Source organism: Cribrihabitans marinus, assembly GCF_900109035.1.
Lineage (GTDB): Bacteria > Pseudomonadota > Alphaproteobacteria > Rhodobacterales > Rhodobacteraceae > Cribrihabitans > Cribrihabitans marinus.
Window position 1 is genome coordinate 57672 of sequence record NZ_FNYD01000012.1, and the last position, 57229, is coordinate 114900.

Annotated in this window: 48 protein-coding genes and 1 pseudogene (1 of these 49 running past the window's edge); 16 read left to right on the top strand and 33 right to left on the bottom strand. The window is 67.4% G+C overall.

The annotated features are described in order from the left end of the window. The 5 genes in view from BMX57_RS17700 to BMX57_RS17720 are tightly spaced (each overlapping or abutting the next) and all read left to right on the top strand, a layout consistent with a single transcriptional unit that may run on beyond the window. On the top strand, nucleotides 1–441 hold the end of the coding sequence (locus tag BMX57_RS17700; protein WP_092370394.1) for a nitrous oxide reductase family maturation protein NosD. The gene continues 816 nt to the left of window position 1, outside the view; the window shows 441 of its 1257 coding nt (coding positions 817–1257); its start codon lies off the left edge, out of view; it ends in the stop codon at nucleotides 439–441. After that, a complete protein-coding gene (locus BMX57_RS17705) occupies nucleotides 431–1324 on the top strand; it encodes an ABC transporter ATP-binding protein (RefSeq protein WP_092370396.1) in 894 nt (297 codons plus the stop codon). The genes BMX57_RS17700 and BMX57_RS17705 overlap by 11 nt, the downstream gene beginning before the upstream one ends. Further along, a complete protein-coding gene (locus BMX57_RS17710; RefSeq protein WP_092370399.1) occupies nucleotides 1321–2142 on the top strand; it encodes an ABC transporter permease in 822 nt (273 codons plus the stop codon). Before BMX57_RS17705 ends, BMX57_RS17710 begins: the two co-directional genes overlap by 4 nt. After that, nucleotides 2139–2654 carry a nitrous oxide reductase accessory protein NosL gene (locus BMX57_RS17715; protein ID WP_092370402.1) on the top strand — a complete coding sequence of 172 codons (516 nt, stop codon included), beginning with the start codon at nucleotides 2139–2141 and terminating at the stop codon, nucleotides 2652–2654. The genes BMX57_RS17710 and BMX57_RS17715 overlap by 4 nt, the downstream gene beginning before the upstream one ends. After that, entirely contained in the window at nucleotides 2651–3550 is a 900-nt protein-coding gene (locus tag BMX57_RS17720; protein ID WP_092370405.1) for an FAD:protein FMN transferase, read from the top strand. The genes BMX57_RS17715 and BMX57_RS17720 overlap by 4 nt, the downstream gene beginning before the upstream one ends. A 48-nt stretch (nucleotides 3551–3598) precedes the next feature. On the opposite strand, the gene BMX57_RS17725 is transcribed toward BMX57_RS17720, so the two are convergent. Beyond that, nucleotides 3599–4015, bottom strand: a complete 417-nt coding sequence (locus BMX57_RS17725; protein WP_092370408.1) for a VOC family protein — start codon at nucleotides 4013–4015, stop codon at nucleotides 3599–3601. A gap of 87 nt (nucleotides 4016–4102) precedes the next feature. Beyond that, the gene (locus tag BMX57_RS17730; RefSeq protein ID WP_092370411.1) at nucleotides 4103–4942 is read right to left on the bottom strand and encodes a M15 family metallopeptidase; all 840 of its coding nucleotides are present in this window, start codon (nucleotides 4940–4942) and stop codon (nucleotides 4103–4105) included. Nucleotides 4943–5117: 175 nt separating this feature from the next. Here BMX57_RS17730 and BMX57_RS17735 point away from each other — a divergent pair, with 175 nt between their 5' ends. Together BMX57_RS17735 and BMX57_RS17740 are read left to right on the top strand one after the other, a co-directional pair. Then, complete coding sequence (locus BMX57_RS17735; protein WP_092370414.1) at nucleotides 5118–5702, top strand: OmpA family protein; 585 nt, start codon at nucleotides 5118–5120, stop codon at nucleotides 5700–5702. Between the two features lie 38 nt (nucleotides 5703–5740). Beyond that, nucleotides 5741–7942: a serine/threonine protein kinase gene (locus BMX57_RS17740; protein WP_092370417.1), complete on the top strand. Its 2202-nt coding sequence runs from the start codon at nucleotides 5741–5743 to the stop codon at nucleotides 7940–7942. Between the two features lie 13 nt (nucleotides 7943–7955). Here BMX57_RS17740 and BMX57_RS17745 read toward each other — a convergent pair whose 3' ends face one another. Genes BMX57_RS17745 through tssL form a run of 4 tightly spaced genes read right to left on the bottom strand, consistent with a single transcriptional unit; the run spans nucleotide 7956 to nucleotide 14381 of the window. Then, complete coding sequence (locus tag BMX57_RS17745) at nucleotides 7956–8678, bottom strand: PP2C family protein-serine/threonine phosphatase (protein ID WP_092370420.1); 723 nt, start codon at nucleotides 8676–8678, stop codon at nucleotides 7956–7958. After that, nucleotides 8675–9358 carry a type VI secretion system-associated protein TagF gene (gene tagF / locus BMX57_RS21025; protein ID WP_092370423.1) on the bottom strand — a complete coding sequence of 228 codons (684 nt, stop codon included), beginning with the start codon at nucleotides 9356–9358 and terminating at the stop codon, nucleotides 8675–8677. The genes BMX57_RS17745 and tagF overlap by 4 nt, the downstream gene beginning before the upstream one ends. Then, nucleotides 9358–12930 (bottom strand): type VI secretion system membrane subunit TssM, encoded by a 3573-nt coding sequence (gene tssM / locus BMX57_RS17755; RefSeq protein WP_092370426.1) that lies wholly within the window; start codon nucleotides 12928–12930, stop codon nucleotides 9358–9360. Before tssM ends, tagF begins: the two co-directional genes overlap by 1 nt. Beyond that, a complete protein-coding gene (tssL, locus tag BMX57_RS17760) occupies nucleotides 12930–14381 on the bottom strand; it encodes a type VI secretion system protein TssL, long form (RefSeq protein WP_092370429.1) in 1452 nt (483 codons plus the stop codon). Before tssL ends, tssM begins: the two co-directional genes overlap by 1 nt. 319 nt (nucleotides 14382–14700) lie before the next feature. Here tssL and BMX57_RS17765 point away from each other — a divergent pair, with 319 nt between their 5' ends. Next, nucleotides 14701–15225 (top strand): PRC-barrel domain-containing protein, encoded by a 525-nt coding sequence (locus BMX57_RS17765; RefSeq protein WP_092370431.1) that lies wholly within the window; start codon nucleotides 14701–14703, stop codon nucleotides 15223–15225. 250 nt (nucleotides 15226–15475) lie between these two features. On the opposite strand, the gene tssK is transcribed toward BMX57_RS17765, so the two are convergent. The 18 genes and pseudogenes from tssK to tssA all read right to left on the bottom strand — a co-directional run bounded on the left by tssK (nucleotide 15476) and on the right by tssA (nucleotide 39031). Next, nucleotides 15476–16816, bottom strand: a complete 1341-nt coding sequence (gene tssK, locus BMX57_RS17770; protein ID WP_092370434.1) for a type VI secretion system baseplate subunit TssK — start codon at nucleotides 16814–16816, stop codon at nucleotides 15476–15478. Between the two features lie 37 nt (nucleotides 16817–16853). Further along, nucleotides 16854–18284 (bottom strand): type VI secretion system-associated FHA domain protein TagH, encoded by a 1431-nt coding sequence (tagH, locus tag BMX57_RS17775; protein ID WP_092370437.1) that lies wholly within the window; start codon nucleotides 18282–18284, stop codon nucleotides 16854–16856. A 9-nt stretch (nucleotides 18285–18293) separates the two neighbouring features. Then, entirely contained in the window at nucleotides 18294–18602 is a 309-nt protein-coding gene (locus tag BMX57_RS17780; RefSeq protein WP_092370440.1) for a PAAR domain-containing protein, read from the bottom strand. A 2-nt stretch (nucleotides 18603–18604) separates the two neighbouring features. After that, a complete protein-coding gene (locus tag BMX57_RS17785; protein WP_092370442.1) occupies nucleotides 18605–19210 on the bottom strand; it encodes a DUF6931 family protein in 606 nt (201 codons plus the stop codon). Nucleotides 19211–19221: 11 nt separating this feature from the next. Further along, nucleotides 19222–21366 (bottom strand): type VI secretion system Vgr family protein, encoded by a 2145-nt coding sequence (locus tag BMX57_RS17790; protein WP_092370444.1) that lies wholly within the window; start codon nucleotides 21364–21366, stop codon nucleotides 19222–19224. Nucleotides 21367–21408: 42 nt separating this feature from the next. Beyond that, complete coding sequence (locus BMX57_RS21070) at nucleotides 21409–24846, bottom strand: type VI secretion system contractile sheath domain-containing protein (protein ID WP_342341981.1); 3438 nt, start codon at nucleotides 24844–24846, stop codon at nucleotides 21409–21411. Between the two features lie 198 nt (nucleotides 24847–25044). Next, a pseudogene (gene tssB / locus BMX57_RS20930) lies at nucleotides 25045–25530 on the bottom strand (type VI secretion system contractile sheath small subunit); the annotation flags it as partial. Beyond that, on the bottom strand, nucleotides 25523–26359 hold the full coding sequence (locus BMX57_RS17800) for an ion transporter (protein ID WP_092370447.1): 837 nt from the start codon (nucleotides 26357–26359) through the stop codon (nucleotides 25523–25525). The gene BMX57_RS17800 and the pseudogene tssB (BMX57_RS20930), both read right to left, overlap by 8 nt. Nucleotides 26360–26515: 156 nt before the next feature. Then, nucleotides 26516–28105, bottom strand: a complete 1590-nt coding sequence (locus BMX57_RS17805; protein WP_092370450.1) for a hypothetical protein — start codon at nucleotides 28103–28105, stop codon at nucleotides 26516–26518. A 48-nt stretch (nucleotides 28106–28153) separates the two neighbouring features. Then, entirely contained in the window at nucleotides 28154–30856 is a 2703-nt protein-coding gene (gene tssH / locus BMX57_RS17810) for a type VI secretion system ATPase TssH (RefSeq protein ID WP_092370453.1), read from the bottom strand. 45 nt (nucleotides 30857–30901) lie between these two features. Continuing rightward, entirely contained in the window at nucleotides 30902–31933 is a 1032-nt protein-coding gene (tssG, locus tag BMX57_RS17815; RefSeq protein ID WP_092370456.1) for a type VI secretion system baseplate subunit TssG, read from the bottom strand. After that, a complete protein-coding gene (gene tssF, locus BMX57_RS17820; protein ID WP_092370459.1) occupies nucleotides 31897–33774 on the bottom strand; it encodes a type VI secretion system baseplate subunit TssF in 1878 nt (625 codons plus the stop codon). The genes tssG and tssF overlap by 37 nt, the downstream gene beginning before the upstream one ends. 92 nt (nucleotides 33775–33866) lie before the next feature. Further along, nucleotides 33867–34361, bottom strand: coding sequence for a type VI secretion system baseplate subunit TssE (gene tssE, locus BMX57_RS17825; protein WP_092370462.1), 495 nt, complete (start codon nucleotides 34359–34361; stop codon nucleotides 33867–33869). Beyond that, nucleotides 34354–35199, bottom strand: coding sequence for a type VI secretion system accessory protein TagJ (locus BMX57_RS17830; protein WP_092370466.1), 846 nt, complete (start codon nucleotides 35197–35199; stop codon nucleotides 34354–34356). Before BMX57_RS17830 ends, tssE begins: the two co-directional genes overlap by 8 nt. A 91-nt stretch (nucleotides 35200–35290) precedes the next feature. Next, a complete protein-coding gene (locus tag BMX57_RS17835) occupies nucleotides 35291–35791 on the bottom strand; it encodes an Hcp family type VI secretion system effector (protein WP_092370469.1) in 501 nt (166 codons plus the stop codon). A 101-nt stretch (nucleotides 35792–35892) separates the two neighbouring features. Continuing rightward, a complete protein-coding gene (gene tssC, locus BMX57_RS17840; protein ID WP_092370471.1) occupies nucleotides 35893–37389 on the bottom strand; it encodes a type VI secretion system contractile sheath large subunit in 1497 nt (498 codons plus the stop codon). Between the two features lie 3 nt (nucleotides 37390–37392). Next, nucleotides 37393–37911, bottom strand: a complete 519-nt coding sequence (gene tssB, locus BMX57_RS17845) for a type VI secretion system contractile sheath small subunit (protein WP_092370474.1) — start codon at nucleotides 37909–37911, stop codon at nucleotides 37393–37395. Nucleotides 37912–37954: 43 nt separating this feature from the next. Beyond that, entirely contained in the window at nucleotides 37955–39031 is a 1077-nt protein-coding gene (tssA, locus tag BMX57_RS17850) for a type VI secretion system protein TssA (RefSeq protein ID WP_092370477.1), read from the bottom strand. Between the two features lie 189 nt (nucleotides 39032–39220). On the opposite strand from tssA, the gene BMX57_RS17855 reads away from it, so the two are divergent. The 6 genes from BMX57_RS17855 to BMX57_RS17880 are packed head-to-tail and all read left to right on the top strand — an operon-like array spanning nucleotide 39221 to nucleotide 43458. Continuing rightward, nucleotides 39221–39994 carry a hypothetical protein gene (locus BMX57_RS17855; protein ID WP_092370480.1) on the top strand — a complete coding sequence of 258 codons (774 nt, stop codon included), beginning with the start codon at nucleotides 39221–39223 and terminating at the stop codon, nucleotides 39992–39994. A 29-nt stretch (nucleotides 39995–40023) separates the two neighbouring features. Further along, nucleotides 40024–40449, top strand: a complete 426-nt coding sequence (locus BMX57_RS17860; protein WP_092370483.1) for a hypothetical protein — start codon at nucleotides 40024–40026, stop codon at nucleotides 40447–40449. Nucleotides 40450–40452: 3 nt separating this feature from the next. Next, the gene (locus BMX57_RS17865) at nucleotides 40453–41067 is read left to right on the top strand and encodes a MotA/TolQ/ExbB proton channel family protein (RefSeq protein WP_092370486.1); all 615 of its coding nucleotides are present in this window, start codon (nucleotides 40453–40455) and stop codon (nucleotides 41065–41067) included. A gap of 12 nt (nucleotides 41068–41079) precedes the next feature. Further along, complete coding sequence (locus tag BMX57_RS17870) at nucleotides 41080–41493, top strand: ExbD/TolR family protein (RefSeq protein ID WP_092370489.1); 414 nt, start codon at nucleotides 41080–41082, stop codon at nucleotides 41491–41493. A gap of 10 nt (nucleotides 41494–41503) precedes the next feature. After that, entirely contained in the window at nucleotides 41504–41914 is a 411-nt protein-coding gene (locus BMX57_RS17875; RefSeq protein ID WP_092370492.1) for an ExbD/TolR family protein, read from the top strand. Continuing rightward, nucleotides 41911–43458: a DUF4384 domain-containing protein gene (locus BMX57_RS17880; RefSeq protein WP_092370495.1), complete on the top strand. Its 1548-nt coding sequence runs from the start codon at nucleotides 41911–41913 to the stop codon at nucleotides 43456–43458. The genes BMX57_RS17875 and BMX57_RS17880 overlap by 4 nt, the downstream gene beginning before the upstream one ends. 26 nt (nucleotides 43459–43484) lie before the next feature. Here the strand turns inward: BMX57_RS17880 and BMX57_RS17885 are convergent, their stop codons facing one another. From BMX57_RS17885 to BMX57_RS17900, 4 genes are all read right to left on the bottom strand, one after another. Continuing rightward, nucleotides 43485–45230: a thiamine pyrophosphate-binding protein gene (locus BMX57_RS17885; RefSeq protein WP_092370498.1), complete on the bottom strand. Its 1746-nt coding sequence runs from the start codon at nucleotides 45228–45230 to the stop codon at nucleotides 43485–43487. Nucleotides 45231–45242: 12 nt separating this feature from the next. Beyond that, entirely contained in the window at nucleotides 45243–46367 is a 1125-nt protein-coding gene (locus tag BMX57_RS17890; protein WP_092370501.1) for an enolase C-terminal domain-like protein, read from the bottom strand. A gap of 19 nt (nucleotides 46368–46386) precedes the next feature. Further along, complete coding sequence (locus BMX57_RS17895) at nucleotides 46387–46755, bottom strand: universal stress protein (protein ID WP_092370504.1); 369 nt, start codon at nucleotides 46753–46755, stop codon at nucleotides 46387–46389. Nucleotides 46756–46856: 101 nt separating this feature from the next. Further along, nucleotides 46857–47225 carry an FAD-dependent oxidoreductase gene (locus BMX57_RS17900; RefSeq protein WP_092370507.1) on the bottom strand — a complete coding sequence of 123 codons (369 nt, stop codon included), beginning with the start codon at nucleotides 47223–47225 and terminating at the stop codon, nucleotides 46857–46859. Nucleotides 47226–47394: 169 nt separating this feature from the next. Here BMX57_RS17900 and BMX57_RS17905 point away from each other — a divergent pair, with 169 nt between their 5' ends. Next, the gene (locus BMX57_RS17905; protein WP_177175493.1) at nucleotides 47395–47844 is read left to right on the top strand and encodes an FCD domain-containing protein; all 450 of its coding nucleotides are present in this window, start codon (nucleotides 47395–47397) and stop codon (nucleotides 47842–47844) included. A gap of 111 nt (nucleotides 47845–47955) precedes the next feature. On the opposite strand, the gene BMX57_RS17910 is transcribed toward BMX57_RS17905, so the two are convergent. Next, complete coding sequence (locus BMX57_RS17910; protein WP_092370513.1) at nucleotides 47956–49233, bottom strand: 4-aminobutyrate--2-oxoglutarate transaminase; 1278 nt, start codon at nucleotides 49231–49233, stop codon at nucleotides 47956–47958. Nucleotides 49234–49443: 210 nt separating this feature from the next. Here BMX57_RS17910 and BMX57_RS17915 point away from each other — a divergent pair, with 210 nt between their 5' ends. Continuing rightward, complete coding sequence (locus tag BMX57_RS17915; RefSeq protein WP_092370516.1) at nucleotides 49444–50454, top strand: phosphotransferase enzyme family protein; 1011 nt, start codon at nucleotides 49444–49446, stop codon at nucleotides 50452–50454. Nucleotides 50455–50593: 139 nt separating this feature from the next. On the opposite strand, the gene BMX57_RS17920 is transcribed toward BMX57_RS17915, so the two are convergent. From BMX57_RS17920 to BMX57_RS17935, 4 genes are read right to left on the bottom strand one after another with little or no spacing between them, the layout of a single operon-like run. Further along, entirely contained in the window at nucleotides 50594–51583 is a 990-nt protein-coding gene (locus BMX57_RS17920) for a C45 family autoproteolytic acyltransferase/hydrolase (protein ID WP_425304919.1), read from the bottom strand. A gap of 55 nt (nucleotides 51584–51638) precedes the next feature. Continuing rightward, nucleotides 51639–53090 (bottom strand): biotin carboxylase, encoded by a 1452-nt coding sequence (locus tag BMX57_RS17925; protein WP_092370519.1) that lies wholly within the window; start codon nucleotides 53088–53090, stop codon nucleotides 51639–51641. A 24-nt stretch (nucleotides 53091–53114) separates the two neighbouring features. Next, a complete protein-coding gene (locus BMX57_RS17930; protein ID WP_092370521.1) occupies nucleotides 53115–55859 on the bottom strand; it encodes an aminotransferase class I/II-fold pyridoxal phosphate-dependent enzyme in 2745 nt (914 codons plus the stop codon). 48 nt (nucleotides 55860–55907) lie between these two features. After that, nucleotides 55908–56876, bottom strand: a complete 969-nt coding sequence (locus BMX57_RS17935; RefSeq protein WP_092370525.1) for a carbon-nitrogen hydrolase family protein — start codon at nucleotides 56874–56876, stop codon at nucleotides 55908–55910. Nucleotides 56877–57229 lie beyond the last annotated feature (353 nt).

Genomic DNA, 57229 nt, shown 5'->3' on the forward strand with positions numbered 1-57229 from the left:
CTCTACAATTCGAACAAGAACGTCTTTACCGGCAATCGGTTCGAGCGTTGCGGCATCGGCATCCATTTCACCGCCGGCTCCGCCGACAACCGCATCACCGGCAACGCTTTCGTCGGCAACCGCACCCAGGTGAAATACGTCTCGACCAAATGGGACGAATGGTCCGAGGACGGCCGCGGCAACTACTGGTCGGATTTCGCCGGCTACGACGTGGACGGCGACGGGCTGGCCGACGCGCCCTATCGCCCCAATGACAGCATGGATCACGTGCTCTGGACGCAGCCGGCGGCCAAGCTGCTGCTGGGCTCTCCGGCGGTGCAGCTGGTGCGCTGGTCGCAATCGGCCTTTCCGGCGCTGCTGCCCGGCGGCGTGATCGACAGCCATCCCCTGATGCGGCCTCCCGAGCCGCCAGCCATGACAAAGGTGCCCCATGACGGATAAGGCCCTGACCATCTCCAATGTCAGCAAGGACCGTGGGCGCACCCGCGTGTTGCAGGACATCGACCTGAGCCTGAGGCCCGGCGAGCGCGTGGCGCTGCTGGGCCATAACGGCGCCGGGAAATCGACCCTGTTCAAGTGCATTCTGGGCCTGACGCCGCTTTCGAGCGGGGCCATCGACGTGACCGGCGCCGCCCCCGGCAGCGGGGCTGCCCGCAGCGCCACCGCCTTCCTGCCCGAATCCGTCAGCTTCCACCCCGCGCTCACGGGGCGCGAGCAGCTGGCGCTCTTCGCCCGGCTGGCCGGCCAGCGCGCCGATATTCCCGCGCTGCTGGACCGGGTGGGGCTGGGCGACGCGATGGACCGCCGAATCGGCGCCTATTCCAAGGGGATGCGGCAGCGGCTGGGCCTGGCGCAGGTGCTGTTGGGCCGCCCGAAACTGGCGCTGCTGGACGAACCCACCAGCGGGCTCGACCCGATCTCGCGCCACGACCTTTACGCCATCATCGACGAGCTGGCGGGGCAGGGCACCGCGGTTCTGATCGCGTCCCACGCCCTGACCGAGGTCGAGGCCCGCACCGACCGCATCGCCATCCTGCGCCGGGGCGTGAAGGTGGCCGACGACACGCTGGCCAATCTCTCCGACCACGCGGGCCTGCCGATCCGCCTGCGCGTGCGCGCCACGACTGACGCCGAGGCGCTGGCCCGCGACATGGGCGGCACCCGCGTCAACGGCGTCTCGGTCGAATTGACCTGCACCCCCGCCGGCAAGATGGCCGCGCTGCGCCGGGTCGCGGCGATGGGCGATGCGGTGGCCGATCTGGACATGATCCCGCCCCGTCTGGAAGACCTGTACCGACACTATGCAAAGGAGGGCGCGCAATGACCCGCTTCCTTGCCATCGCCAGCGCCGAGATGCTGATCCTGCGCCGCAACCGCTGGCTCTTGGTGGCCACGCTCATCATGGTGCTCTTCGCCCTGGCGCTGACCTTCGCCGGCAGTGCGCCCACCGGCGCGCTGGGGGTCGACATGCTGACCGTTTCGGTCGCCTCGATGACCACGCTTTCGGTCTATCTCGCGCCGCTGCTGGCGCTGATGATCGCCTTCGATGCCGTCTCGGGCGAGGCCGATCGTGGCAGCCTGGGCCTGCTGCTGACCTATCCCGCCGGTCGCGGCGAGATCCTGCTGGGCAAGTTCGCCGCCCATCTGGCCGCGCTTGCCTTTGCGATGGGCGTGGGCTTCGGCACCGCAGGCGCCGTCGCCGCCTGGTTCGGCGGCGCGGGGGCCGACAGCCTGGTCGCGCTGGCCCGGTTGATCGGCACCTCGATCCTGCTGGGCGCGGTGTTCCTCGGCCTTGGCTACCTGGTTTCGGCTCTGAGCAAGGATAATACCGCCGCCGCAGGGCTCTCGGCCGGGCTCTGGCTGGTCTTCGTCGTGCTCTACGACCTGGGCCTTCTGGGCGCGGTGGTGATGGACAGCGACGGCTCTTTCACCCGCACCCTGTTCCCCTGGCTGATGGTCGCCAACCCCGCCGATGCCTTCCGCCTTTGGAACATCGCCGGCTCGGACGCGGTGGCGCTGACCTCGGGCATGACCGGCGCGGCGCAGGCGCTGCCGCAATGGGCCGCGCCCGCCTCGCTCATGGCCTGGCCGGCGCTGGCGCTCTTGCTGGCCCGCGCGGCGTTCCGGAGAGTCGAGCCATGAGGCGCCTTGCATTGATCGCGCTGATCGCACTTGCCGCCTGCAAGGAGGAGGTCGCCGAGGCCCCGCCACCCGCCGCCCTGACCGAAGCGGCGCTGAGCTATTTCTGCCAGATGAACGTGGCCGAACATGGCGGCCCCAAGGGGCAGATCCACCTCAAGGGCCATCCCCAGCCGCTGTTCTTCGCGCAGGTGCGCGACATGCTGGCCTATCTCAAAAGCCCCGAGCGCGATGCCGAGATCACCGCGATCTATGTCAGCGACATGGGCCGCGCGGACAGCTGGGACCATCCCGGCCCGGACAACTGGACAGAGGCGGCCAACGCGATCTATGTGGTGGAGGCCGGCGTCAGGGGCGGCATGGGGGCGCCCGAGATCGTGCCCTTCGCCGACGCCGGGGCCGCGCAGTCCTTCATCGGGGCCTATGGCGGCCGCGCCCTGCCGATGACCGAAATACCCGACGACGCCGTGCTGGCCCCCGTCGACCTGGACGCAGACCTGGAGACCCCCGCATGACCCGCCTGACCCGCCGCCGTTTCCTGACCATCTCCGCCGCCGTGACGGCCCTGCCGCTGCAGGCCGGAACCGCGCCCACCGCCCGCTGGCAGGGCGTGGCGCTCGGCGCGCCGGCCTCGCTCAGGATCGAGGGGATGGACGAGGCGAGCGCCGCGCCGGTCTTTGCCGGGATCGAGGCGGAACTGGACCGGCTGGAGATGATCTTCAGCCTCTACCGCCCGGATTCGCAGATCAGCATCCTGAACCGCGCCGGCCGGCTGGACGCGCCCGCGCCCGAACTGCTGGAGGTGCTGAGCCTGTCGCAGGCCCTGCACGGGGCCTCGGGTGGCGCCTTCGATCCCACGGTGCAGCCGCTCTGGGTCGCGCTGGCGCAGGGGCGCGACGCGGCCGGGCTGCGCGCGGCACGGCAGGTCGTGGGCTGGTCCGGGCTGCGCTTCGACGCCGACCGGGTGGCCTTTGACCGGCCCGGCATGGCGCTGACCCTCAACGGCATCGCCCAGGGCGCGATCACCGACCGGATCGCGGCGCTGCTGCGCGGCCACGGGCTGGACGACGTGCTGATCGACATGGGCGAGATCGCCGCCCTGGGCGGCCATGGCGACGGCGCGGACTGGACCGTGGGCATCACCGATCCGCAGGGCGCCATCCTGCGCCGGATGACGCTGCGCGACCGGGCGCTGGCCACCTCGGCGCCGATGGGCACCGAGCTGGGCGACGGCCTGGGCCATATCCTCGGCCCCCGCGGCGAGACCCCGCGCGCCGGCGTGGTCACCGTCTCGGCCGATGACGCGGCGCTGGCCGACGGGCTGTCCACCGCGCTCTGCCTGATGGCGCCCGACCAGGCCGCCGCCGCCCTGGCCCGGTTCCCCGGTGCACGGCTGGAATACCGGGCCTAATTACCATAATTCTCATTATATGGTGAAGATGCCGGTCGCGGGCGCGGCCTACCCGTCGCGTCCCGGCTCATCGGGGTTGCTGGAGAACAGCGCGATCTTGTTGCCCTGCGGATCCCTGAGATAGCCGACGTAGAAATTCGCCCCATAGGCGGCGCGGAAGCCCGGCCCGCCCTCGTCGCGGCCGCCGGCGGCCAGCGCGGCCGCGTGAAGCGCGCGGACCTCCTGCTGGCGTCGGGCCTGGAACGCGATCATAGCGCCGTTGCCGGCCGATGCCGGGCGCCCGTCAAAGGGCGGTTTGACGTAGAACTCGGGCAGAGCCGCAGGCGCATCCGACCCTTCGGGCAGCGCATAGCTCAGACCCTCGGGGCCTTCCTCCAACCCGTAGCCGAGCGCCGGCAGGAACGCGGAATAGAACCGCTTCGCGCGCGGGATGTCGTCGGCACCGACGGTGACATAGCTGATCATTCGGCGGCTCCGTCATCATGGGAGAATTCCCGTTGCGCCGGATCTCATCGGAAATCCGAATTCCGACCGGGGCACGGCTGCCCCGATCTAGAGCAGACCGGCGGCGACCCATTCCTCCAGCTTGTTGCGGCTGACCTCGAAATGCATCGAATCCTCGCGCCCCCAGGCCGCGCCCCAGACCCAGCCCTCGTCGCGGAAGAAGTCGGCCAGGATGGTCAGGCCCAGCTGGGTCTTGCCGTCGCCGAGCGTATCGAGCACCCCGTCGATGTTCAGGTCCACCGCCAAACCATAGGCATGGGTCGAGGCCGAGGAGGTCGAGCCGCGGATGAACCGCACGCAGAGCGAACCGGCCGTGTTGATCCGGGCGTAGAGGTCGGGATCGGTGCGCTCGATGTTCTGGAACACGGTGCGCAGGCTGTCGATGGCCGGTTGCAGCATCCGCACCCGGATCGGCCCGACCTGTTCCAGCTTCAGCTTGGATTCCAGCCGCGGGTTGGTCATCGACTGGCACTCGTTGCTCAGATCGTCGCGCGGCAAGCCGAAGGTCTCGCGCAGAAAGCGCGGCCCGGCAATCTGCAGCTCGTTGTTCACCTTCTTGCGGTTGGCGATCAGCACCACCTGGGCATAGGCGTCGATGATCTCGTTGGGGCTGGAGCTGTCATAGCCGTAGGAATCGGCGTCCAGGCTGTCGGGCGTGATGATCGGCGCGCCGCCGATCTGCACCCGGCTCAGCTCGGTCGCCATGCGCTCCAGCCGGCTGCGCAGGTCCTCGACCTGCTGGCTCAGCATCTCGATCTCGATGCGCGCGCCGCTGTCGATGGCGGGACCGCTGAAATCCTCCTCCTCGAACAGCCAGGGGATCAGGTACCACAGCACCGGCGCCAGCAGGATGGCCACCGCAAGGATGATCGCGGGAAGGATGCGCATAGGGGTCGGTGTCTCCGTGCCGGTCGTTCTGGAACGTCAGTCTAGGGTGCCGTTGCGGACCTGTCACGCGCCTGCCGGTCACGCCATGTCCGGAATGTGTGATCTTCTTCATTGTCGGGTGTGCGGCGCTTGGCTAGTCTGATGCAATGTGAGGAAACCCTTTGAGGATAGTTCTATGATTACCCTGAAAACCCTTGCCCGGCCCATCGTCCGGCTCGGTGCGCCCGCGCTTCTGGCGCTGGCCGCGATGCAGAGCGCGCAGGCCCAGTCGGCCAGCGAAATGACCACCGACGAGATCACCGACGCCTTCAACAAGCAGAAGACCCGCGGCCTTGTCATCGTGCCCTCGGGCGACCAGCCGGCGGCCAGCACCGACACCACCTCGGTGGCACCCGCCGCAACCGACTATCAGGCGGTGGCCCGCGAGGATCAGATCAACCTGCAGATCAGCTTCGACTTCGACAGCGCCGCGCTGCGCGCCGACCAGAAGCCCAAGCTGGCCGCGCTGTGCGAGGCGATGCAATCGGTTGACGTGCAGGTGTTCCAGATCATCGGCCACACGGACAGTTCCGGCTCGGCCGACTACAACGAGAACCTGTCGCTGTTGCGCGCGCAGGAGGTCAAGCGCCACATCGTCAGCGATTGCGGCATTCCTGCCGATCGGCTCGAGGCGATCGGCCTGGGCGAGACCGCGCCCTATAACGAGACCGATCCGCGCGCCGACGAGAACCGCCGCGTCGAGTTCCAGGCGCTTGGCTGAGTGAGCGCGCCCGAGCCGAGGCCAACCGAGGGGTCCGCATGACCACATCCCGCGCCGGGGACCTGTTCCAGCCCGGAGACCTGGTGAACAACACCTATCGGATCGAGGCGATCCTGGGGCGCGGGGGTACGTCGGACGTCTATCGCGCCCGCTCCGAGATCTCGGGGCGGCTGGCCGCGCTCAAGGTGCTCAAGGCCGAATTTTCGTCCAATGACGACTATCTGGTCCTGCTGACCCGCGAGGAAGAGATCCGCGACATCCGCCATGACGCGGTGGTGCGCTATTCCGAGAACAACCGCACCGGCGACGGCCATGTCTACCTGGTGATGGATTACGTCGACGGGCCGGGGCTGGACGCCAAGCTCAAGGCCGGGCCGATGCCCGCCGACGCGCTGATGACCATCTGCCGCCGGGTCTGCGAGGGGCTGGAGGCCGCACATGCCCGAAACATCGTGCATCGGGACCTCAGCCCCGACAACATCATCCTGCGCGACGGCGACCCCGCCCAGGCCGTGATCATCGATTTCGGCATCGCCAAGGACACCAATCCCGGCGCCGAGACCATCGTCGGCAACGAGTTTGCCGGCAAATACGCCTATGCCGCGCCGGAACAGATGTCGGGCAAGACCGACCACCGCACCGACATCTATTCGCTGGGCGCGCTGCTTCTGGCCTGTTTCCGCGGCGCCCCGCCCGAGATCGGGCGCAATCCGATGGAGGTTGTCGAGAACAAAAAGAAGCCGCTCGACACCGCCGGCGTGCCCGAGCCGCTGAAATCGGTGATCGACCGCATGTGCGCGCCCGATCCCGCCGACCGGTTCCAGAGCACGACCGAGGTGCTGGCCGCCCTGGCAGGCCGCGGGCCCGCCGCCCCGCCGGCGCCGGCCGCAGCCGATGCCGGCAATCTCGAGGACGCCACCGTCATCGTGCCCCGGCCCGGCGCCGGCACCAGGGACAGCGCCGCGCCGAAACCGGCCGCGGGAAAACCGGGCGCCGGGCGCGGCAAGGCCAAGGCGCAATCGGGATCGCGCGGCGGGCTCTACGCCGTGATCGCCGTGGTTCTGCTGGCCGCAGCCGGCGGCGGCGCCTGGTTTATCGGCGTGCTGGACGGGTTGTTCGGCCCCTCCTACCCCGAAGCGCGGCCCTACACTCTGGTGGCCGAGAAACGCGAGGGGCTGCCGCCGCGCGTGACCGGATACGCCCCCTCGGAACAGACCCGCGACGGTCTGGCCTCGATCCTCGCCGACCAGGACGGCAGCGTCGACCTCACGCTGGCCTCAGGCGACATCTCGCCCGAATGGGGCGACGGAGTGACCGGCATCGTCAAGGCAGTGTCGCAGCTGGACGAGTGGCGGCTGTCGATCACCGGAAACGAGGCGCGGCTGACAGGGCGCACCACCGACGAGGGCGTGCATGACCGGGTCAACGCCGCCTTTGCCGCAGGCCTGCCCGGCGGATTGCAGGGCGCGCCGGAAATCACGCTCGATCCGCTCTTTCTGGACTCCGCCGATCTCAGGCCGGTGCTGAATGCGGTTGCCGATTGCGGCCCACTGGAGCTGCGCAGCATCCCGCCCTCGGGCTATGGACCGGATCGCGAGATCGAGGTCACCGGCACGCTGGCCTCCGAGGCCAGCCTGACCGCCCTGCGCAGCGCGCTGGCCGGGCTGGCCGGCGGGCGGCCGCTGGAGCTGGACATCGACGTGCTGAACCCGACGCTGTGCCTGATCGAGAACTTCCTGCCCTCGGCCCCGCCCGGCGATGTGGGCATCCAGTTCCGCAACGGGGAAAAGGGCAACGCGGTCAACCCCTCGGGCGATTTCATGGTCGGCGAGAACCCGGTGATCGACGTGGTGCTGCCGCGCGACGTGCAGAACGGATACCTGTCGGTCTCGGTTCTGGACGTCTCCGGCAACGTGTTCCACCTGCTGCCCAACATCTCGCGCAAGGAGAATGACATCTCCAGCATCCGCGCCGGCGACCAGGGGCCGATGTCGATCCGGGTGGCCTATTCGGTCGCGGAAAGCGCCGAGAATGGCGGGCTGGCCTTTCAGGTCGACGACAGCACGCTGGGCAAGAGCAAGGTCATCGCCATCCATTCCGACGCGCCGCTCTTCACCTCGATGCGCCCGACCACGGAATCCGCCAGCGGCTATGCCGAGGCGCTGCGCGACAGCGCCCGCTCGCAAGAGACCCGCATCCTGTCGCTCGACAGCCGCATCCTGACTACTCTGGCCCGCTGACGCGCCGCCGGGATCAGCCGATATCCACCACCACTACTGTCACATTGTCCGCGCCGCCGCCATCCAGCGCGATCTGGATCAGCTTGTCGGCCACGGTCTCGATCGGCATCTCGGCCAGCGCCTTCTGCAGCACCGCGAAGGGCGCGTATTTGCTCAGCCCGTCCGAGCAGATCAGGAACCGGTCGCCCGACTGCACCGGGCCGCGCACCTTGTCCAGCTCCAGCTCCTCGCCCACGCCCACGGCGCGGGTGATGGCGTTGGATTGCGGGTGATGCTCGGCCTCGTCCCAGCTCATCTCGCCCGACTGCACCAGCGCCGCGACAAAGGAATGGTCGGTGGTCAGCATCCGGATCTCGCCCGCGCGCAGCAGGTAGATGCGGCTGTCCCCGGCCCACAGTCCCACGAAATGCCCGTTGGCCAGAAGCAGGCTCGCCACCGTGGCGCCGATGGTCTGGCCACCGCGCGCCTCGGCCTCGGAACGGATCAGGCCATGCGCGCGCCCGATCGCCTCGCGCAGCGCGCCCAGCCGGTCGGACGGGTCCATTCCGGCGGGCATCGCCGCCACCATGTCCACGATCAGCCGGCTGGCATAGTCGCCGGCGGCGTGGCCGCCCATGCCGTCGCTGACCAGCCACAACCCCGCATCCGGCAATGCCAGCACCGCGTCCTCGTTGACCTCTCGCTTCAGACCGACATGGCTGCGGGCGCTGTATCGCACGGGGTGGGATGAACTCATACGGGCCGCGCCTCGGTCCAGATGGCTGCTGTCAGATCGAACAAGCCTTGCACGTTTGGCCCCTCCGGTAAACCGTCACAGACCAGCAGGCGCGGCACCCCGGCGACCCAGGCGGTCCAGATGCTGGGCGCCGCGTGCCGCCCGGCCAGCAGCCCCGCTGCCAGGTCCGGCAGCAGCGCCGTGGGCTCGCCCTGCGTCATCACCAGGTTCGGCCCGGCGGCCCGCAGCACCGCCGCATCGCGCCGCGCGGGCACTGCGATCCCGGCCAGCCCGGCGGCCAGCCGGTCGCGGGTCATGTCGTCCTCCAACGCCGCCAGCGCCAGCTCCTCGAGCTGCGCGAACAGGTCCGCCGAGCGCAGGTGATCGGCCAGCACAGACCCCTCGGACGAAAGCGGCGCGGCCAGGGTCAGCGGGAACTGCCGCCCCACCCGGTCGACCGAGGGCATCATCACGCCCAGCATCTTCTGCGGTCCGGCCAGCCCCGCCGACAATCCGAACCGCCAGATCGGGCAGGACAGATAGAGTGCGTCCCACCCCGATCCGGCCGCCTCTCGCCCGGCCAGCAGGCTGCGCTGCACCCAGCCGTCCCAAGCCTGCACGAACCCCGCCGGCAGGTCGAGCCGGAAGAAATCGCCCAGACAGGGCATCTTGCCGAAGGCCCCGAAGGCGGCCGCGCTCATCAGAACGAGGTCGGGCAGCTGAATTTCTGCAGCGCCGGCAAGGCAAAGGGGTTGATCACCGATCCCGATTGCAGCTGGAAGATGGCGATACGTCCGCCCACGTTGAAGATCACCTTCTTGCGGTCGCTCACATTGGTGCGCCGCACCTCGGCGGCATCCAGCAGGCGGAACCAGGCCCAGGGGCCGTCGCGGCTCAGCACGCTTTCGATGTTGCGCTTGTCGGGCTGGAAGCTGACCCGCGCCAGCCCCACCGCGCCGGGCCAGGTGATCGCCATCGGCGAGGGCAGCCCGCCGCGATGGGCAAATTCCAGCGCCTGGCCGTCCACCTCCAGCTTGACCGCCTTGGCCTTGGGGTCCAGCGCCTCGGGCATGATCTGGAAGCTGATCGCCGGCTGCGCGCCGCCGGCAAAGAACGCCTCACGGATCTCGGCGGCATTCTGGAACTGCTGCAGCACCGCCTGGCTGATCCCCAGGTCGGTCTGGTTCACCCCGGTCTTCCAGCTCCAGGGCCGGGTGCGGGTATCCACATGCTTGACCAGCTGTTCGTTGAAGAAGGAATCCAGCAACCCGCCGGGCGCGAACAGCTTGGCGAAATCGCCCATCGCCACATCCGCCCGCGCGCGCCGGTCGAAGGGATAGCGGTTCTCCAGCACCTGCTGGCAGAACGGCAGCACATTGGCCTGCCAGCGCGCGTTGATCGAGGCGCGTGTGCTGTCGGTGGTGATCCCGGCCGAGCCGGTGACGATCTGCTTGGACCAGCGTTCCATCGGGCCGGGGATGCGCGCCGCCTCCTGCTGGAACCGCTGAAGCGCCTGGCCCGATTCCACGCCGGTGACGCCGGAAAAGGACATCTTGTTGAGCTCCTGGTAGACCTCGGTCAGCGTGGCCATCAGCAGGTCCAGCTGGCTCGACTGCCCGTCGGGCCGCGCGGTCATGTCGTGCAGCCAGGAAAACCGCTCCTCGACATAGGTGCCGGGCGGCGGCGGCGGGGCCGCCCCCTGCCCCGTCGCGGTCTTGGCCAGCGCCTCCAGCAGGATCCGGGTCTGCACGCTGGTGTTGGTCTGCAACTCGATCCCGGCCACCGTGCTCAGCCCCTCGTTCAGCTCTGGGTTTGCGGTCAGCGCGTTGCGGTTCTCGGTCAGGCGGGTTTCGTCCGAGATCGCCATCAGGATATTGACCAGCGGCGAGGTCGGCCCGCTCAGCACATTGGTTACCTCGACCGCGTGGCTCAGGCTCTCCATCGGCACGATGTCCACGTCGCCCAGCATCGCGTCATAGCGCGCGATATAGTCGTTGTAATAGAGGTCCAGCACGTCGCGGCTGAGCGCGGCCAGCGCCAGTTCGGTCTGTTCAGCCTCGCCGCGCGGGCCCAGCACCCAGCTTTCGCTCTGCACGCGCTTGGCCACCCCGATGGCCTCGCCCATGAATACCTCGTTAAAACCGCGATAGGTGAAGATCCCCTCGATCCCCTCGGTCAGCGCCTTGCCCGAGGACCGCACCAGCACCCGCGTCACCGCCGGCCCGCCCACCTCGGTCAGCCGCCATTCCGGCAGTTCCACCGCAGCAGGGCTGGCGATGATGCCGTTGTAGACCCGTTGCGCCAGCGGCATCTCGGACAGGATGCCCTGCACCTGTTCCACCAGCGGCCCGTTCAACGCGATCTCGCGCATCGGCTGGCTGAGCAGCGCCTCCAGATGGTCGTTCAGATCGGCGCGCAGCGGGTCGCGGGACGGACCGGCAAAGGACACCGTCCAGTCGATATTCATCCACTCCTTGACCAGATCGGGATTCATCGGCCCCTGCAGCCCCAACATCAGATAGACCTTGAGCGCCTCATAGAGCACGTCGGTATTGTTGATGTTGGCCATCATCTGCTCTTCCAGCCTGAGCAGCAGGCGCGGCAGGAAGCGCTGGTTCAGCGCCGCGCGATAGGTCTGTGCCGCCTGGGTGCCGATCACCTCGCCCTGATAGAGGCCATAGCGGACCTTCTGTTCCGGCTCGGGCTCGTTCAGCACCGGGTTGGCGGGCATGTCGCGCAGGTTGTTGAGCGCCGCCACCACCGGCACCAGGTCGGTGTCGCCCACCGGGCTGGGCGGCAGGGTCGCGGCGGCGGCCTGGTAGGAATCCACGCTGGCCTGCGCCTGCGCGATCAGTTCGGAATTGCCCAGGAACGACCGCACCAGCAGCGCGCCGACGCCAATCGCCGCCAGCAGCGTGGCGGCAATCGAGCCCCATTTGACGATACGATAGCGCCGTTCCACCTTGTCGTCGGCACTGACCAGCCCCGCCTCGCGAAAGATCACCTCGTCGAAGAGCCGGGTCAGGAAATAGCTGCGCCCGGTGCCGCGCCCCGAGCCGATGGCCTGCCGCCCGATGCCGAAGGTGCGCGCCATGCCCAGCATCAGCCGGTCGATCGGCGTGCCCTCTTGCGTGCCGGAGGTGAAGTAGACCCCGCGCAACATGTGCCGGTGCTGATAGCGGCTCTCTTTGAACACCTCGCCCAGGAATTCATGCGCCACCTTGCGCACGCTCGCAACCTGGGTCGGGAAACCGGCGATCAGGGCGCGGCGCTGGGGGTCGGTCTCGGCCTGCATCCGCTCCAGCGCCTGCGCGTTAAGCTGCCCCAGCAAGGCGGCGAACTCGTCGTCGAAATGCGCCACCGGGCTGGCCTCGCCGCGCGACTTGTCCAGCGGCAGGGTGAAGCCCCAGACCTGTTCGCGGTCCTCCTTGCCCAGGTTGTCGTGGAACTCGGTGAAGCCTGCGATCAGGTCGGCCTTGGTGAAGATGACATAGACCGGGAACCGCACGCCCAGCTTCTCGCGCAGCTCCTCCAGCCGGCGGCGGATCGCCTTGGCGTGCTCGGCCTGCGTCACCTCGTCCTGCAGCGACAGATCCGACAGCGAAATCGCGATCATCGCGCCGTTGATCGGCTGGCGCTTGCGGAACTTCTTGAGCAGGCCGAGGAATCCCAGCCAGGCGGCATTGTCCACCTCGGCATCGCTTTCCTGCGTGGTATAGCGCCCGGCGGTGTCTATCATCACCGCGTTCTCGGTGAACCACCAGTCGCAGTTGCGCGTGCCGCCCACCCCGCCGATGGCGGTCTTGCCCAGCTCGTCGGCCAGTGGAAAGTCCAGCCCGGAATTCACGATGGCGGTGGTCTTGCCCGCGCCGGGCGGGCCGATCATCACGTACCAGGGCAACTCGTTCAGGTGCCGCCGCCCGTTCTTGGACTTGCGCAGCGCCTTCATCGCGGTCTTGAGCTTGAGCTTCAGCTCCTCCAGCTCGGTCTCGGTCAGGTCGGGCTCTTCCTCGATCTGTTCGGTCAGCTCTTCGGTCAGCTTGCGCTCGCGCCGCCGCCGCAACAGGAAGATCAGCAGCATGATCGACAGGAAGAAGCCCAGGATCACCCCGCCCCAGATCAGCCGCGACTTGAGGCTGGTCAGCGGATACCACTCGTTCCAGCCAAAGGCCGGGCCGAACCAGAACAGCACCCCGGCCAGCACCATGGCCACGAAGAACAGCACGAAATAGATGGATCGGAACAGCGGAAAGATATACCGGCGAAAAAACATCAGCTCTGCTCCTGCACCAGCAACACCTCGATGCGGCGGTTCTTGGCCCGCCCCTCACGGGTGGAATTGTCGGCGATGGGCTCGCTGTCGGCGCGGCCCTCCGCACTCATCCGCGTGGGATCTTCCAGCGCCGAGGCCATCTGCTTCATCACCGACTTGGCCCGCGCCAGCGACAGGTGCATGTTCGACGGGAACCGCGACGAGTTGATCGGGATGTTGTCGGAATGCCCGGCGATGATCACCGGGCCGGGCTCGTCGTTCAGCGCCTCGGCGACGCGCTTGATCGGCACCAGGAACTTGTCCTGCAACTGATCCGATCCCGAGGCGAACATCGCCGTGCCCTTGACCCGCACGATCAGCGTGTTGCCCTTCTGGAACACCTCGACCAGCCCCTCGTCGATCTCGTCGCGCAGGAACTCGACCACCTTTTCCACCTGCACCTGCTTGGGCTGCTGCGGCGGCGGGGGCGGCGGCGGCGCGCGGCGCTGCAGCTCGGCCACCGGGCCCGCGTCGATGATCGACAGCTGTCCGATCAGGTTCTCGGTCCGCGTCGACAGCGCATAGCTGAGCCCGGCGAATTGCAGCACCAGGATCAGCGCCGTCACGGCCACCGCGATCCAGACCGGCCGCCACAGGCTGAGCGGGCGATAGGGCTTGTCCACGCCTTCCCAATGCGGCGACAGGTCCCGCTCCAGCGGGCCGCGTTGCGCCCGGATCAGCCGCGCCAGGCCCTGGCGGATCATCAGGTGCTTGTCCGGCCCGCCCTGTTCCACCCTGAGCCGCCCCTCGAAGCCCAGCGACAGGCACATATAGACGAATTCCAGCAGCTCGATATTGTTCGCCGGGTCCTTCTCCAGCCGCGCCAGCAGGTCATAGAACCGGTCGCCGCCCACCGTCTCGCGGTGGAAGGTGCCGACCAGCGACTGCAGCGCCCAGGACGACTGCCCGCCCCAGGGCGTGTTCAACACCACGTCGTCCAGCGTCGCACACAGCGCATAGCGTGCGATCTTGACGGTCTGCGCCGGGATGCCGGCCTGCAGGGCGGCGTTCTCGAAGGCGCGCACCTCGGCCACCACCGAATTGCGCAGCTTGTCGGGGTCCATGTGCTGGGCGCGGTTGCGGATGCGGCTGATCAGCGAGAACAGCGAGGTGGCACAGGCCACCAGCCGGTTCATCCCGGTCATCACCACCGCCTCGCCCTCACCCGCCCGCGGCGCGGCCTGGCTGGCCTGGGCCTGCGGCACGCCATAGGCCCCGGGGCCGCCCGGCGCGGCCGGTTCCTGGCCATAGGCCTGGCCCTGCGGCTGACCTTGCGCGGGGGTCGCGCCATAGGGATCGACCGGCGCCGGCTGCTGCGGCGCGCCGCCCGCCGGACGCCGCCCGCCGGGATTGGGTCGGATCACCGTCTTGTCGGTGTCCTGCGGCTCGGCAAACGGATCGTCGTCGGACATGCGCGTTACCTGTTCCTGGCGGGCTCGTGCGATCAGTCTGGCGCAGGCGTGCGGATCGATCAACGAAACACTCCGGTTTCTCCTGCGGAATCCGCACATTGTGACCGTCCGCCGCCGGATTCCGGGTCGCCCGAGCGGATGCCGCGATGCAGCGTGGGGCGGCCGGCCCCCAAGCGATGCGCAGGTTTCCGCCCGCTGAACCGGCAGGAACCGGCCGCCGCCGCGCCGGCCGGGGAACCCGCCGGCACGCCCCACGTTGCCCTTTCATGAACGCCCCGCCCCCTCGGACGGGGCCCGCGACACGAAAAGGAGATGTCAAATGCGTATGATGACCAGTGGTCTCGCAATGGCCTGCCTGCTTGCCTCAGCCCCTGTCTCGGTAATGGCCCAGACAAGTGACGACAGCACCCAGATGCCCTCCGCCGAAAGCTCGATGACGGCCGAGAGCGAACCCGCACCCAAGCCCGTCGAGGGCCAGATCGTCCTGCAGAGCGAGGACTCGATGCTGGTCAGGGACCTGATCGGCTCGACGATCTATTCGCCAACCTCGGAATCGGTGGGCGACGTCAACGATGTGATCGTCAAGCTCGACGGCAGCGTCGAGGGGGTCGTGATCGGTGTCGGTGGCTTCCTCGGCATCGGCGAGAAGCAGGTTGCCGTCACCATGGACCAGCTGGAACTGGCCAGCTTCGAATCCGGCGGCCAGCGACTGGTCCTGGACGCCACGCGCGCCGACCTCGAGGCCGCGCCGGCCTTCAAGACCGCTGCCGAGCAGAAGGCCGAGGCCGACGTGATCGAGATGGAGAACAACACCGGGACCACGGAACCGGCCGTCAACAACTGAGGATGCCACCGCGTACCGACACACCCCACCTGCCTGGCACGCGGCGGCATGCGGGCGGCGGTCCGGTCAAACGGGTCGCCGCCACGAGTCAATCAGGGGGCGCTGCCCCCGCCGCCCGTTCCGGGCGACCCCCCCGAGGTATTTTCAGCGAGAGGAACTCTGGACGCGCATTTCCTCTCGCCCAAATACCTCGGAGCGCGAGGCAGAGCCTCGCACATTCAATTGAGCGCGCCGAAGGCGCACAATTCCCCTACTGGTTGCGGATCGCCCAGAGCTCCATCTTCAACCCCGGATACTGCCCCGACACATGCACCGCGATGCCGCCCGAGGTGGTCATCTTGCTCCAGTAGGGGCTGGCCGGGTCCAGCTCGAAATAGACCACGCCCGCGTGATAGGGGATCTGCCGCGGCGCCACCGGCAGCGGTCGCAGGGTGATGCCCGGCAGCGCCGAGTTCACCAGCTGGCGGATCTCCTCGACCGGGCCGGTCTTGGCCTGGCCGGCGAAATGCTGGCGCACCTGCTCGGCGGGGATGTCGGCATTGACCGCCAGCACGAAGCCGGCGTTGCCCACCAGCTTGCGGTCGGCGATGACGCCGACGCTGATGCCGTATTTGCGCGGCTCCAGCGGGATCGACACCGCGGTCTGCTCCAGCACCGAGCTGAGATACTGCCGCAGCACCCGGATCACCGGCGCAAAGGTCGGGGTCAGCGCGTCATGCTGGTAGGCGGGGAACTCCACCGCCTCCTTGTCCGGGCTCATGAAGGTCGCCAGCTCGCCCGCCAGCGCCACGCAGACGCGATAGAACGCCTCGGCATGCACGTTCTCGATCCGCGCCATGTGGCGGATCACCGGAAGGGTCCGGTTGATCACCATCAACAGCAGGAAATCCGAGATCTCGGCCGCACCCTTGGCCGGGCCGCCCTCGCTCAGCCGGCCGGCCAGCGCCTGCATCCGGTGGCCCAGCATCCCCTCCAGCTCGTTGAGGAACCCCGCCAGCGCCGGGGCGGCGCGGACGTCCAGCACCGAGGGGATGAAGCCGCGGTCCAGCACGATCTCGCGATCCGCGCGCACCTCGATGATGCGCGCCACCGGAATCGCCAGCTTGTCGGCCAGGTCGTCCACCTCGAGCGCGAATTGCAGCCGCAACTTGCCGACGCCCAGCGTCACCGGCTTCTTCTGCTGGCTCATCACGTCGGTCACTTCCAGCTCGGCCGGGCGCAGCCGGCTGACCGACTGCTCGGCGCCCGACAGGTCCACCTCGGACGCGCCCTGGCGGCGCTGCGGCACGGTCAGGTAGACCACGCAATCCTTGATCGTGTCGGGCACCTCCAGCGCCGGCGGGTGGTCATCCGACTGCGGCACCCGGAACACGGTGCCGTCAGGCGTCAGCCCGGCACAGCCCTTGAGCGCGAACTGCCCGACCTTGAGCACCTCGTCGTCGATCTCGAGCGCGCTCAGCCCCCAGGCATAGGGCACGACGCGCCGCGCCAGCCCGCCGACCAGCGCCTCGCTGTAGCGGTCGGCCTGCTGGAAATGGTGGGGTTGCAGGAACAACCCCTCGGTCCAAAGCACCTTGCTGTCCCAGGACAAATGCTGCCCTCCCCTTCCCGCGCCGCCACCGGAGGCGTCATTTCAACTTGTCGAGCTGCTCCTTGTAGGCCCGCGCGAATTCGCGGCTGAACAGCTCGTGAAACTCGTTCTCGGCCTGATCCGAGATCTCGTGATACATCTTCTCGTAGACTTCCCAATAGCGCGCCTTCTTGCCCTTGAAGAGCGACCCCAGCGCGCCCGAGGTCTCGATCTTGCCGGCCACCTGCTCGGGGTCGAGCCGCGCCAGCACGCCCTTGAGCGCGGCCTCCATGCCGGTGACCATCGCCACCTCATGGGCCTTGATGTCGCGCAGCGCCTGCTCGGTGGCCTCCTCGGCGCCGAGATAGCCCTTGACCCGCGGCCGCACCAGCGCCTCGATCGCCTGTTCCGGGCTGATCGAGAATTTCAGGGGGTTGTTGCCGCCGGCCGAGATCATGGTCTGGTCGATGCGGAATTCCGACTTGATCGAGGTGCGCGTCATCAGGATCTCGCGCAGCCCGGTGATCATCGCCCGCAGCACCCGGCCCATGCGGCCCATGGTGGCCGGCAGGTCGGCCTCCTCGATGCGCAGGTCGTCGACCTCCAGCGCGTCGAGAAAGGCGCGCGCGGCGGCGGTGTCGCCGGGACCGGCCGGCGCGGTCGCGGTCGGCGGTGCGGCGGCCGGCGCCTCCTTCTGCCGGGCCGGCGGTGTCGGCGGCAGCGTGGTCTCCTCGCCCGAGGGCGGGGGCGGTGCGGGCGCGGACTCGGGCTCGGGCTCGGGCTTCGTCGCCTCGCCGCCGCCGGGCGACAGCAGGTCTTCGTCCCAGTCGTCGGGGATCAGCGCCCCGCCCGATTGCGGCGCGGCATAGGCGTCGCTGGGCGAGGGGCTGTGCATCGGGTCGCTGGCGCCCGAGCCTTCCATCCCGTCGCTGGGCTTGTGAAAGAACGGGTCGTCATCGTCGAGCGGCGGCAGCAGCTCGTCCACCGGGTCGGGAATGTCGATCTGCCCCGGCCCCTTGGGCGCGTCGCCGCCCAGCAGGTCATCCAGGAAATCGCCCTCGGGCCCGGCATCGTCCAGAAGCGCCATTGGATCCGGCGCGCTCTCGGCGCTGCCATGGCTGACCCCGCCCTGCTCCATCGGCGGCGGGATCGCCTCTTCGAAGCTGGGCAGATCGCTGCCGATCTCGATCACCATCTCGTAGCCGCCGGCGCTGAGGACATCGCCGTTGTTGAGCGGTGTCGGCGTGCGGCCCAGCGGGATCTTGGAATAGTTCAGGAAGGTGCCGTTGGTCGACAGGTCCACGATCACCACATTGCCATTGTGATCCTCGATCACGAAATGGTTCTTCGACAGAGTCTTTTCCGGGTCCGGCAACACCAGGTCGTTCGACGGCGCGCGGCCCACCGTCAGGCTGCCACCCTTCATCGCCACCGGGCGGCCGTCGCCCGGCACGATGCCCGTGGACTGGAATTTCAGCATGACGCTCATGCGTGCGACTTATCCTCCGACCAGCACCGTGAATTCTCCCAGCGTGATCATTCCGCCGCAAAAACAGGTGTCCTTGACGCGGGCCGCCTGCATGTTGCCGATCAGGACCGTCATCGAGCCGATGGCGATCGGATGCGGGTTGGCCGGCGTCACCATGTCCGCCAGGGCGCGGGCGGCCGGGCGTTTTCCCACCAGCACAGTCACCATGCAGGGCGGCATCACCGGCATCGGAACCGGTGCCGGCGGCGGCGGTGCCGGCGGCGGCGCCGGCAGGGTGCACAGGTGCAGGTCGCCAACTCTGGCTTGCGGAAATCCCATGCTCAGCCCTCCTCGCCTGCGGTTACGGTTTCGATCTTGCCATTGCCGCCCCGCGCGATATCCACCGCGCGGTCGATCACCAATTGCGTGTAAACCTTAGACTCCTCGCGCCGCGCCTTCAATGCGTCGACATTCACCATCAGCGCCATGATCTGCGACCCGCCGGGCGGCGCCGGCATTTCCGACAACTCGCCGGGGCCCAGCGTGCCCTCGGCATAGACCACCGCCATCGCCAGCTTGCCCATCGGATCCTTGGGTTTCAGGTGATCCAGCGCCGCCTGGGCGCGCTCGCGGTTCTCGGCGGTGGGCCGGCGCACCCAGTCCTCGGCCGCGGCCAGCGCGGCATGCGGCTTGTCGGGGTCGGTCCCGGGCAGGTCGCGGGCGGCCAGGCAGGCCCACCAGATGCGTTCGCGCGCCGGCAGGATCGCCGCCAGCACCTTGAGCACGTCGGGCCAGGCCTGGGCGTCGTCCAGCTCGGCCAGCACCGCCTCGGGCTTGGCGCTGGCCGGCGCCTTCACCCTGGTGTCCAGCTCGAACCCGTGCTCGGCCAGCATCCGCGCGGCGGGCATGTCGGGCACCTTGGTCATTCCCTCGTATCGCTTGCTCATGACATGGCCCCCTAGTTGATCGTCGTTGCGGCGGCGTTCAGTGTCAGGCTCAGCCCGCCATCCACCGTTGCCGACATGCCGCTGGTCAACTCGGCGGACATGTCGCCGTTGATCGCCACCGTCGGCGCCTGGATCGTGACCCCCATCTGGTCGATGGTGATGGAGCTGCCGCCCACGGTCAGCTTGATCTCCATCGCCGCCTCGATGGCGATGGACCCGGCGCTGGCATCGACCGAGATGTTGCCCAGGCTCACCAGGGTCGACTTGTCACCCTGCTCGATGGTCTCGGAATGGTTGCCGGTCACCGTGCGGGTCGACTCGCCCGAGATGGTCTCGGTCTGGTCGGTCTCGATGGTGACGATCTGGCTGCCGGTCTCGACGGTGAAGGTGTGGTCGCCCTCCTTGACGATCTCGGTCATGTGGTTCTTGACCGTCAGCGCATAGCTGAACTCGTCGGTGCTCTCGACCGTGGGTTCATGCTCGTCCAGCCCCACCGTGACCGCCGATCGGTCCTTGATCAGGCCCAGGTAATCCTTCTGCGCCTGGAACCGCACCAGTTCCTCGCCGGTCAGGTCCTCGAACATCAGCTCGTTATAGGTGTCCGCCGTGCCGCCCTCGCTGGAGCGGGTCATGATCCCCGACTGGGTCTTGTTGTCGGGCAGCGGATAGGGCGGCATGGTCTCGGCGTTATACAGCATCCCGGTGCAGATCGGCCGGTCGGGCTTGCCCTCCTCGAACTGCACCACGACCTCCTGGCCGACGCGGGGGATGTGGATCATGCCCCAGTTCTTGCCCGACCAGGGCGTCGCCACTCGCACCCAGCAGCTGGTGTGCTGGCCGCTGTCATTGTCGGTCCGGTTCAGACCGTCGCATTCCCGGTCCCAGTGGAACTGCACCCGGATGCGGCCATGCTCGTCTGTATAGATCTCCTCGTCGCCATTGGGCGGGCCGGTGACCAGCGCGGTGTGCAACCCGGGGATCCGCGGCCAGGGCGTGTCGGGCGGGCTGCGGAACGCGGTGGTCTTCAGCTGCACCTGGATCTCGCCGGTGAACATGTCGCCCTCGGTGATGTCCTCGGGGAACTCCAGCGCGCCGGTGTCCAGGTCCTTGCCCTTCTTCTCGAACCCGTAGCCTTCCGTGGTCTGCAGGTAATAAGTTCCGGCCAGCACCAGGTATTCCTTGTTCTGCTCGGCCTCGGGATGCTCCTTGAGCGTGAAGGTGCTGCCGGTCGCCATCGAGCGCACCGTGACCCGGCCGCGGCGGCGGTCGAACATCACGTCGCGCGCCTCCTGCCGGACCTCGGCGCGCTTGGTGCCCAGGCCGGTGTCCTGCCGGTAATGGCCGGGATAGTCGTAGCGCTCGTAATCCTTGTGGCTGTGCTGGGCGGTGGTCTTGGTGCGCGCGCGCACTTCCAGGTCGGCCGAGGGCGTCAGGAAGTCGAAATCGCGCAGCGACATCATCCCGGTGATCACCGATTCCGAACTGCCCCATTCGGTCACCGCGTCGTCCAGCCGCTGCCGGGTGTCGTCGCCGGGGCGGTATTCGATGGTGGATTCCCCCTCGATCGGGTCATGCCCGCTGGCATCGTCGGCCAGCACCAGCTTTTCGTATTTGTCCACCGCGTCGCGATAGTCGAAATAGTAATAGATCCCCTCCTCCTCGAGCAGCCGCGAGATGAAGGCGAAATCGGTCTCGCGATACTGCACGCAATAGGGGCGCGGATCATAGCTGCCGCTCAGCCGCAGGGTATAGTCCGAGAACCCGTGCTCGGAGAAGATCTGCTCGACGATCTGCACCGTCGATTTCTCCTGGAAGATCCGGCTGTCGCTGGTCTGGTCCAGCATCCAGAACCACGGGCGCAGCTCGGCCAGCAGCTGGATATGCGCATCCCGCAGCGCCAGCCGCTCGACCTCGACGATGGTGCCGGTGAACTTGCGGTCGCTGCCGTCGGCGGTGGTCAGGTGGATGGTCATGATCTTGCCCAGGAACTCCTTGAGCTCGACCGAGGTCAGCTCGGCCAGGAACTCCACCTGGATCGAGGCCAGCTTGCCCAGCCTTTCGCGGACGATGGCGCGGCGGATCAGGACCTTGTCGTCGTCATAGGAATAGGTGCCGGTAATCCGCAGCGGCCATTCCGTCTGTTGTGCTTCAGCCATCGTTACATCCTTTCACATAATCCGGGCCGGGCGCCGCGGCGATCACAGATCGGCCAGCAGCGCGGCCAGCTCGGCATCCATTTCCTCGTCCTCGTCATCCCCGCCCGATGCGTCCTCGTCATCGGCAAAACCGGCCAGCAGCGCGTCGAGATCGTCCATCTCGTCCCCCGCCGCGTCGTCCCCGCCGGCATCGGCCAGCAGCGCATCGAGATCCATGTCGTCCTCGTCATCCGTATCCGGCACATCCTCGGGTTCGACGGCCTCGGGCTCGGGTTCCGGCTCGGGCGCCGCCGGCGGCGCCACCCCCGACCACGGCCCCAGGATCTCGGCCCCGGCCAGCGAATTGAACGAGCCCAGCCGCACCTCGTCGCGCCCCTTGACCGACAGCACCGGCATGATGCCGCGCAGCCCCGAATGCACCGCCTTGGCCTGGGTTATGTTGCGCTCGGTGCAGGGCAGCGCTACCTGGTCGCCATGGCGGTCGTTGACGAAGTGATAGGGCATCCCGCCCAGGCTCATCACCGAGCCCAGGTTCATCGCCTTGCCGTTCTGCCGGAACGACCGCGCCAGCAGGATCGTCACCAGCACCACCGGATTGGCCCAGAGCATGCCGCGCAGCCCCTCGGCCTCGGTGAACTCCTCGAAGTCGAACTCATAGATCGGCTCCGAGCCCTGCCCATAGGGCCGGCGCAGCAGGAAGCGCGGGCTCGCCAGGCCCAGATACCCGGCCTCGGGCATCTTGCGCAGCCGGTCCCAGGCCTCGGCCACCAGCGGGTGCCGGTCCTTCAGATCGGTGTCCAGATAGGCCGGGGTGATGGCGCTGTAGAACGGCGCGTCCACATGTGCCGCGACCTGCGCGACCCGGCCCAGGATCTCGGCATGGGGCGGCGTCTCCTCGAAAGTATAAAGCCCCATCAGCGCGGAATAGCCGCCGCGCCCGGTCTCCTCGTCCAGCGGCCCCTCGGTCAACAGCCGCACCAGCCCCGACTGCGCCAGGTCGTCGGCGGCGGCCAGGTCGGCGGCGATCTCCTCGGCGCTCACGTCATGGAGGATCACCTCCAGCGTGTCGTCCACCTCGACGCTGCGCGCGATCAGGTCCAGGCTGCGCCACTGCGCCTCCACAGACTGGAATTCGGGGTGATGCAGCAGCAGGCGCATCGCCCCCGACAGCGCCTCGTCCACCGCGCCCTGCATCGCCTGCACGTCGGGGTCGGGCAGCTTGCGGATATGCGGGCCGACCACCCGCGCCAGCAGATCGTCGATGGGGGACGCCTGCGCGGTGGCGCCCGTGGTGTCGCCGATCAGCTTCTGGAAATCGCTCAGCTTGAGGTCGGCGCGCACCGTGTTGCCGCCGGATGTGCGCCGCGGCGGCACCACCGCCTGGCCGAATTCCTCGCCCCATCGGGTCAGCTGTTTCGCCGCGTGCTCGGCGGTGGCCCCGGCCGACAGCTGCCCCTTCAGCCCGGCCAGCCCCTCGAACAAGTCGACCTTCTCGAAAAGCTCGTCGGGATGCAGGTCGTCAAGCTCCTTCAGCGTCACCTCGATCCCCGCCCCGTCGCGGCCCAGCGGGAGGACCAGCGTGGTGCCGAAACCCGCGATCACCTCTTCCACCGTGTCGGGATCCAGCAGGATCGGCGGCCGCGCGGCCAGCGCATCGCCGGTCTCGACCAGCCCGCGCGCCGCCCGCCCCGAGAAGTCGCCAAAAAGCGCGATCCGGAACCGCCGGCGGTTCAGCCGCTCGGGATCCGGCCGATCGGCGGCCAACTTCCCGAAGGCCAGTTCCGGCGGTGCCGCCTGCGCGGCGTCCTTGCCGGCGTCCTCGGCATCCGGTGCCGCATCGGTGTCGGTGTCCGCGTCGAGATCGGACAACAACGCATCGAGGTCGTCCCCCGCCGTGTCCGAGGCATCCTCCGCAACCGGCTCCTCGACCGCATCCTCCTCGTCGAGATCCGCCAGCAGCGCATCCAGATCATCCTCGTCCGCCTCCGGCGCTTCCTCCACAACGGGTTCCTCGGGCGCATCCTCCTCGTCAAGGTCGGCCAGAAGTGCATCCAGGTCATCCTCATCCGCCGCAGGGGTTTCCTCGGCAACCGGCTCCTCGCGGGCATCCTCCTCGCCGAGGCCGTCCAGCAGAGCATCCAGGTCGTCGCCCTCTGCCTCCGGGGCTTCCTCCCCACCGGGTTCCTCCGCCGCGGCGTCCTCCCCGTCGAGGTCGCTCAGCAGCGCATCCAGGTCATCCTCATCCGTCTCGGGGGCCTCCTCCGCAACCGGCTCCTCGGGCGCGTCCTCTTCGTCAAGATCGCTCAACAGCGCATCCAGATCGTCGCCGTCCGGTTCCGGGACCTCCTCGGTCTCCGGAACTTCGCCGGCCGCTTCCTCCGCGGTCTCGGTCGCGCCGAGATCATCGAGCAACCCGTCGAGATCCCCCTCCCCGTCGGCACCCATGTCATCCAGCAGGCTGTCCAGCCCTCCGGCCTCCTCCCCGACCGCAGGCTCCGCCCCCAGATCGTCCAACAGCGCATCGAGGTCATCGCCGGTCTCCTCGGGCACAGCCTCAGGAAGGCTCGCCAAGGCCTCTTCGGCCGCGGTGTCCGGCTCCGGCGCGGCCGCCTCCGTCCCCAGATCGTCCAACAGGGCGTCGAGGTCGTCCCCCGTCTCTTCCTCAGGCGCCGCTTCCGGCAAGCTCGCCAGCGCCTCCTCGGCCGCGGTGTCCGGTTCCGGCTCGGGCGCCTCCGCCCCCAGATCGCCCAACAGCGCGTCGAGGTCCTCACCCGTTTCTTCCTCAGGCGCCGCTTCCGGCAAGCTCGCCAGCGCCTCTTCGGCGGCGGTGTCCGGCTCCGGCTCGGGTGTCTCCGTCCCCAGATCGCCCAACAGCGCGTCGAGGTCGTCCGTCGTCTCCTCCTTGGGCGCAGCCTCCGGCAAGCTCGCCAAGGCCTCTTCGGCGGCGGTGTCCGGTTCCGGCTCGGGTGTCTCCGCCCCCAGATCGCCTAACAGCGCATCGAGGTCGTCCCCCGTCTCCTCCTCGGGCGCCGCTTCCGGCAAGCTCGCCAGCGCTTCCTCGGCGGCGGTATCTGGCTTCGGCTCAGGTGCCTCTGTGCCCAGATCGCCCAACAGCGCGTCGAGGTCATCGCCGGTTTCTTCAGGCACGGCCTCTGGCAAGCTCGCCAAGGCCTCTTCAGCGGCGGTGTCCTCCTCCGTCTCTGGCGCCTCGGGTTGCAACTCGGGCAGGCTTGCCAAGACATCCTCGGCGGTGGTCTCTTCTTTTGCTTCGGGAGCGGCGGCGGCAAGGTCGTCCAGCACATCGTCGCCGGACTCTTCCGCGACCTCCGCCACTTCGGGCAGGCTCGCCAGCGCCTCGGCCGTGTCATCCTTCTCGACACCCTCCTCTGGCGCGGCGGCGGCAAGGTCGTCCAGCACGTCGTCGCCGGTCTCTTCCGCAACCTCCGCAACTTCGGGAATCGACGCCAGCGCCTCGGACATCCGGTCGGTCTCCAGCGCCTCCTCGACCGCTTCGGGCAGCGTGGCCAGGGCCTCCGCGACCGCGTCCTCGGCATCCGGCGCGGCGGCGGGCGCGGCGGCGCGCAGGGCGTCGAGCGTGGCGGCGCTGTCATCGGAGGGCACCTCGGGCAGGTCGGCGCTGCGCAGGCTCTCCAGCGCGGCGGCCTCGGCACCGTCATCGGCCTCCAGCGCCGACACCGCGCGCAACAGCGCGGGATCGGCCAGGATCTTCTCGATCAGCGCCTCGGCCCCGGTCTTGCCGTCCATATAGGCCATCAGGTTGGACAGCTGCGTGCGCGCAGCCAGTAGGGCGCGCAGCGGCTCGACCTTCTCGGCGATCGCCGCGGGCGTGAAATCGCGCATTCGCTCAAACGTCAGGTCCACGGCCATGTTGCCCTCGCCGGTCAGCGTGTTGGGCACGGAAAACGCTACGCGCGGCGCCATCGCCTTCATCCGGTCGTCGAAATTGTCCACGTCGATCTCGAGAAATGACCGCCCCTCGACCGCGCCCTGCTCGAGCCGGCTCTTGCCGGACAGATCGCTCATCACGCCCATCACGAAGGGCAGCTGCACCTTCTTCTGCGAGCCGTAGAGCTCGACATCGTATTCGATCTGCACCCGGGGGGCGCGGTTGCGGGCGATGAATTTCTGCGAACTGTCAGCCATCGCGTCCCCCCCGCAGCTCGGCCAGCTCGCGGCGCAGCGCGCGCAGTTCGTCATGCAGCGCGCGCACATGCTCGTCGACCACATCGGTCTCGGATTTCACCAGGTCGCGCAGCTGTTCGAACTCGGCCTCGGCCTCGGCCTCCACCGCCGATTGCATGGTGTTGACCAGGAGGCCGATGAACAGGTTGAGCACCGAGAACGCCGTGACCACGATGAAGGGCACGAAAAACGCCCAGGCCATCGGATAGACATCCATCACCGGGCGCACGATGCCCATCGACCAGCTTTCCAACGTCATGATCTGGAACAGCGAATAGAGCGAGCGGCCCAGCGTGCCGAACCATTCGTCGAACCGGTCGCCATACATCAGCGTGGCCATCACGCCGAAGACGTAGAACACGATCGAGATCATGATGATCACCGCGCCCATGCCCGGCAGCGCGTCCAAGAGCGCCTGCACCACCTTGCGCATCTGCGGGATCACCGACAGCAGGCGCAGCGCCCGGATCACGCGCAGCCCGCGCAGCGCCGACAGGCCCGAACGATCGGGCAGCAGGCCCAGGCTCACCACCACCAGGTCGAACACGTTCCAGGCATTGTTGAAGAACCGCAGCCCGTAGGCATAGAACTTGACCAGCAGCTCGAGCACGAAGATCGTCAGAACCACCCGGTCGATCACCTTGATCAGCCCGCCGACATGGTTCATCACCACGTCCGAGGTGCTCAGCCCCAGGGTGATCGCGTTGAAGATGATCACGCCCAGGATCGTGTTGGTCACCCAGTTCTGTTCGATAAATTCCCGCGCCCGATCGCGCGATCCCGTGGTCATCCCTGTTGCGTTCCCGGCCACTGTCTCACGTCCTTTCTGTCGGTCCGTCCCGGCGGCGCGCTGCCGCCGGGACGTGTCCTTCCGTTCCGCCTCCCCGGGCGGCGCGGCCGTGCCGGCCGTCCTGCGGCCGGCACCCGTTTATGTCCCGCGTCAACCTCACGCGGCATCCTGCGCGAAATCCGCGGCCTCGAGCGAGATGTCCGCGACCAAGCCCACGCTGGTCGACACGAAATCCGCGACCGAGCTGGAATCGGCAAACCCGGTGCCCGCCGATGTCGCGGTCAGGGTCAGGCCGACCACCACCGGGAACACCTTGTCGAAGATCTTGTTGAAGGCCGCGTTCTTGTCGTTCAGCGCCCTCATCATCTGCTCCAGCTTGGGCAGGTTCTTCTCCAGGTTGGTGATGCGCGCGCCGGTGTCGACGCATTTGTCCAGCGCCTTGGACAGCGCCGCGCGGGTCTTGATCAGCTTGTCATAGGCCTTGCGCACCTTGGCGGCCTTGATCCCCTTCAGCTTGGCCTCCAGGTCCTCGGCCTCCTTCAACGCCTTCATGATCGACTTGGACAGCTTGCGCATCGCCACCGCCAGCCCTGCCGACTTGTTCTTCAGCAGGGCGATGTTGTCGTTGCATTTCGGGATGGTGGCGAGGAACGGCGCGTCGGTGCCCAGGATGCCCTTGAGGGTCGAGGTGGCGGTCTCGCCGGCGACGATCTTGGCCTTGCTGGCGTCGAGGTAACGCTTCTTCAGCGTGTCCAGGTCACTGGCCAGCACCTTTTCCACCTTCTCGGCGCTGCGGCTGATATCGACGATCTGCTTGGTCATCGCCGCGCAGGAGCGCAGCGTCGCCGCCAGACCCGCCACCAGCCCCGGGATCGCCAGCGCCAGCGAGCCGCCCATCGACGGCACCGCGCCGGCCGCGGCGGCAACGCCCAGGCCCAGCCCGCCGACACCCGCGAGGATGCCGATGCTGCCGGTGGTCAGCTTCACGCCGGTCTTGATCTTGTATTTGGTATATTGCTTCTTCTGCGCCTTGAACTTCTTCCACCGCGCCTCGGGCAGCGCCTTGAGCTTGAGCTCGGCCGCCTGCATGCGGCTGTCGAAGACGTTCAGCAGCAGGCCCTTGACCTGCTTGGCATCGGTCACCTTCTTGGCCTTGATCAGCGCGTCGATCTTGTTGAGGTCCTTGACGATGGCGGCCACGGCCGCCTCGCCTATCTTCTCGGAATCGTCGACGATCTGCTGCGGGGTGACATAGTCGCCCTCCTTCTCGAACACGTCGAGAATGTCGTCGTTCAGCTTCTGCTCCAGGGTGAAGCCGTTGACCTTGTTCAGCCAGTCCAGCTTGACCTTCTTCATCACCCGCTCGCCGATGTCGCGTTTCCAGACGACCACGTCCTTGCCGATCTTCTGGGGCGGCACGGGGGCCGAACCCGACCCGGCGGCGGCCTTCTTCTGTTCCCCGGCGATCCTGTCCTTGAGCTCGTCATCGGCCTTCTTGATGACCGTGTCGTATTTGCCCAGCACCTCCTTGGTGGTCTTCTGGGTCCGGTCGCTGCATTTCTTGGTCGCCACGCCGACCGCCTTGCCGACCTGTACCAGCGCCTTGCGCGCGGCCTCGTGTTCGAACTTGTCGACGGCGATGGCATAGTCCTTCAGCGCGTCGCCCAGGCCGGTCTTGCCCAGGAAAGTCGGTTTGTTCTTGGACCACCATTTATGGTCCAGCTGCGGCGTCATCCCCTTTTTCATCGCAATTCTCCTCGCGATACGGCGCCGCCCGGTGCGGCACGCTCAGCCTTAGTCAAACCCGTAAACGAACTCTCCGTCTGTAACGTCGATCACAACCTTGGCGATTTCCTGGCCTTCCATCATCCGGCGCAGGAACTCGGCCGAGATTTCCGGCAGCATGGTGTTGGTGACGATGGCGTCGATCATCCGGCCGCCGCTTTCCAGCTCCTGGCAGCGGTTGACGATCTCCTCGACCACCGCGTCGGTGTAGTCGAACGGCACACCATGCGCCTCGGTCACCCGTTTCTGGATGCGGCCCAGCTGCAGCTTGGTGATCTCGGCGATCATGTGCGGGCTCAGCGGGTAATAGGGAATCGTCACCAGCCTCCCCAACAGCGCCGGCGGGAACACCTTGAGCATCGGGTCGCGGATCGCCTTGGCGATGCCCTCGGGGTCGGGCATCAGATCCGGGTCGGCGCACATGTCCATGATCATTTCCGTCCCTACATTCGAGGTCAGCAGGATCAGCGTGTTCTTGAAGTCGATCACCCGGCCCTCGCCATCCTCCATCACGCCCTTGTCGAAGACCTGGAAGAAGATCTCGTGCACATCCGGATGCGCCTTTTCCACCTCGTCCAGCAGCACCACGGAATAGGGCTTGCGCCGCACCGCCTCGGTCAGCACGCCGCCTTCGCCATAGCCCACGTAGCCCGGCGGCGCGCCTTTCAGCGACGACACCGTATGCGCCTCCTGGTATTCGCTCATGTTGATGGTGATGACGTTCTGTTCGCCGCCATAGAGCACCTCGGCCAGCGCCAGCGCGGTCTCGGTCTTGCCGACACCGCTGGTGCCCGCCAGCAGGAAGACGCCAATCGGCTTGTTGGGATTGTCGAGCCCGGCGCGGGATGTCTGGATGCGCTTGGCGATCATCTTCATCGCGTGATCCTGGCCGATCACCCGCTGGCTCAGCCGGTCCTCCAGGTTCAGGATGGTCTCGATCTCGTCCTTGACCATGCGGCCCACCGGGATGCCGGTCCAGTCGCCCACGACGCTGGCCACCGCCTGGTGATCGACGATGGGCAGGATCAGCGGGTTGTCGCCCTGCACCTCGACCAGCTCGGCGTTCTTGGCCTTCAACTCGTCCAGCAGCGCGGCGCGCTCCTCGTCGCTCAGCGGGCTGGCTTCGGCCTCCTCGCTGCCGGGTTCCGCCTCGACCGGCGTGCCGCCCTCGCGCAGCTTGGCGCGCAGCTCAAGGATCGACTCGACCACGGCCTTTTCCCGCTCCCAGCGTTCGGTCAGCCCCGCCAGCCGTTCCTCCTCGGCCTCTTTCGCCGCGCCCACCGCCTCGCGCCGGTCGCCCACCTCGTAACCGGCGGTCTCGTCGCGGCCGATGATCTCCAGCTCGGTGGTCAGCGCCTCGATCCGGCGGCGGCTGTCATCCACCTCGGCCGGCACCGCGTGCTGGCTGACCGCCACCCGCGCACAGGCCGTGTCCAGCAGGCTCACCGACTTGTCGGGCAATTGCCGCGCCGGAATATAGCGCGCCGAAAGCGTCACCGCCGCCTCTATCCCCTCGTCCAGCACCTGCACCCGGTGATGGCCCTCCAGCATCGAGGCGATGCCGCGCATCATCAGGATCGCCTTGGGAATGTCCGGCTCGTCCACCTGCACCACCTGAAAGCGCCGGGTCAGCGCCGGATCCTTCTCGATGTATTTCTTGTATTCCGCCCAGGTCGTCGCGCCGATGGTCCTGAGCGTGCCGCGCGCCAGCGCCGGTTTCAGCAGGTTGGCGGCGTCGCCCGTGCCGGCGGCCCCCCCTGCCCCCACCAGCGTGTGGGTCTCATCCACGAACATCACGATGGGCGTGGGGCTGGCCTGCACCTCTTCGATCACCTGCTTCAACCGGTTCTCGAACTCGCCCTTCATGCTGGCCCCGGCCTGCAACAGGCCCACATCCAGTATCAAGAGACGCACCTCCTTCAGCGCCGGGGGCACGTCGCCGCGCGCGATGCGCAGGGCGAACCCCTCGACCACCGCGGTCTTGCCAACGCCCGCCTCGCCGGTCAGGATCGGGTTGTTCTGGCGCCGCCGCATCAGCACGTCGACGATCTGGCGGATCTCTTCATCGCGGCCGACAATCGGGTCTATCTCGCCGTTTCGAGCCTGTTCCGTCAGATCGGTGCAGAACTGGTCCAGCGCCTCGCTGCCGCCCAGCTGCGCGGCGCGCGCGCCGCTGGCCTCGCCGGGCTCGGCCCCGCCGCCCACTTCCGAACCGTCCTGCGCGCCGCCCTTCTCCTCGGGCGAGCCCTCCGCCGCCTTGGCGAAATTGTCGGCCAGGTCGTCCGGGCCGATGCTGGCCAGTTCCGGCGACATCGACTTGAGGATATTGCGCAGGGCGGGCGTCTTGAGCATCCCGAGCAGCAGGTAGCCGGTGCGCACCTTGCTGTCGGAATAGAGCAGCGAGCCCCAGACCCAGCCGCGTTCCATCGCGTCCATCAGGTGATCGCTGAGGTCCGAGATCGACGACGCCCCGCGCGGCAGCCCATCCAGGCTGCGGGTCAGTTCCGTGGCGATCTTGCCGGGGTCCAGTTCGTAATGGTCGATGATGCGGTGGATGTCGCTGTCCTGGGTGTTCAGGATCTGGTGCAGCCAGTGCTGGATCTCGACATAGGGGTTGCCGCGCATCTTGCAGAACACGGTCGCCCCCTCAATGGCCTGATAGCCTTGTTTGTTCAGCTTGCCGAACAGTGCCACGCGGCTGATTTCCGTCATCTTTCAATCCCTCTCTGTCTGTCCGCCAGTCTATGCTTTTTCTGGTTATACGTGTTGAAATTCCGGATAGAGGATCAGGTCGTCGGCATCCGGCCGGCCCTCCTCGGGCGCGTCGCGGTCGCGCGACCAGCTGGTATGGCCCAGCCGCGTGGTCCCGCCCAGGCTGGAGCGCGGCACCTCGTCGCCGGCCAGCACCAGGTTCACCTCCCAGTCCAGCGCGTCGCCCACATAGGTCCGCACGATGCTCTCCAGCCGCCGCTGGCTGTCGCCGCCGGGCAAGAGCCGCTCGTATTCCTCCAGGCCGAGCGGGCCCAGGCGGATGCGGAACTTGGCCGCGCGCGACCAGACCCGCGCGCCGATGCTGGTGGACCGGCCCAGCCCCGCCGGCGCGCCCAGCTCCCAGCGGTCGCCGGGCTCCAGCTCCAGCCAGCAGCCGACGAATTGCTGCACCGCCACCGGCACGTCGAAGAAGGCCGACAGGATCGACACCAGCCCCTCGACCGTCTTGGTGCCGCTGGCCAGATGGCCCGCGAAATGCCGCCGCGCCATGTCGGGCATGGCGTCGCGCTCCAGCATCGGCATGCCCTTGAAGCCGGCCAGCGCCGCCACCCATTGTTCGAACGGGTCGTCGCCCCGGTCAAAGCTGGGCGCCGGTCGCGACGCCGCCCAGGCACGGTAGGACAGGCTCATCAGCCGGTGCGTCAGCATGTCGGCAAAGGCCACGAAGGTCGGGTCGCGGTGGTTGCGCAGCCGGTCGCGGGCAAACTCGGTCAGGTGCAGCGGCAGCGGCCCCTGCGGCCCGAAAAAGCCGAACCACAGGTTGCTCAGCCGCCCCGGGCTATTGCCGGCGCCGGGGATGAACTTGGTCAGGGTGTTGGGCGGAAAGGCCAGGCTGACCTCCTGGCCCATGCGCACCCGGTCCTCGCGCGGGCGCCGGCTCTCGCCCAAGCGGGGGGCATCGTGATGATGCGCCTCGATCACGCGCAGCGCCTGGAACACATGGTGTTCCTCGGGCCGGGCCGCCAGCGCGGCCAGCAGGCTCAGATGATCCGGCCGAGGCCGGCCGCCGGTCTCCATCGGGCGATCTCTCCGCGTCTTTCGGTGGTCAGAACCGTCTCGGTAAAACTGTTGATCGTGGTGTATTTGCGAAAGAACCGCTCCAGCACCGCGCCCAGAACATAGACGCTGGTGCCCTCATAGAAGCTCTCGTCGAAGCCCAGGGTGATCTCCAGCCCGCGCACGGCGGTGCTCAGCACCTCGTCGCTCATGCGCCGCACGATGGGCCGCGAGCGGACCGAGACGATGCCCTCGAGCTGCTTTTCCGTCACCCGGTCGCCCAGCGGCGCATAGATCCCCAAAAGCTCGCGCAGCGCGCCGGCGCCAGTGCTGGCATCGCCCTCGGCGATCGACAGGTAGTTCAGGCTGAGATGGCTGATCAGCTTCCAGGCGCTGTCGCCCTGGGCCAGGTTGGCATGCGGCCGGGTCGGCGTCACCGCCAGGCGTACGCGCTTGACCGGGCCGCCCTCGGGCAGGCGGAACAGGTTGTCGCCCCCCGTGGCCAGCAGCATCGGCAGGTCGCGGTTGGAACACATCGCCACCACCGCCAGCTGCTCCAGGTCGCCGGGATAGGGCGCCTGCGCGCGGTCCACCAGCGACAGGAACACTTCGGATCCCAGATACGAGGTGCGCACCCCGCGCAGCCGCTCCTTCTCGGTGCGGGTGCGCATCCGCCGGCCGATGGTGTAATAGGCCGGGTGGATGTCGCCCGCCGCGGTCAGGTCAGTGTCGGAATAGAACGGGCGGAACTCGATATCGCCCTCGACATCGCCGCGGATGCCGCGCACGCTCTCGATCGAGAACACCTCGTAATCCAGCCCGGCGGTGCGGCTGGGCACCAGGTGGTGCTCGGTGTCGCGGCGGGTCACATGCACCCGGTCGCAGCGGCGCCGGAACAGGTTGATCGCCGGCACCGCGCCCAGGGTGAAGGCCTGCGGCGCCACCGCCGGGCCGACATCCTTCATCCCGTCGTCCAGCAGGACATAGATGTCCACATCCTCGCCCTTGGCCTTCTTCAGCGCCGGCTGCAGGCCCTGCAGCTCGACGAACAGGAAGCGCTCGGGCATGGCGAAATATTCCTGCAACAGCCGGTAGCCGTCGAAGGACTGGCGCGGCGTCGGCAAGAGCGCCTCCTCGCGGTCGAAGCCGCGCGGCACGATGGCCCCCTGCGGCAGCCGCAATGTCCAGTCGTCGCGGCGGTCGGAACTGCGCCCGGTCAGCCCCTGGCACTGGGTCGCCAGCAGCTCGTGCAGCGCCCAGGACCGGCCGCTCTGGCTGTCCAGGTGCAGCACCAGCCGGTCCATGGTCAGATCCTTGATCGGCTGCCCGTCGGTGCGCCGCAAACGCAGCCGGATGCCGGCCCGCGCCTTGGTCTCGCGCGCCACCCCGGCGGCCACCAGCTCGCCGCGCCCGTCGATATACTCGGCCTGGGAAATCTCGATCGGCCACAGCGTCACGTCGGAAGCGGTGCGGAACTCGCAGGGGGTCTGCTCGCCCTCGCCCAGCCGCGAACGCAGGGTCGAGCCGCGCTTGACCACATAGCCGTCCTTGAGCGCGGCATTGCCGATATCGGGCTCGAACGCGGCCACCATCATCGACGGCGTCGGCGCAAGGTAATGCGGATAGACGATTTCCAGCAGGTTCGAGGTGAAGACCGGGAACTGCATCTCCAGCTCCAGCTGCACCCGCGCCGCCAGAAAGGCGCTGCCTTCCAGCAACCGCTCGACATAGGGGTCCAGCACTTCGATCCCCTCCATCCCCAGCCGGGCGGCGATCTTGGGATAGGCCTGGGCGAACTCGGCGCCCATCTCGCGCAGAAAGGCCAGCTCAGTCTCGTAATGTTTCAGAAGCCGCGTGTCCATCTCCGCCTCCCGTTACCCGGCCGCCCGGTGCGCCGGCGGCCTGACGCGCCGCCCACGGGCGGCGTCCTCCCGCGGGATGCGCCCTGCCCCGCTCATCGCCGCTCGATCTCCAGCTCGCCGGTGGTCACATCCACCTTCGAGCGCAGATACAGCTCCAGCGGCATCGGCTGCGCCCACATCACCGCGCGGATGTCGAACTCCACATGCATCTCGCCGGCGCGCTCCTGCGAGCGTAATTCGACCATTACCGACCCTTGCACGATGCGCGGCTCGAAGGTTTCGATCGCTTTCTGGATCGACCGCTTGATGATTTTGGCCCGCGCCATGGTCGAGAACGCGCCCGAGGTCTCGCGGATGCCGTAGTTCAGAACCGACCGTGCCGCCTGCGGATAGATCTCGGGGTCGATCAGGTCGGTCTGGTCGGTGGTGTTCAGCAGCATCGACAGGTCGCGCTGGATGATCTCGCGCAGGCGGCTCACGTCGATCACGCGCGCGTCCCGGCCTTCCTTGCGCTGGCCGGGCTCGTCATCGGTCAACCGGTCGAGCAGGGAGGGTTGCAGCCGTTCCGAGAGCGTCTTCTCAACCATCTCCCGCCGTTTCTCCCCCTGCATCCGCGGCGGCGGCGTCCCCGGCCTCGGGCACGTCCAGCACCAGTTCGCGGATATCCATCAGCGCGATGTCGGTGGCCTCGGTGGTCAGCAGGCGCTGGCCCAGCCCGACAAAGGTCTCGGCCCCGGCATCGGACCAGCTGGTCGCGCGGGCCAGCTTCTCGGCGTCGTCGCCGCGTTCGGTGGTGCCGGGATAGCGGGTCGGGATCAGCGCCGCCACCTCGCCGCCATTGGCCAGGGTCAGCATCCCGGCGGTCCAGACCGCATCGCGCAGGTCGCCGGGTTCCTCGACGACCAGTTTCGAGATCTGCGAAAACGGCAGCCAGAAATAGCGGCCGTTCACGATCACCTCCAGCACCGGGCCAAGCCGCATGTCGGCATCGGCGATCCAGTCGAACCTGGTGCCGTTGGCGCTGCCCGACACCGCGGGCGCCGCGTCGAAGGCCTGGCCGCGCAGGTCGGCGGCCTCGTCGGGGTGGCCGGTGGCCAGCAGCTTGCCGGCCTCGATCAGATGCGCCAGCCACTCGCCCGGCTCGCCGAATATCAGGGGCATCTTGTCGCCGGCAAACACCTTCTCGCGATAGACCTCGCAGATGATCGCCTCGCGATAGGTCTGCGCCATCATGGTGGCCAGCGGATCCAGCTCGGCGCTCAGCTTGAGCTGGGTGATCGCACGGTTCCAGTCGCCCAGCACGCACAAGAGCTGGAACAGGAAGATGCGCAGCTTGGGATCGGCCGGGTCGGCGCGGATCTTGTCCTGCAGGGTGCTCAGCGCCTGGGTCAGATCTCCGGACCTGAGATGTTCTTCCGGGGTCATGGCATCCCTCGCGCATATGTTGCGGCCCTTGCGGACTCAGGAAAGGCCCCGGGCAGAGACATCTCTGCCGGGGCCCGCGGGGTCGGCCGGATCAGCTGACGTCGCCGGTCTCGAGGTTCCACAGGAACTCGTTGCAGTCGCTCAGCTTGCCGGTCTCGAAATCGGCGATGCGGTATTTCACCGAAATGCCGCGATAGGCTATGGTCCAGTTCTCTTCCGGGATCTGCTCCTCGCCGCCGGACACCGAATAGCTGTCGATGATGGCGTGTCGCAGGGTGAAGATCAGATAGGGCTCCATGCCCTTCTTCTCGTCGTCGCCGGCCCGGCACATCTGGATGATCAGCTCCTTGGTGGCCTTGCCGCTGGCGACATAGGTCATCAGCTTGGCGCTGGCCTTGCTCAGCTCGGTGGTGCAGGAGACCTTGCCGAAATTGGCGTTGGCATAGCCGCGCTGGGTGGTGCCCAGGTCCGACATGTCCAGCGTGCGCTCGACATTCCATTCCAGGTTCTTGACCGCGATCCAGTCCTTGTGCTGCTTCTCCCGCGCTTCGCCGGGGATCTGGTCAATTTTGATAAATACGTTCTCTGTCATTTTTCCATCCTTCCTCGTTCGGAGGCTAAATCAGTTGGTCTTGGCTTCTGTGCAATCTTGATACACTGCTCCGAATCACAATTCTGCGAACTGGATCACGTTTACCCGCTCTTTTCCGACGGCAGCTTGGACACCAGGCGAAGCGAGACCGACAATCCTTCCAGCTGATAGTGCGGGCGCAGGAAGAATTTCGACGTGTAGTAGCCGGGGTTGCCCTCGACATCCTCGACCACCACCTCGGCCGCGGCCAGCGGTTTGCGCGCCTTTTCGGATTCGGCCGAAATATCGGCGTTGAAATCCACGTAGTTGTTGATCCAGCTCTGCAGCCAGCTCTCCATGTCCTGACGGCTCTTGAATGAGCCGACCTTGTCGCGGACCATGCATTTCAGGTAATGCGCGAACCGGCAGGTGGCGAAGAGATAGGGCAGCCGCGCGGCCAGGTTGGCGTTGGCGGTGGCGTCGGGATCGTCGTATTCCGCCGGCTTGTGCAGCGACTGCGCCCCGATGAAAGTGGCGGTGTCGGTGTTCTTGCGGTGAATGAGCGGCATCATCCCGTTCTTGGCCAGCTCCGCCTCGCGGCGGTCCGAGATGGCGATCTCGGTGGGGCATTTCATGTCCACCCCGCCATCGTCGGTGGGGAAGGTATGCGCCGGCAGGTTCTCCAGTGTGCCGCCGGATTCCACGCCCCGGATGCGCGAGCACCAGCCGTATTCCTTGAAGCTGCGGTTGATGTTCACCGCCATGCCGTAGGCGGCGTTGACCCAGCCGTATTTCTCGCTGCCCGCGCCCTCGGTATCCTCCTCGAAGGCGAACTCCTCGACCGGCTCGGTCTTGGCGCCATAGGGCATCCGGCCCAGGAACCGCGGCATGGCCAGGCCCACATACTTGCTGTCCTCGCTTTCGCGCAGGCTGCGCCAGGCGGCGTATTCCGGGGTCTGGAAGATCTTGGTCAGGTCGCGCGGATTGGCCAGCTCGGCCCAGCTGTCCATCTGGAACAGCGACGGTTTCGCGCCGGTGATCAGCGGCGCATGGGCCGCGGCGGCCACCTTGGACATCTCGCCCAGCAGCTCGATGTCCTGGGGGCTGTGGTCGAAATGGTAATCGGCCACCAGCGTGCCATAGGGCTCGCCGCCGAACTGGCCGAATTCCTCTTCGTAGATCTTCTTGAAGATCGGCGACTGGTCCCAGGCGGTGCCCTTGAACTTGCGCAGGGTCTTGTGCATGTCCTTCTTCGAGATGTTCATCACCCGGATCTTGAGCTGCTCGTCGGACTCGGTGTTGTTCACCAGATAATGCAGGCCCCGCCACGCGCTTTCCATCTGCTGGAAATCCTCGTGGTGCAGGATCAGGTTGACCTGCTCGGTCAGCTTCTTGTCGATCTCGGCCACGATCCCCTCGATCGAGCGCAGCGCGTCGTCCGAGATCAGCGCGGTGTTGGCCAGCGCCTGCTCGGCCAGGGTCTTGACCGCGGATTCAACCGCCGTCTTTGCCTGGTCGGACTTGGGGCGAAACTCCTTCTGCAGAAGGGCCTCGAATTCGGATGAGCCGAACGCCGTGGCGCCTTCGGCCTGTTCTGTCTTGGCTGCTTCCTCGGCCATCTCTTATTCCTCCTTCTCGGCCTCTTCGGCACCCGGCTTGGGCTGCGCGGCCAGCGTCTTCAGCAGCGACGGGTCCTGGATGATCTTGGAAATCAGATCCTCGGCCCCGGTCTTGCCGTCCATGTAGGTCATCAGGTTCGACAGCTGGGTGCGCGCGTTCAGCAGTTCTGCCAGCGGCTCGACCTTGCTGGCGATGGCGGCGGGGCTGAAATCGTCCATGCTCTCGAAGGTGATGTCGACGGCCATGTTGCCCTCGCCGGTCAGCGTGTTGGGCACGGTGAACGCCACCCGCGGCGCCAGCGCCTTCATCCGGTCGTCGAAATTGTCGACGTCGATCTCCAGGAACTTGCGGTCGGCCACCGCCGGCTGCTCGACCTCGGACTTGCCGGCCAGGTCGCTGACCACCCCCATCACGAAGGGCAGCTGCACCTTCTTCTCGGCGCCGTAGAGTTCCACGTCATATTCGATCTGGACCCGCGGGGCCCGGTTTCGGGCAATGAATTTCTGTGAACTGGTTGCCATCTGTCTGTCTCCTCAAGTCCAAATGTCCGGCGCGGCGCGCCGGTCAATAATCGTATTCGTCGCTTCCCTTGATGCCGCCGATCTTGCGCACCTCGTCCAGGCCTTCCTTGGCCATGTCCTCGATGATGGTCAGGAAGTCGGCGCTGACCAGCCGCTTGGCGCGTTCCAACAGGATCGGCACCGGGCTCGACGGCTCCTGGCGCGCGTAATAGTCCATGATCCGCTCCAGCGTGTTGGTCACGTCCTGCGGGCCGTTGATCGCGCCGCCGCCCGAGGGCGCGGGCGCCCCCCCTGCCCCGCCGCCACCTGCCGCGTCCGCCGCGGGCGCATCCCCCTCGGCCGCGTCGCCGGCCGACGCCGCCGGCGCGGATCCGTCGCCATATTTGGCCAGGGCGTTCTTGATCCCGCGCAGGCTCATCACCAGCGGGTCCAGCGCCGGCCCCTCGCCCGGTGTCTTGTCCGAGAAGATGCCGTCGATCGCGTCCACATCCTCGAGCAGCAGCGCGATGGCATCGGCATTGGCCTGCTGCACCTCGGCATCGGTATCCTTGAACGCCGCCTGAACCGCATTGTTGTCGGGCACGCTGTCGAAATCCGAGGGCGGGGTGATCGCGCCCTGCGCCACCTCGACATGGCGCAGCGACATCCGCCCGAAGGTGCGGCTTTCGGTCAGAGCGACCCGGCGCAGCCCGACATAGACCGCCGACGGACCCGCCTGCCCGCCCGGCTGGCCGCACAGGCCCTGCACCGCGTTGATGCGCATGGTGACATCGCCGTCATCCTCGTCGGGTTCGGGATGGCAGCTGTCCCAGAAATCCTCGAGCAGCTTGCGGATGTAGTGCACCGCCCCGGCAAAGGCCGGCAGCCCCTTGGTGCGCAGCACCGCCTCGGACAGGAACACCGCGGCGCGGATGTCGTGGCTGCGTTCCAGCACCGCCAGGGCCAGCTTCTCGACCTCGGGCCAGTCGGGTTCTTCGGCGGCGACGACCTCGTCGCCCATCTGGCGTTCTTCGCCCGGCTGCGCGGTCAGCTCCAGTTCGGTGAAGACCGGATCGTATTCCAGGTTCTCGCCGCTCGGGGGATTGGCGTCCCGTGGGTCTAGATAGGCAGCAAGATCCATTCTCTCTCCGATGGATTGGTGTCGTGTTCCGCCGCGTCGGTTCCCGGCCCCCCTGCCGCGCCCGCACATACCGCCCCGCCGGGCGCGCACGTTCACGACCGCCGCGGCGGCCTACCTCCCGTCTTGACGTCAAGTCAGCCTTATAGTCTGTTCAAAGTCAAACTCTTATTGCGCGAGGCCCGGCCCCGGATGGCGACAGACCCCGCAGAGGGCGCGGTTTTGCGCCAGATGGTGAGCCTTGCCCGCAAGGAGCCGGTGAATTTCGCCTTCTGCGACGGCGGCGCCGGCGGCAGCGGACCCGTGCTTCTGATCGACCGCCGCAAGCCCGCTGCAAGCCTGGCCAAGGAGGCGCGCAGGCTGGCCGGCGGGGCGCGCGCGGCGCATGGCGAGATGACCGCGCAGGGCAGCACGATCCGCCTGGATTGCGCCGCCGATCTGCCCAACCTGGCCAAGCTGATGCGCACCCACATGAAGGCCAACGGGATCAGCGCCGAGGTGGTGCTGGGCACGGCCGAGGCCGACGAAGCGGCCGCCGAACCGGCCGAGCCGCCCACGGCCGCGGCCGCCGGCGTGGTCGGCCTGTCCGAGGCGCGGCAGGGCTGGAGCGATGCGCGTGACCGCGTGATGGCCGATGTCAAGGCGCTGCTCACCGGGGTCGGCGCCGCCACCGGGGACCAGCCCGAATACGCCCACGCCCCGCGCGAGATGGCCCGGCTGGTGCAGCCGGTGGCGCAGATGGACGACCGGCTGGACGCGCTGCTGGCCCGGCTGGAGCGCGCGCAGGGCGACGACCGCGCGGCCCTGGTCGCCGCCGCGCAGAAGGCGCTGCGCAACCATGCCGCGCTGATGGAGACCGAGTTCTTCAAGGCGGTGGATGCCAGCGGCTTTGCCGAGACCCGCATCCGCGCCACCATCCTGAACGCATTGAAAGGGGTTGCAGAGGCGCTGACCAAGGCGGCCTGACCCGCATCACATCCTGGGGAGGAAACAAGATGAAACCGACACCGATCATGGCCGCCCTGCTGGCCGCCGCACTGGCCTGGAGCGGGCCGGCGCAGGCCGAAGAGCCGCAACTTGTGGTTGAACTCAACAAGTTCGAACCCACCGATACCGGCGGCTGCCGCGCCTTCTTCCTGTTCCGCAACGGCACCGAGATGAGTTTCGAGGCCTTCGAGATGTCGCTGGCGATCCTGGATGGCGACGGGGTGATCGACCGGCTGCTGAGCATCGATGCCGCCCCCCTGCCCGTCAGCCGCACGGTGCTCAAGCTGTTCGAGATCCCGCAGATCGCCTGTGACGACATCTCCGAGATCCTGCTGCACGACCTGACCGCCTGCACCCCGCAGAACGCCGAGCCGATGGACTGTTTCCCGATCCTGTCGCTGGCCAGCAAGACGCCCGCGCCGCTGGCCAAATAGCGCATGGCCTGGTTCGACACCCTGGGCGCCGGCGGGCCGATCCTGGCCGTGCTGGCGGTGCTGTCGCTGATCTCGGTGGCGCTGATCGTGGTCAAGACGCTGGCGCTGTGGCCGGTGACAGGCGGCGGGTCGGCGCGCGACGCGGCGCTGGCGGAGTGGGCCGAGGGGCGGCGCGACGCGGCCCGCGCGGGGCTGGGCAACGCCGCCGCCGACCGGGTGCTGGCCTATGCCATGCAGGCGCTGTCGGACGGGTTCCGGGGCGCGCCGCTGATCGCCGAGCTGACCCGGCGCGGCAACGAGGAATTTGCCGCCATGAGCCGCGGCATTAGGGTGCTGGAGCTGATCGCGATGATCTCGCCACTGCTGGGCCTTCTGGGCACCGTGACCGGGATGATCCAGTCCTTCCAGGAGCTGGAGCTGGCCGAGGGCGCGGCCAATGCCTCGGTGCTGGCGGGCGGCATCTGGCAGGCGCTGCTGACCACCGCCGCCGGTCTGCTGGTGGCGATCCCGGCCGCGGTCGCCGCCTCGCTTCTGGCCGGGCGCGCGGAACGCGGCGCGCAGGCGATCGAGAACGCGGTCGGGCGCCTGATGGTGATCGAGGAACAGGGGCCGCGCTGAGGGAGGCACGTCATGGCCGAGATGCTGAGCCTGACCCGGCCGCGCCCGTCCCGCGCTCCGGTCTCGCTGGTGCCGATGATCGACGTGCTGCTGATCATGCTGGTCTTCTTCATGGTCACCTCGACCTATCTGGATCTCGACATGATCCCTGCCGTGGACAGCGCCGAGGGCGCGGCCCCCGGCCCCGCCGCTGCGGCCGATGGCACGGTCCTGATCCGGCTGGGCGCCGATGGCCGCCCGGCGATCCAGGGCCGCAGCCTGTTGCATGGGGAACTGGCGGCGCATCTGGCGGCGCGGCCCGACGCGCAGGTGATCGTGCTGCCCACCGGCGCGGCGACGATGCAGGCGCTGGTCTCGGTCATGGACACGGTGACCGGCGCCGGCGTCACTCGGATGCGGGTCGTGCGGCTGGAGGCGCGGCCATGAGGAACGCCGCATGAGAATTGCCCGCCCCGCCCCGCGCACCGCGCCCGAAACCGTCATCGCGCTGATCGACGTGGTGTTCTTTCTGCTGGTCTTCTTCATGCTGATCGGCCGGATGGACGCCACCGCGCCGTTCGACGTGACCCCGCCCGAGTCGCTGACCGGTGCCGACATGCCCGGCGGCGGCGCCACGCTGGCTGTGGCGGCGGACGGCGCACTGGCGCTCGATGGCGCGCCGGTCGATGCCGGTGCGGCCGCCGAGCGGCTGCTTGCGCGGCTGGCCGATCAGCCGGATCTGCTGGTGCGGATCAACGCCCATCGCGACGCCCAGCTGCGCCACGTGCTGCCGCTGATCGCCACGCTCGAGGGGCAGGGCGCGCGCGAGGTGGTGCTGGTGGTCACGCCGCCGGATGCCGGGAAATGAGCCGGGGGGCGGCGCTGTGGGCGGCGGGGCTGGCGGGGTCGGTCCTGCTGCATGGCGCGGGGGCGGCGGTGCTGTGGCGCGCGGTGCAGCCCGATCCGGTCGCCGAACAGCCGGTGCCGGACACCAGGATGCGCCTCTCGGCCTATCGCGTGACCCGGACCGAAGCCGCCGAGGCCGCCCCGCAGGCCGATCCGGCGGCGCAGACCGAGGCCACCGGGGCGCGGCTGGGGCCGGGGGAGATCCCCCGCAGCCGCGCGGAACCGGCCGCGTTGACAGCTGTCAACCTGCCTCCGCAGACCGCGCCCACCGCCACCGCACCGACGCTGGATGCGCCCGGTGAGGCCCTGCCCGCCGCGGTTCCGGATCCCGAGACCATGCCGCAGGCCCGGCCGCAGACCGAGCCGCTCGACCCGGCCCAGCCGGCGCCGGAGACCGCCCCGGCGGCGGAATTGACAGCCGTAAACATCCCCGACGCGCCGCTGCAACCCCGGCCCTTGGTCGCGGGCGATCCCGTGCCCGAGGCGGCAAACCCGCTTGCACCGGCGGCCGACCCGCTGGTCGATGTCGCGCCCGCCGCCGATGTTCTGACCGGCACCCAGCCGCCGGCCAACCCCGCGCCCAGCGTCGAGGCCCCCGCGGCACCGGCCGCGCAGATCGCCGCAACCGGCGAGGCGCTTGGCAGCGCGCCACCACGGCCGGTGACGCTGCCTCAGGCTGCCCCGCAGGTGCAGAGCGTCCGCGCGGAACTGGCCTTCTCGACCGACGAGGGCGCGGTGGATCCGGTGTCGCTGGCCGCCTTCCAGAGCTTCATGGATCCGCAGGCCGGGCAGGCCGAAGAGCTGCGCGACGGGATCGAGGGGCTGCTGGCGGCAGTGCCCTGTTCGCGGATGCAGGTGCAGTTCCGCCCCGAGGGCAACCGCCTGGACCTGGTGGGCCATGTTCCCGCCGAGGACATGCGCGCGCCGGTTCTGGCCGCGCTGCAGGCCCAGATGGGCGGCAACATCACCGTGGCCGACAACCTGCGCATCCTGCCCGAGCCGCAATGCGGCGCGCTGAGCGGCATCGCCGATGTCGGGCTGCCGCAATCCACCGACCAGATCACCAACCCGCTGCTGGTGGGCGAGGACACCCATGCGCGCGAGTTCCGCTATGTGCAGGGCCAGCAGCTGGTGCTGGACCTGACCGGCGCGGACTACGACGCCTATGTCTATGTCGATTACTTCGACGCCGAAGGCCAGGTGATCCATCTGAGCCCGAACGAGTCGACGCCGCTGCGGCTGACGCCGGCGGAATCGGCGCTCAGGATCGGGGCCGAGCGGCCGGGCGAACCGGGGCTCTATATCACCATCGGGCCGCCCTATGGCCAGGAGATCGCCGTGGCCTTCGCCGCGTCCGAACCGCTCTATTCGGGTCTGCGCCCGCTTGTAGAGCCTGCGGCGCCCTATCTCGACTGGCTGCGCGCACGGGTGGCCGAGGCCCGCGAGACGCATCCCGACTTCAAAGGCGAATGGGTCTATTTCTTTGTCAGCACCGTGCCGGGCTAGCTGTCCTGGTTCCGCCCCCCGCCACGTCAGTAAAAGAACGGCAGGCCCTTGCGCTTGGCGGCTTCGACCCATGTCGGCACAAAGGGGATGATCTTGTCCTGTGACGGCACCATCATCTCGATGAAATTCGCACCGGAATTCTCGATCGCCGCGGACAGGACGTCTTCGATCTGGTCCTCACGCGTGATCCGCGCGGTTGCAAAGCCGAAACCGTCCAGAACCTTGACGTAGTCGACACCACCGAAATCCGTTGACCACGGCTCGTCCACGTCATCGAGCAGGATGGCCTCGCCGCGGATCCAGCCATAATTGTCGTTGCGGGTCAGGATGATCGTGACGTTCTTGCCACTGCGCTTGATCGTTTCCAGATCCCCCATGACGAAGGCGAAGGAGCCATCACCAGTGAACGAGATCACCGGGCCGTCACTGGCATAGGAGGCGCCTATGCCCGCCGGCACCGAATAGCCCAGGGCGCCCATGGAATAGTTGGTCAGATAGCGGCGCCCGGCCTTGCGCACCGACATCAGGGCCGAAGGGTAGATCGCCGCGACGCCGGGTTCGGCGGTCACGATCGCATCGTCGGGCAGCAGCCTGTCCAGAGCCTCGGTCAGCCTGACGGGCGAGACCGTGCCCTCGGGCATCCGGATATTCGAGTTGAAGACCCGTTCGAGCGCGCTGGTCCTGAGGGCGGTCAGATCGACCGTCGCCGGCGGTACCGGTGCGTCATCGGCCAGCAGCTCGTTCATGTAGGACAGTGTGGCCCGCGCATCGCCGACCAAACCCACCTGCACCGGAAAGTTGTTGCCCACATGGGCCTCGGCGATGTCGAGGTGGATGAAGGTCTTTTCCCTGGGGTCGCCGTAGAGCTTCCAGTGCATCGTCGAGCTGGAATCCGTGTTGGTGCCGATGAAGAAAACCGTGTCGGCCGCCTTCACGAACTCGTTGGAATACTCCATGCCGCCGCGCGCACCGATGACGCGAAGGGCCAAGGGGTGCGTTTCGGGGATCGTGCCCTTGCCCGCCGTGGTCGTGGCAACCGGGATCTGCAGGGTATCGGCCAGGGCCAGTACGGCCTCGGTCGCGCGCGAGATCAGCGCGCCCTGCCCGCAGACGATCACCGGGTTTTCCGCGGCCTTGAGCAGCTCCAGCGCCGCACGCACCTTGGCATGATCGGCCACCGGCCGATGCGCGGGATAGGAGCGATAGTCCGCCTCGGCGTAGAGGTCGTCGATCCGCGCGGTCTCGTTGAACACGTTGATCGGCACGCGGATATGCACCGGGGCCGGTCGGCCCGAGGTCGCGACCCGGAAGGCCCGGCGCAGCAAGAAGGGGATCTCGGCGACATTGGTCAGGTAGAAGGATTCCTTGCAGATCGGTGCATAGAGCGCAGTCTGGTCCACGCCCGTCAGGCCATGCCGCTTGTCCTGGTTGATCGGGATGTCCGACGAGAAGAAGATGACCGGCACCGAGCTGAGGAAGGCCTCGGTGATGCCCGGTGTGCAATGGGTGACGCCCGGGCTTGGCGCCTCGAGCACGGCCGGGCGACCGGTGACCTTGGCATAGGCCTCGGCCGCGAAGGCGGCGGTGCGTTCGTCGCGGGTCAGGACATATTCGATGTCGGTATGCTTGTACCAATCCTTGTACCAGCCGATGGTCGTCTCTCCGGGCAGGCCGAACACGTGGGTCACGCCGAACAGGTCCAGCATCTTCAGGATGACCTGGCCGCCCGTCATTTCACGAGCTGCGCGGTCCGGGTCGCGTTCGGTTTTCATGGCTGGGACTCCTCAATCCAGGGCCGGTGCAACGGCATATCGGGCGAGTTTTTCGGGGTCGACCGAGACGCCGAGCCCGGGTCCCGTCGGGACATGGACGCGCCCGCCCCGGACCGGGAAAGGATCGACCAGGATGTCGTCGAGCGCATAGTAGGTGGCCATGTAGAACTCGCAGCCCAGCCTGAGGTCCGGAACCGCCGCCATCAGGTGCGCGCCCGCCGCATGGGCGAGGCCCGTCTCGAACATGCAGCCGCCATAGACCTCGATCCCGGCCGCGCGGGCGATGGCCGCCACTTCCAGTGCGCGGCGGATGCCGCCGGATTTCATGATCTTGAGAGAGAAGATGTCGGCGATGCGGATCTGCGCGCCATACAGGGCGGTCCGGGGATCGAAGACGCTTTCATCCGCCATGATCGGCAGATCGACCACATGCGCGATATGCGCCAGCGCCTCGCGCTCGTGCATCTTGACGGGTTGCTCGACAAAGGTCGGCCGGAACGGCTCGAAATCCTTGATCCTGCGCACCGCGTCATAGGCCGGCAGACCCTGGTTGTAGTCGATGCGCATGTCGATCTCGTCGCCGTAGAGCGCGCGCAGTCTCTCGACCCGCATCAGGTCGAACGCATGCCCGGCGAACCCGGTCTTGAGCTTGTAGATGCGCACACCGTCGTCCCACAGCGTCGCGATATCCTCCAGATCGGCGTTGAAATCCGGATTGGCGACGGAAAAGCTCATCCCGATATCGTCCCGCATCCGGCCGCCGACAAGCTCGCAGACGGACAGGCCGGCGATCTGGCCGGTGAGGTCCAGCAAGGCCATCTCGAGCGCGGCCTTGGCCTCGGGATGCCCGACCAGCGCCCTGTCGGCCGCCAGCATGTGCCTTTCGACCTGAACCGGGTCGGCCCGGATCAGGAACGGGCGGAAATAGGTGTGAAGTGCTGCGGCATTGCCCTCGGCGGTTCCGGTGAAGACCGGCCAGGGCGAGGCCTCGCCCCACCCGGTGAGGCCGGTATCGGTGGTCAGTTCCAGCACCACCGAATGGATGCCCGAGACGTCGCCGCTGCCATGCGAATGCACGGCCCTGGCGGGAATGTTGATGCGGTGGACCCGCATGCCCTGAATCTTGTGAATGCTCATCTGGCTTGCCTTGGATATCTCAGGGACGGACAGTCAGGACGCTGCAATTGGTGTCGCGGTCGCGCGCGACCCGTGCCGCGTTCGGGCCGATGAACAGGTCCCGGATCGTCGGCTTGTTGGCGCCGATGACGATGAACGAGGCCCCGATCTCGTCGGTCCTCGCGACGATCCTTTCGCAGACGGTGCCGCGCAACACGCGACCGCCACAGGCGCGCAACTCCTCGGGGACGAAATGCTGAGCATAACCGTCCTGCTGGTCGGGGATGACGAACACCAGTTCGATCCTTTCATCATGCGTCTGGGCCAGCTTGATGGCCTCTTGTACCACGCGGGCCTCGGCGACGTCATTGTGAAGGTTGATGGCGGCAAGGATGGATGTTTCCGGCATGTCTCGTTCTTTCAAAGCGGTGCCAGGGCCGCCCCGGGGCGGCCGGGTCAATTCGACCGTCCCGTCATCCGCTCGGGCAGGTAGAGGGCCAGTTGCGGAAACTAGATCGTGAACAGCGGCAGCACCGTCAGCGTCGAGCTGGACGAACTGGTCCAGATCCGGGTCAGCATGGCGTCGCCCGCCTGGCGCGTCGTCAGCCTAGGCAGGTATTGCCACCGCAGGAACACCGGGAAATCGGGGGTCAGGAGTATTCCCGGCCCCTTGGCGGCCAGACCCGGTGCGGTCACCGGGGCGACGGAACAGGCCGCCAGGACACCGGCGTTGCCGTACGAGGCCGCGTTGTCATGCCCCGCGCCATCGCGATCGATCAGGGTATCGGGCCTGCCGGCGCGCGCCAGCCAGATCGCGGTCGACAGGCCGACGATGCCGGCACCGATCACCACCACCGGACTGTTCGCGTCGTCCTTCATTGAATAGCCACCCCTGCCCAGCCTTTGATGTATGGCACCGAATCGCTGACACGAGCGTAACATGCTGCCGATAATACTGTATACAGTATTGCCGACAATTAAGGATTTGATTTGACAGGGCTGTCCCTTGGTTTTCCGCCTCTCATAACCAATTTGACCGAGTTGGGTGTTGGAAAAGGCGAATGTCGTCGCACGGGCGTGTGCGGAACTTCGGGACAAGCTGCGCTGTGCGCTGGAATGCGAGGCCGTGCGGCGTCTGATCGAACGTGATGACCGGAAGCAGATCGAGGCCCTGGTCGACCATCTCGACCGAACCGAGCCGATCTATGTGACCTGCGAGGATTTCTCGGAACTCGCGCGCATGGACGAGGCGTTTGACATCAAGATCGCCAAGTGCTCCGGCAACGCCGAACTTGTCGACATGCTGCGCAACGTCAATGAACGGATGCGTTATTTTCGGACAATCAACCGGCGTCAATTGCGGCTCCAACCTCAGAGCGACGACCCTGAGGGCCTGAGCGCGCATTGGAAGATCGTGAGGGCCATCGTGGCAAAGGACACCGAAACCGCCGTTGCGGCAACATCGAGTGCCGCAGCGAACAGGTCGTCGAACTCGTGAAACTGGCCCATTCCGAGCTGTTCGTTCCGAACCCGTGATCCGGGCGCAAGGCGCCCGGCATCTCAATTCGCCGCCGCGAGCGGGGCAGTCTCCCCTGCCCCGCCCGTCGGCTCAGGCGGCCTTTACCGCGCTGACCGACGCGTCCAGGATGTCCATCGCCTCGGCGAAGATGTCGTCGGGCACGGTGATCGGCGCCAGGAAGCGGATCACGTTGCCATGCACGCCGCAGGTCAGCAGGACCAGCCCGCGCTCCAGTGCCTCGGCGCGGATCGCATTGGCCATCTCGGGGTTCGGCCTGCTGCCGTCGGCGGTGTTGAACTCGGCCGCGACCATGAAGCCGGGGCCGCGGATCTCGGCGATCTCGGGCGTGGTCGAGCGGATCGCCTCGAGCCGCTGCTTCAGGCGCGAGCCCAGCTCGTTGGCGCGGGCGCACAGGTCCTCCTCCTCGATCACGTCCAGCACGGCGTGGGCGGCGGCGATGCCCAGCGGGTTGCCGCCATAGGTGCCGCCCAGCCCGCCGGCATGGGCGGCGTCCATCAGATCGGCCCGGCCCGTCACCGCCGCCAGCGGCAGCCCGCCGGCCAGACCCTTGGCCATGGTGGTCAGGTCGGCGGCCACGTCATAGCCCTCCATCGCGAAGAGATTGCCGGTGCGGGCGAAACCGGTCTGCACCTCGTCGGCGATCAAAACGATGCCATGCTCGTCGCACAGCCGGCGCAGCCCGCGCATCAGCTCGGCCGGCGCGGGATAGAACCCGCCTTCGCCCTGCACCGGCTCGATCACGATGGCCGCGACCCGGCCCGGGTCCAGATCGGACTTGAACAGCCCGGTCAGCGCGCCAAGCGCATCCGCGGTGGTGGTGCCGTGCAGCTCGACCGGGAACGGCACGTGAAAGACATCGGGCATCATGGCGCCGAACCCGGCCTTGTAGGGATGCACCTTGCCGGTCAGGCTCATCCCCATGAAGGTGCGGCCGTGGAACCCGCCGCCAAAGGCCACCACCGCGTCGCGGCCGGTGGCGATGCGGGCGATCTTGATGGCGTTCTCGACCGCCTCGGCGCCGGTGGTGACAAACACCGTCTTCTTGTCGAAATCGCCGGGCACCTTGTCGTTCAGCCGTTCGGCCAGCCGCACATAGCTTTCATAGGGCAGCACCTGGTGGCAGGTATGGGTGAAGGACTCGGCCTGGCGGCGCACCGCCTCCATGACCTTGGGGTGGCAGTGGCCGGTATTCACCACCGCGATGCCGGCGGCGAAGTCGATATAGCGCTTGCCCTCGACGTCCCAGACCTCGGAATTGCTGGCGCGGTCCACGTAGATCTGCGTCTGCATGCCGACCCCGCGCGAGATCGCGCCGTCGCGGCGTTTCGAGATTTCCGAATTCAACATGTCGCATCCCCTGCGTCAAAAGGGCCCCGCGGACCCGAGTAAGTGTTGGCGGCACTCTACAAGGATTGCAGGCGGGCAAAAGGCCCATTCGCGACCCCGGGGGCGGTTCCCGCCGTCGCATCGCGCCGGCGCAGATTTTCATTGACGCCGGCGCCCGCATCCCCGACTTCCTTGGCCCTGAGACCACCACTTGACCAGGAGCGGCGCGCCATGCTGGACCGGGATCTGCCCCTCGACACGCTTCTCGACCACCTGCACCGGCTGGCCCGGTCCTCGCTGCACCTGTGGGCGGTGCCGGACGGTGCCGATATCCGGCTGATCAACGTGTCCGAGAACGTCACCTTCCTGGTCGAGGCGCCGGACGGGTTCCGGGCGGTGCTGCGCGCGCACCGCGAGGATTACCACAGCCGGCGCGCCATCGACTCCGAACTGGCCTGGCTGCGCGCGCTGGACGCCGACGGCGCGGTGCCGACCCCGCGCGTCTACGCCGGCCGCGACGGCCGCGCGATCCAGACCGGCCGGACCCCGGGGCTGGAGCGTCCGCGCTTCATGGTGCTGTTCCACTTCATCGAGGGCCACGCCCCGGACGAGGACGGCGATCTCACTCCCGGTTTCGAGGAACTCGGCGCGCTTGCCGCGCGCTGCCACCAGCACGTGCTGCGCTGGCCCCGGCCCGAAGGCTTCGAGCGCCTGACATGGGACACCGAGGCGGTGTTCGGGCCCGCGCCCACCTGGGGCGACTGGCGCGATGCGCCCAACCTGGACGGTGACATGCGCGTCGTGCTCGAGCGGGTGGAACGGGTGGTGCGTGCCCGGCTCGACCGGTTCGGCAAGGCACCCGACCGCTACAACCTGATCCATGCCGACATGCGCCTGGCCAACCTGCTGGTTGGCCCCGCCGGCACACGGGTGATCGATTTCGACGATTGCGGCATGGGCTGGTTCCTCTACGATTTCGCCGCCGCCATCAGCTTCATCGAGGACGACCCGCGCATCCCGGCGCTGAAATCCGCCTGGCTGCGCGGCTATCGCACGGTGCGGGCGCTCAGCCCCGAAGAAGAGGCCGAGATCGACACCTTCGTGATGCTGCGCCGGATGGCCCTCCTGGCCTGGATCGGCAGTCATATCGAAGCGCCCGAACCGCAGCAGATGGCCCCCACCTTCGCCGCCGGAACGGCCGAACTGGGCCGCGCCTATCTCGCCCGGTTCGACGCGGGCTGAACACCCGGGCGGCGGATCAGCCCCGCCCCCCCTGCCCCGCCATGTGCCGCGGCAAGTCGCTGCGCGCGTGCAGGATATCCACGACGATCACCATCTCGGACCCTCAATTTCCTCCGCCCTGGCACTCGAATCTGCCTGGCTAGGACACACCCGGCCGCGCGGCGTCCGAGAACCGGACGTTCACCTTGTCCTCGCGAAAGTCGTCGAGACCCAGCCGCCAGCTGCGCTCGGGCCAGAACAGCTCCAGGCTGCCCGAGCGGGGCCGGTAGGCGGCGGTGTAGAGCGTGCCGAAGCCCGAGGAAAACGCCGTCGAATAGAGCGGCGGGCGCAGGAAGGCGCGGATGAACTTGTCCTGGGTTTCGGGATGCAGTGTGAGGCGCTGCAGCAGATAGCGTTCGCGCTCGACCGTGGCGGTGAACCGCGCGTGGCTTGACCATTCCACCCGCTCCTGGTGGTTGGTGGCCACCGCCGCCCGCGACAGCACCGCCGGCCGGTCCGGCGCCAGATAGGCGGTCAGGTAGTGCCGCCGGGCGTCCACCGCCGTCACGTTGTAGCTCATGTGGCAGGGCACGCGGGACAGCACGGCGCCGGCCTCCTCGGCGGTGGTGCAGGTCTGCAGCACATAGCGCAGGATCAGCGGCACACCGAACCCGTCGCCCACCTCGCGCCGGCCGCCAAAGGTCAGTGAGACCGCCAGACCGGCATCGTTGATCCCGTCCACCAGCCCGAACAGCCCGTCGCTGGTGCCGATCACCCCGCGCCCGTCCCAGTTGGTCTTGAGCACGATCCCGTCGAAGGCCTCGGCGCTGTAGTCGTAGTTGCGCACGATCAGCGGCTCGTCGCCCGGCCAGACCGCCTGGCTGCAGGCGGCCAGATAGGCCGGCGGGCAGTAATAGCTGAGAAACCGCGCCTCGCGGTCGCCGCCGCCCGCCAGCACGCAGAGCCGGTCATAGAGATCCGCGATCTCGGGCATATGCGCCTGAAGCGCGCGGCGGCTCTCCAGGTATGTGGGACGCCCCGACAGCCCCTCGCGCGACCACCAGGCGGCATAGGCGGGCCAGTAATCGGCAAACAGCCCGGCCCATTTCGGGCCGGGAGTGTCCTCGGCGATGGCACGGAAACTCAGCATGGGGTCTCTTGGGCGATTCCGGCGCGATTGGCAATGCGCCGGAACCGATGCGGTCTCACATGATCTTGAACGCCGGATCCTCGAGCACCTGCGCCGAGGGCAGCGGACGCGCCGAATAGGCCGCCTTGATCCCGTCGATCCAGCGCTTGGATTTCGCCGTCAGCTGGAAGCCCTGGGTCATCGACCGCCCCCGCGTCACCAGGATGCCCAGGTCGGCCCCCTCATAGCGATAGTCGCCCACGTTCGAGATCCGCAGGAAGAACGCCTCGTCCTCGCTCTCGACCGCGCGGCGGTGATAGTCGAACCGGTCATAGACCACCTGCCCGTCCGGCAGCATCTTGTAGATGCCCGATTGCGGCGCGTGGGTGATGATGTCCACGTTGTCGTCGGTGTGCTTGATGACCATCTGCGACCACGAGTCGATCATGTCGGGATCGGCCCATCGGGAGTTCAACTCCTCGACCTCCAGCTTGAAGGGCTTTTTGGAAAACTCCAGCAGATGGAACAGGAACAGCGGCGCGTCGGCATGGGCAAAGGCCGCGTGGTTGGTCATCGAACTGGCCCCGGTGATGCGCGGGTTCAGCTCGCCCAGCCAGATGTCGCCGGACTTCTTGTCGATCAGGAAATCCAGCTCGAAATAGCCCCGATAGCCTTCCTTGCGCAGCTGTTCACCGAACTTGAACGTGAGCTCGCGCGCCTTCTGCCGGGTCTTGGGGGGAAAGGCGGTCGAGAAGATCTCGTTTCCGCACCAGCCGCCGCGATAGGGCGTGAGCTCGCTGAACCCCACAAGCTCGGTCATCAGCGGGCCGACGATGGTGCCCTTGGCCGTGGCGCAGGCCTCGATCGCAGAGCCGCGGCAGTTGATCCGCTTCATGATCTTGATCTCCCCCTCGCCCACGATCTCGTGTTCGTGGCGGCGGAAGTCGGCCTCGGACTTGATGAAGAACGTCGTGTGCCCGCTGTCGCCGAAGGCCGATTGCAGCACCAGGTCGTCGCCCAGCTTGGCCTTCTTGCAGACCTCCTGCAGATGCGCGTAGCCCTTGACCTCGGAGAGCGTGTTGGGCACCGACGGCACGCCGGCCTTGTTGCCAATGCGCACGGTCTCGATCTTGTTGTCCATGCTGGTGCGCAGCTTGGCCTTGGGGAACCACACCTCGCCGCCCAGCTCCTTGACCAGTTTCTCGGTGGTCTCGTCGAACATCAGGAACACGAATTTCGGCTTGCCGCCGCGCGCCTTGACGTAATCCACCACCTCCTTGTGCTGCAGCAGGTAGTTGTTGATGTCCTCGATCGACTGGAACTCGTCATGCGGCAGCTCGGACGGGCACAGCACGTTGGGATGCCGGCCGTCGAAACAGTCCATATAGCAGATATACTTGAAATTCTTGACCCATTCATCCAGCCCCAGCAGGTTGAAATTGGTCGCCGAGACGAAATAGATCGGATCCTTGTTGGTGTGGAAATACCGGCGGATCTCGGAAATGTTCTTGAGCGTCTTCTTGGGCATATCGGGTCCTCTCCTTGTCTCGTCTCACGCCGCCACGGATTTCAGGGCGTCCTTGGTGAACACGCGCAGGCCCAGGTCGGGGCGGAAGCCGTGGATCTCGCTTACGTCCAGCGCGCGCATGAACGCCAGGATCTCGGGGCTGACCACCTGGCCGGGCACCAGGATCGGAAAGCCGGGGGGATAGGGAATGATGAACGAAGCCGAGACCAGCTCCTCGCCGTCCTCCAGCCGTTTCATCAGCCCGTCATCCAGCGGCAGGTAGTCGCAATTCTCCTCGTCATAGGACAGGAAGAACGCGGTGCGGATGTCGCCCTCGGGGGTGTCCTGACCGCCACGGAACGCATCGTGGAAGCGGCTGAAATCGGGCAGCGGCGGCACATGCTCGATCAGCGCCGAAACCCGGTTCTCGAACGAGCGCCTCTCCATCTTGGATGCATCGTCCAGCAGGTCGTCCAGGCCGTTGGCGATCTCGACCAGCACCTCGATCAGATAGGCGACCGAGGAGCGCGTGGTGCCGATATTGGTCATGAACAGCACCGTGTTGCGCGAGGTCTTGTTGATCTGGATGCCGTATTTGTCCATCAGGATCTGGGTCTTGAACGTGTCCCCGTCCCAGCCGGTGCCGCCCACGGTCAGGGTGACGCGGGTGGGGTCCAGCACGAACTCGTCGCGGCTCCAGATGTCCCACTTGTCCGACCAGCCCTGCTCGGCGTCGTAATAGGCCTCGATCCCGCTCTCGCGGTATTCCTCGGGGATCATCATGCCCGGCGTCAGCACCTTGAAATACCGGTTCAGCACCGGGTGCGTGGCCACCGCGCGGCGGATCGCCATGGCGCTTTCCACCTGGCGTTGCACGAACTCGAACCCTTCCAGTTCCACCTGCCTGCGGCCCACGTCCAGCGAGGCGATGATCTGGTAATTGGGCGAGGTCGACGTGTGCGTCATGTAGGCCTCGTGAAAGACCTGTTCGACCTCGCCCTTGAAGTCCTGGTCGTTGACATGGATCATCGATCCTTGCCGGAGCGAGGTCAGCGTCTTGTGGGTCGATTGCGTGGCATAGACCCGCACACGCGCGTCGGGCGGCGGCACCAGCCGCGTGTTCAGCCAGGTCTCGTCATCGGCCTTTTCCAGCTCCTTGTGCTGCGCCTCCCAGGCTGCGGCGGCCTCGGGCGTGCGCAGGCTCTCGCGCAGGGTGTTGGCCACGCTCATCGCGGTGCGCTGGCGGTAGGTCGGCACGAAGCGGGCAAAGGCGAACCACGCTTCGTCCCACAGGAACACCAGGTCGCGCTTGATCGCCAGGCATTCCTCCATCACCCGCTGCACGTTGTAGATCAGCCCGTCGAAGGTGCAGTTGGTCAGCAGGACCATGCGCACCCGGTCCAGCTTGCCGGCCGCCTTCAGCTTCAGCAGCGTGTGCTTGATCTCGCGCAGCGGCACTGCGCCATACATCGAATACTCGTGCAGCGGATAGCTGTCCATGTAGACGACATTGGCCCCGGCCAGAACCATCCCGTAGTGGTGCGACTTGTGACAGTCGCGGTCGACCAGCACGATATCGCCCGGACGGATCAGCGCTTGCACCACGATCTTGTTGCAGGTCGAGGTGCCGTTTGTGGCGAAAAACGTCTGTTTAGAGCCGAAAGCCCGCGCCGCCATGTCCTGCGCTTCCTTTATCGGACCGCGCGGCTCAAGCAGGCTGTCGAGCCCGCCAGAGGTGGCCGAAGTCTCGGCCAGGAAGATGTTGGGCCCATAGAAAGCACCCATGTCCTGGATCCAGTGGCTGCGGCTGATCGACTTACCGCGGCTGATCGGCATGGCGTGAAAGACACCGGTGGGCTGCTTGGAATACTCCTTGAGCGCGGTGAAGAACGGCGTCTTGTAGCGCCGCCCCACCCCGCGCAGGATGTTCAGGTGCAGCTCCAGGAAATCCTCCTGGTTGTAGAACACGCGCCGGCAGCGGCCCAGGTCCAGCCCGGCAATGTCCTCGGCCGAGCGGTCGGTGATCAGGTAGGCGTCCAGTTCCGGGCGGATCCTTTCGATCAGGCGACAGGCTTCGGGGCCGTAATGGCTGGGTTCCAGCGCGTCCACATCCTCCTGGTCGCTGACCTGGCTGAGATACTGCTTGAGCAGCGGCAGCGCGTTGCGCGACTTCAGCGTCAGGCCGGGACGGATCACCACCGCCTGAACATTGTGGTTGAACAGGATGCCCATCAGCGCATCTTCCAGGCTGGGCACGATCACCGGCTCATAGATGAACGGATCCTCGGACCGGCGCACCCGGTGCAGGTTGTTGCGCAGGAATCGTTCCTGGTGCTCGTTGACCTTGTCGACGATCAACACCTCGAAATAGTGCCGCCCCAGCGCGCGATCCTCGGGGGCCAGCGCGGTTTCGTCCTCGTAATCCTCGCTGTCGCCGTCGTCGCCGCCGATCGGGATCGTGCGGCGGCGATAGGCGCCCGAGGTCAGTGCCCGCGCCACCCGCCGCACCGAGATCGACAGATCCTCGATATTGCGCTGATCCAGCATCCGCCGCAGGTGTTCAAAGGATTGTCCGCCGGGAAAGGCCCAGTAGACCTCGATGGGGGCCAGAACGTCGAACAGCGCCTCGGCAGTGGCCAGGAGCTTCTTGCCCTGCCGGCCCTCTATGCCATGCACGCTCAGCGACTCGGCGGTCTCGCGCAACGCGCTCCAGCGGTCGGCGCGCAATTGCGTGGCGCTGTAATAGTCGCCGATTGTCGGCAACTTGGACTTGGCGGATTGGGCCTCCATCGGTCAGTCCTCCCCCGGCGCGCGGCGCCGGCCTGTGGCCCCCCGGGATCAGGGGCCGTTTTCGGTTCCCGTACGCGCCCGGAAGATCGGCATCATCGAATGGTCGATCTGCTCGCCCTCCAGCGCCGTGCGCGGGTCGGCCACGTTCACGCCCGCGCGCGACCCCTGTTTCGGGGTCTCCAGCGGGCCCAGCGTGTGCAGATAGGCATCCGCGCCGCTGCTGCGGTCATAGACCGGGAAATCGGCGGCCCGGTCACGGAAGCTCTTGAGCACCTGCCCCAGCCCCTTGAGTCCCGCCTCGCGCTGGCGGCGCACCAGGTCCAGGTCGATCTCGATGGGGAACATGTCCTCCTGCCCCGCCGACTGGTGCAGCACCGTGGCGGCGGGATCGACCACCAGCGACCGCCCCGTGCCGCCCGCGCCCAGCCCGTTCACGTCGAACACGTAGCACTGGAACTGCGCCGCGGTGGCCCGCGCGATGGCGATCTCGGCATCGCGGTCGGTTGTGCCGGTCAGCACCGGGTGCAACAGCACCTCGACCCCCTGGCTGGTGAGCTGGCGGGTGGTTTCGGGGAACCAGATGTCATAGCAGATCGACAGGCCGAACCGGCCCACCTCGGGCACGTCGAAGACGCAGAACTCGGTGCCTGACGAGATTCCCGCTTCATAGGGCCTGAACGGGAACATCTTGGAGTATTTCCGCACGATCTCGCCCTGCGGGTCGATCACCACCGAGGTGTTCAGGATCCGCCCGTCGGGCATCTTCTCGAACATCGAGCCGGGGATCAGCCAGATGCCGAAGCGCCGCGCGTCCTCCTGGAATTGCTCGATGGTCTCGTTGGGAAACGGCTGGGCATAGCGGTCCAGCGGGCCGAAGGGTGCCAGTTCGGAAAACAGCACCATCTGGGTCCAGGGAAATCGCGCCATCAGGATCTCGATCCGGTGGCGCATCGCCTCGACATTCGAATGCAGCGCCGCGACATGCATCTGCACGCCGGCAATCGCGAAAGGTGTCATCTGGTTCCGGACTCCACGGGGCCTGCCCCTGCCATCTGCTTGTTGATCCACCGCGCCACATGCGCGTCTGCCGAGCCTATGCGAGACTCCGGCGGTGATCCATAGCCTTTTGCGGATGCCCCGGTAAGCCGGAATCGCAGGGACGCGTTTTTATTGTGCAGGTCATTGAAACCAGTGATGATCATGAGGGTTTCCGGGTAGAGCCGGTCAGCCGGGCCCGGGTTGTCACGACCGGATGCAGGCCCGACCCTCGATCGAAAGCCTGGCCCGGGTCGTCCGGCCACGCCGCCTGCGCCGCCGCTCTTCTTGATTGCGCACGCCCTTGGCGCGGGCCGATCAACTCGGTCGCTTAC

Bases quoted from the DNA above. Each gene is read 5' to 3' on its own strand.
- BMX57_RS17715 (WP_092370402.1), top strand. From the start codon at position 2,139: ATGAGGCGCCTTGCATTGATCGCGCTGATCGCACTTGCCGCCTGCAAG.
- BMX57_RS17835 (WP_092370469.1), bottom strand. From the start codon at position 35,791: ATGACAGAGAACGTATTTATCAAAATTGACCAGATCCCCGGCGAAGCG.
- BMX57_RS17805 (WP_092370450.1), bottom strand. From the start codon at position 28,105: ATGAAAAAGGGGATGACGCCGCAGCTGGACCATAAATGGTGGTCCAAG.
- BMX57_RS17780 (WP_092370440.1), bottom strand. From the start codon at position 18,602: ATGGGATTTCCGCAAGCCAGAGTTGGCGACCTGCACCTGTGCACCCTG.
- BMX57_RS17885 (WP_092370498.1), bottom strand. From the start codon at position 45,230: ATGAAAACCGAACGCGACCCGGACCGCGCAGCTCGTGAAATGACGGGC.
- BMX57_RS17735 (WP_092370414.1), top strand. From the start codon at position 5,118: ATGATTACCCTGAAAACCCTTGCCCGGCCCATCGTCCGGCTCGGTGCG.
- BMX57_RS17855 (WP_092370480.1), top strand. From the start codon at position 39,221: ATGGCGACAGACCCCGCAGAGGGCGCGGTTTTGCGCCAGATGGTGAGC.
- tssG (WP_092370456.1), bottom strand. From the start codon at position 31,933: ATGGAGACCGGCGGCCGGCCTCGGCCGGATCATCTGAGCCTGCTGGCC.
- BMX57_RS17720 (WP_092370405.1), top strand. From the start codon at position 2,651: ATGACCCGCCTGACCCGCCGCCGTTTCCTGACCATCTCCGCCGCCGTG.
- BMX57_RS17875 (WP_092370492.1), top strand. From the start codon at position 41,504: ATGAGAATTGCCCGCCCCGCCCCGCGCACCGCGCCCGAAACCGTCATC.
- BMX57_RS17925 (WP_092370519.1), bottom strand. From the start codon at position 53,090: ATGCCCAAGAAGACGCTCAAGAACATTTCCGAGATCCGCCGGTATTTC.
- BMX57_RS17710 (WP_092370399.1), top strand. From the start codon at position 1,321: ATGACCCGCTTCCTTGCCATCGCCAGCGCCGAGATGCTGATCCTGCGC.
- BMX57_RS17870 (WP_092370489.1), top strand. From the start codon at position 41,080: ATGGCCGAGATGCTGAGCCTGACCCGGCCGCGCCCGTCCCGCGCTCCG.
- BMX57_RS17765 (WP_092370431.1), top strand. From the start codon at position 14,701: ATGCGTATGATGACCAGTGGTCTCGCAATGGCCTGCCTGCTTGCCTCA.
- BMX57_RS17740 (WP_092370417.1), top strand. From the start codon at position 5,741: ATGACCACATCCCGCGCCGGGGACCTGTTCCAGCCCGGAGACCTGGTG.
- BMX57_RS17880 (WP_092370495.1), top strand. From the start codon at position 41,911: ATGAGCCGGGGGGCGGCGCTGTGGGCGGCGGGGCTGGCGGGGTCGGTC.
- tagF (WP_092370423.1), bottom strand. From the start codon at position 9,358: ATGAGCGCGGCCGCCTTCGGGGCCTTCGGCAAGATGCCCTGTCTGGGC.
- BMX57_RS17860 (WP_092370483.1), top strand. From the start codon at position 40,024: ATGAAACCGACACCGATCATGGCCGCCCTGCTGGCCGCCGCACTGGCC.
- tssB (WP_092370474.1), bottom strand. From the start codon at position 37,911: ATGGCAACCAGTTCACAGAAATTCATTGCCCGAAACCGGGCCCCGCGG.
- tagH (WP_092370437.1), bottom strand. From the start codon at position 18,284: ATGAGCGTCATGCTGAAATTCCAGTCCACGGGCATCGTGCCGGGCGAC.
- BMX57_RS17900 (WP_092370507.1), bottom strand. From the start codon at position 47,225: ATGAAGGACGACGCGAACAGTCCGGTGGTGGTGATCGGTGCCGGCATC.
- BMX57_RS21070 (WP_342341981.1), bottom strand. From the start codon at position 24,846: ATGTCCGAGGCGCTGGCGTCGATTCCCGAAGTTGCGGAGGTTGCGGAA.
- BMX57_RS17730 (WP_092370411.1), bottom strand. From the start codon at position 4,942: ATGCGCATCCTTCCCGCGATCATCCTTGCGGTGGCCATCCTGCTGGCG.
- BMX57_RS17790 (WP_092370444.1), bottom strand. From the start codon at position 21,366: ATGGCTGAAGCACAACAGACGGAATGGCCGCTGCGGATTACCGGCACC.
- tssL (WP_092370429.1), bottom strand. From the start codon at position 14,381: ATGTCCGACGACGATCCGTTTGCCGAGCCGCAGGACACCGACAAGACG.
- tssF (WP_092370459.1), bottom strand. From the start codon at position 33,774: ATGGACACGCGGCTTCTGAAACATTACGAGACTGAGCTGGCCTTTCTG.
- BMX57_RS17705 (WP_092370396.1), top strand. From the start codon at position 431: ATGACGGATAAGGCCCTGACCATCTCCAATGTCAGCAAGGACCGTGGG.
- BMX57_RS17785 (WP_092370442.1), bottom strand. From the start codon at position 19,210: ATGAGCAAGCGATACGAGGGAATGACCAAGGTGCCCGACATGCCCGCC.
- tssC (WP_092370471.1), bottom strand. From the start codon at position 37,389: ATGGCCGAGGAAGCAGCCAAGACAGAACAGGCCGAAGGCGCCACGGCG.
- BMX57_RS17830 (WP_092370466.1), bottom strand. From the start codon at position 35,199: ATGACCCCGGAAGAACATCTCAGGTCCGGAGATCTGACCCAGGCGCTG.
- BMX57_RS17745 (WP_092370420.1), bottom strand. From the start codon at position 8,678: ATGAGTTCATCCCACCCCGTGCGATACAGCGCCCGCAGCCATGTCGGT.
- BMX57_RS17895 (WP_092370504.1), bottom strand. From the start codon at position 46,755: ATGCCGGAAACATCCATCCTTGCCGCCATCAACCTTCACAATGACGTC.
- tssE (WP_092370462.1), bottom strand. From the start codon at position 34,361: ATGGTTGAGAAGACGCTCTCGGAACGGCTGCAACCCTCCCTGCTCGAC.
- BMX57_RS17890 (WP_092370501.1), bottom strand. From the start codon at position 46,367: ATGAGCATTCACAAGATTCAGGGCATGCGGGTCCACCGCATCAACATT.
- tssM (WP_092370426.1), bottom strand. From the start codon at position 12,930: ATGTTTTTTCGCCGGTATATCTTTCCGCTGTTCCGATCCATCTATTTC.
- BMX57_RS17910 (WP_092370513.1), bottom strand. From the start codon at position 49,233: ATGTTGAATTCGGAAATCTCGAAACGCCGCGACGGCGCGATCTCGCGC.
- BMX57_RS17930 (WP_092370521.1), bottom strand. From the start codon at position 55,859: ATGGAGGCCCAATCCGCCAAGTCCAAGTTGCCGACAATCGGCGACTAT.
- BMX57_RS17915 (WP_092370516.1), top strand. From the start codon at position 49,444: ATGCTGGACCGGGATCTGCCCCTCGACACGCTTCTCGACCACCTGCAC.
- BMX57_RS17920 (WP_425304919.1), bottom strand. From the start codon at position 51,583: ATGCTGAGTTTCCGTGCCATCGCCGAGGACACTCCCGGCCCGAAATGG.
- BMX57_RS17935 (WP_092370525.1), bottom strand. From the start codon at position 56,876: ATGACACCTTTCGCGATTGCCGGCGTGCAGATGCATGTCGCGGCGCTG.
- BMX57_RS17800 (WP_092370447.1), bottom strand. From the start codon at position 26,359: ATGACCACGGGATCGCGCGATCGGGCGCGGGAATTTATCGAACAGAAC.
- BMX57_RS17865 (WP_092370486.1), top strand. From the start codon at position 40,453: ATGGCCTGGTTCGACACCCTGGGCGCCGGCGGGCCGATCCTGGCCGTG.
- tssA (WP_092370477.1), bottom strand. From the start codon at position 39,031: ATGGATCTTGCTGCCTATCTAGACCCACGGGACGCCAATCCCCCGAGC.
- BMX57_RS17725 (WP_092370408.1), bottom strand. From the start codon at position 4,015: ATGATCAGCTATGTCACCGTCGGTGCCGACGACATCCCGCGCGCGAAG.
- tssH (WP_092370453.1), bottom strand. From the start codon at position 30,856: ATGACGGAAATCAGCCGCGTGGCACTGTTCGGCAAGCTGAACAAACAA.